Genomic DNA, 57,040 nt, shown 5'->3' on the forward strand with positions numbered 1-57,040 from the left:
CTGAGTACGATCAGAAACACCCCGGCCATGATCGTTACCGAGCGGCAACGCACGCCGGTCATCTGCACCAGGCCGATGTTCTGCGCGAAGGAGGAGTGGGTGAAGGTGTTGAAGAACCCGGCAACGAATGAGGCACCCGCATCACACAGCAGGCCGCGACGCAGCATCTTCGGTGTCACTTCTCGGTCGGTGATCTTGCCCAGGGCGAGAAACATGCCGGTGGACTCGACAAAGATAATCACCACCACCAGGCACATCGACAGAATCGGCGCCAGCTCAAACTTGGGCATGCCGAAGTGCAGCGGCGTCACCACTTGCACCCAAGGCGCCTGCGACAGGCCGCTGAGGTCGACCATGCCGAGCATGCCGCACAGCACGTAGCCCAGGCCCATGCCGATCAGCACCGAGATGTTCACCCAAAAGCCGCGCATGAAGCGGTTGATCAGCAGGATGGTGCCCAGGACCAGCGCGGCAATCGCCAGGTACACCGGCGAGCCGAACGTGGCGGCGGCGCTGCCGCCACCGGCCCAATTCACGGCAACCGGGAACAGCGACAGGCCGATGGCGGTAATCACTGTGCCAGTGACCAGGGGCGGGAAAAACCGTACAACCTTGGACATGAACGGCGCAATCACCATGCCGAAGAACCCGGCGGCGATGGTTGCGCCGAAGATACCCTGCAAGCCGATACCGGGCATGCCCGCCATGGCCACCATGCTGCCGACTGCGGCAAAACTGGCGCCCATCATCACCGGCATGCGGATGCCTACCGGGCCGATGCCAAACGACTGCACCATGGTGGCGACACCGGCCACCAGCAGGTCGGCGTTGATCAGGAAGGCGATTTCTTCACGGCTCAGGCCAGCGGCCTGGCCAATGATCAGGGGCACGGCGACGGCGCCGCCGTACATCAGCAAGACGTGTTGCAGGCCTACCAGAATCAGTTGCAAGAGGGGCAGCCGCACCATGGCGGGTGCGGCAGGGATCTGCGGTTCGGCTAACTCGGTCATGCAACACCTCGGATCTTTTTTATTTTTGTATGGTTTGGAACGCAATCTTCAAAACACCGAAGGAACCTGTGGGAGGGGCGGTGCGACGATTCGACTTGCCCCCGATGGCAGTTTTCAGCCAATGCATCTGGTACTGATAGACCGCTATCCGGGGGCAAGTCGAATGGTCGCACCGCCCCTTCCCACATTTGGATCTGTGTAAGCCTGTCAGTTAATTGGTGCGGGCTCCTTGATTGATCCAGGTGCCAATCAGGTCCCGTTCCTGCTGGGTCATCTGGGTGATGTTGCCCAGCGGCATGATCTGGCTCGCCACGGCCTGCGCCTGAATGCGCGCTGCCTGCTGCTGGATCTGCGCCGGCGTATCGAACATCACGCCAGCCGGTGCGGTGCTGAACAGCGGGCTGGTGGGTTTGGACGAATGGCAGACGGTGCAGCGCTGTTCGATCACGCTGTGCACCTGGCCAAAGTCGGTGGTGGCCTGGGCCGGTGCCGGTTCAGCGGCCGGCGCCGCAGGTGCTGCAGGTGCCGCAGGTTTCAAACCGCCACCCAGCGCCGTTTCCGGCAATGGCTGGTATTCGATGGCCGCGGGTGCCTTGGCCACTTCGGTCACCGGCTTCGGACCGGTCACGTACGCCAGGCTGATCATCGCCAACGCGCCTACCGGCAGGGTCCACGCGTACTTCTGGCTGTCATGCCGGGTGTTGAAGTAGTGACGCACCAGCACCGCCGCCACCGCGATACCCGCCAGGATCAGCCAGTTGTATTGGCTGCCGTAGGTGCTCGGGAAGTGGTTGCTGATCATGATGAACAGCACCGGCAAGGTGAAGTAGTTGTTGTGACGCGAACGCAGCAAGCCCTTGGCCGGCAGTGCCGGGTCCGGCGTGCGGTTCTCGGCAATCGCCGCCACCAGTGCGCGTTGCGCCGGCATGATGATGCGGAACACGTTACCCACCATGATGGTGCCGATCACCGCACCCACGTGCAGGTACGCACCACGGCCGCTGAACACTTTGCTGAAGCCGTACGCGGCGGCAATCAACAGCACGAACAGGATGAGACCGAGCAGGGCAGGGCGCTTGCCCAGGGCCGAGTCGCAGAGGAAGGAGTAGATGAACCAGCCGGCGAACAGTGAGCCGATGCCCAGCAAGACGCCTTCGGTGCCGCTGAGTGTGCTGCCGGGGGCGAGCAGGTACAGCGTCGGGTTCCAGTAGAACACCACGCACAGCAGCGCGATGCCCGACATCCAGGTGAAATAGGCTTCCCATTTGAACCAGTGCAGGTTGTCCGGCATGGTCGGTGGGGCCAGTTTGTATTTTTCCAGGTGGTAGATACCGCCACCGTGGATCGCCCACAAGTCACCGGCCAGGCCGCTCTTGGGGTTGACGCGATTGAGGTTGTTTTCCAGCCAGACGAAGTAGAAAGAAGCGCCGATCCACGCGACGCCCGTGATCATGTGAACCCAGCGCACGCTCAGGTTCAGCCATTCCATCAAATGTGCTTCCACAGTCTTTACCTCTCGCCTGTCACCCTTGTTGTCAGGTGATCAGACCTTCTCTTATTGGTGGGGGGCGAGGATCAACCGCTCATCCTCTTTGAAAAAATGCTCATCGCAGTTATTGCCTGTGCCACTGCGATCAACCACCAGGAAGTCATCCCGCTTTTCGATCGTCAGCACCGGGTGGTGCCAGACGCCGCGATGGTAATTAATGCCCTGCCTGCCGTTGGTAACGAAGGCGCGGACCAAGCCCGATACAGGTTCATCGCCAAGTGGCGCGACCACGATCAGAAAGGGGTTGCCGAGCAGCGGAATGAAGGCCTGGCTGCCCAGCGGGTGTCGTTCCAGCATGCACACGGTCAGCGGCATGTCCTGCGCGTCGGCGCGGAAGATGCTGATGATGGCGTGGTCTTCCGGCTGAGCGGTTTCGACCGTGGCCAATTTGTGAAAGCGCATAGTCGACCCGTTATTGATCATGAAATGATCGCTGCCGTCGGTTTCGATAACGTCTCCGAAAGGGGCGAAGGCTTCTTTGGTCAGGGGTTCGATCACGAGTGTGCGCATGGCTGTCTTCTTAATCTGTTTGAGTGTGATGGATCTTTGTAGGAGCGAGCTTGCTCGCGAAGAACTCAAGGGCACCGCGTTTATCCAGGATGAGCGCGTTATCGTTGACGATTCTCGCGAGCAAGCTCGCTCCTACAGGCTCAGCATTACTTCGCGGCTTTGCCCAAAACGCGCAGGCGACTCACGCCACCATCCGGGAACACGTTCAGGCGGATGTGGGTGATCGGGCCGAGGGCCTTGATCTGCTCGGCGAAGCTGTGTTCAGCGTGCATTTCCAGTTTCTGTGCCGGCAGCAGTTCGCGCCAGAACAGCGATTGGGTTTCGATCTGGCTGTCGGTGCCGCCCTTCACGAATGCGCCCTGGATCGAGCAGGTGTCCGGGTAGTTGCCCTTGAAGTGCAGGGTGTCGACGATGATCTTCTCGATCTCGCCCGGATGGCCCAGCGCGACGATCACCCAGTCATTGCCCGGCGTGCGACGACGCGCGGTTTCCCAGCCGTCGCCCATGTTGATGCCACGGCCCGGGTTGAGGATGTTGCTCATGCGCCCGAAGTGTTCGTCGGAGCACGCCAGCGCACGGCCGCCGTTCAGGGCCGAGGCCAGGTCGACTTGTTCGTTGTCGCCAATCGACGACCAGTCGCGGAACGGAATGCCGTACACACGCAGACGGGCCACGCCACCATCCGGGTAGATGTTGAAGCGCAGGTGGCTGAATGCCTGGTCGTTGCTGATCTCGTGGTAGTGGTGGCTGTTGCCTTGCAGCTCGACAGCCGACAGCACTTCCACCCATTGGGTGTTGTCATCAGGGTCGCCCGAGGCCAGGAAGCAGGCTTCCAGGGAGGCCGACGGCGGGAAGTTGCCGGTGAAGAATGAAGTGTCGATGTCCACGCCCTTGATGCTGCCCGGCACACCCAGGCGAATCACGGCGCTGTCGTAGCCTTCGAAGCGCTTGCGGCGCGACTCCCAGCCGTCCATCCACTTGCCGTTATCATCGAAAACGCCCTCCTTCCATACGGCCGGGGTCGGCTGGAACAGGCGGTTGGCGTCAGCGAACCAGTCATCGGTCACCGAAAGGATCTTGGTGCCCAGACGGGCGTCGGCCAGGTTGACGAACTTCTCGAAAGGTACGGCGTAAGCTTTCATTCTTCTTGTCTGCCTTAGATAGAGTGGCTGGGGATGGTCTGTTAGAGGGTCAGTAATCGGAACAACGCGATTTTGTTGATCTCGGCCAGGGCACATTTGAACTCGTCTTCAACCGAGTTGTGAATGCGCGTTTCGAACGCGGCCAGGATCTGATGCCGGTTGCTGCCTTTTACCGCCATGATGAAGGGAAACTTGAACTTGGCCTTGTAGGCATCGTTCAGCTCGGTGAAGCGAGAAAACTCTTCGGCCGTGCATTGGTGAATCCCCGCGCCAGCCTGTTCATCCGTGCTGGCTTGGGTCAGTTGGCCCTGGACGGCTGCTTTGCCGGCCAGGTCCGGGTGAGCGTTGATCAGGGCCAGTTGACTGGTGTGATCGGCGCTCAACAGGATATCGCTCATGCGCTGGTGCAGGGTTTCGATCTGGTCGATCGAAGGGTCATGGCCCAGGTCGAAGGCCTTTTCGGCCACCCATGGCGAGTGTTCGTAGATATCGGCGAAAGCTGCGACGAATTCATCGCGGCTCAAGGTCGACGGTTTGAGGGTGTGGAACGCAGTCATTTCGCCGCTCCCTTGTAGGGGTGGGTTTCGTGCCAGTGACGGGCAATGTCGACACGACGTGTGAACCACACCTGTTCGTGACCTTTGACGTATTCGATGAAGCGCTTGAGCGACGCCAGGCGAGCAGGGCGGCCGATCAGGCGGCAGTGCAGGCCGATGGAGAGCATTTTCGGCGCGTCGGCACCTTCGGCGTAAAGCACGTCGAACGCGTCTTTCAGGTATTCGAAGAAGTCATCACCCTTGTTGAAACCCTGCACCTGGGTGAAGCGCATGTCGTTGGTGTCCAGGGTATAGGGGATCACCAGGTGCGGCTTGCCGGTGGGGTTGTTGGGTTCCCAGTAGGGCAGGTCATCGTCGTAGGTGTCGCAGTCATAGAGGAAGCCGCCTTCCTCCATCACCAGCCGCCGGGTATTCGGGCCGGTGCGCCCGGTGTACCAGCCCACTGGGCGTTCGCCGGTCAGTTCGGTGAGGATGCGGATCGCTTCGAGCATGTGCTCGCGCTCCTGGGCCTCGTCCATGTATTGGTAATCGATCCAGCGGTAGCCGTGGCTGCAGATCTCGTGGCCGGCCTCGACCATGGCGCGGATCACATCCGGATGGCGCTGGGCGGCCATGGCCACAGCGAAGATAGTCAGCGGGATATCGAATGCTTTAAACAGCTTGAGGATGCGCCACACGCCGGCACGGCTGCCGTATTCGTACAGCGACTCCATGCTCATGTTGCGTGCGCCTTGCAGCGGCTGGGCCGAGACCATTTCCGAAAGGAAGGCCTCCGACTCCTTGTCGCCGTGCAGGATATTGCGCTCGCCGCCTTCTTCGTAATTGAGCACGAAAGACAGTGCAATGCGTGCCTTGCCCGGCCAGTGGGGGTGAGGAGGGTTACTGCCGTAACCGATCAGGTCGCGTGGGTAGTCAGCGCTCACTGCAGTCTTCCTTCTTGTTCGTCGTGTTGGCGATGAGTGATTGTATACAACTTATCGCTCACTTTGTAAGCCTACATTTCTGCATTTTTTATCCAGGTGTCTGGAATAAACCCTTGCAAGAAACCTGCCCAGTCGGTCAGTTATAGGAAGGGAAGATTCCCCTGTAAGAGCGAGCTTGCTCGCGAAAAACCCGAGGGCACCTCATTTCGTCCTGGAGCCCCGCGTTACCGGTCACGATTTTCGCGGGCACGCTCGCTCCTACGGGGGGGGTTGGGGTTGTGTTGAATTTATTGTGTACAATTTTTATAAAAAGTGTCTTAATCAGTCATCACCGGCTTTTTCGCTGCCCTGAAAAAGTGCGGATCACTCTTCTACTGACTACAGGAGGCGCGTAGACGCCATGGGACGTTTGACCACACACGTTTTGGACGCCGCACACGGCTGCCCCGGCAGCGCGATCAAGATTGAGCTGTACCGCGTCGACGGCGCGCAGCTTGAGCGGGTCGCCACTGCGTTGACCAACAGCGACGGCCGTTGCGATGCACCGCTGCTGCAAGGCGACGACTACCGCAGCGGCGTTTACCAACTGCAATTCAGTGCTGGCGATTACTACCGCGCCCGTGGCGTGCAATTGCCCGAGCCAGCCTTCCTGGATGTCGTGGTTCTGCGTTTCGGCATCAGTGCCGAGCAGGATCACTACCATGTCCCACTGCTGATTTCGCCCTACAGCTACTCCACCTATCGCGGTAGCTAGCGTCACCTTGCTTCACACCCCCAAAGCTCTTCGTTGGTTTTTCGCCCGCCCACACTGCGGGCTTTTTTTCGTCTGCGTTTAACTATCTAACGTCGCTTGGATACCTGCATTACCTAGGCTGGCTTTTTCCACGAGAAGAAAAAGCCATGACCTCGAACTCCGCAAACCCCGTCGTACCTCCCGCGTCCACCGACACCGTCGATATTGACGACTCCAGCGACACCGAGGCCAATTTCCGGGCGATGCGCGACCAGTTGAAATGGCGGATCAACACCTGTACTCATCCTAGTCGCCTGATCAATCAGCTGTGCCTTGCCGACATGCGCTGCCGCGAATCCGCGCAGACGCTCACACACCTGATAGGGCGCTCACCCCGAATCGTGAAGGTGATTCGTGCCGAGCTGCACAAAGAGTTCAATGAAGAACCCGATGACCTGATGTTTACCGTGCCCGCCAAGGACGGTGATCCCGAAAAAGTCGACAACCTGACAACCCGCGCATTGTCGATGCTCTTTGCGCCTCAGGTGGTTGCCACTGTCTGTTCTTCAACCACGTTGAGCCTCAGGACGAGGCCCGGCTACCCATTGATGTTGACGCCGCTCGAAGTCCTTCAGCGAGTGACTTCGATGAGGCTCTTCGAGCGATTGGTCCAGGCGGCCGCTGAGTATTGGGACACCTTGGCATACGGTTCCTGGCTGACGCGTCGGGAGCGCTGGGTAGACGTGCACAAGGTGCTCTTCGCCAATCGTGCCTTTATTGCGCGGCAATTGGATGAGCTGTCGAGTTCCGCCATGGCCATGGTTCAGGCCGTGATCGATGCCCCCAGTGCTGAAGCACGTCAGCGCGCAGGGGGGGATTGGGCCACCGTGCGAGTGGGCCATTTGCGGTGGCCGGGTACGCCTGCGATTGCGATTCCTGGTGCCTTGCATATCTATGGTGAGGGAGAACCCGTGGGGGTGCCCCATGTCATTTACCTGCCGGGTGTCGCTCGCAACTTCTACGAGTACCCTTCCTTGGTCGCGTTTCAGTGTGGCGTGCTGGAGCTGAGCCAGTCGCGGTTTGAGGCGCTCTGGCAATGCCTGCCGTTGAATCGTCGCCTTGCGTTATGCCGCCCTGCGGACTTGTCACCGGCTTCCAGCGTGGTGCCTGGCCCGGAGATTCTGGAAGATGCATTGGCACTGGGGACGCAGGCGTTGCTGAGGCAGCAATGGGATAACGAATTGGCCTGTGTGGTCACTGTTTATCACCGACAGGTATTTGCCGAAGAGCGGTCCCAGCCGCTCGACACGCGTTTTTTTCTCAACTATGTGGAGGGCAACAGGAGGCTGCTCGTCGGGGATGGGCCGCTGGGCGAGCTTCGGGACCAACTGCTCAATTGGGACCAGCAGCGGCGGCGCACAGAAATCATCTTTGCCAGCACCGCGCCCGGTTTGCCTCTGCGCACCGCAGAGCAGCAGGTCAAGCATTACGAAAAAGGCCTGGTGGCGCTACTGGACCCGAATGATCCAAGCGTCGAGACCCCCGCGTATCAGGAGGTTGTCGCACTGGTGAGTCAACTCAAGGGGCATGCCCGGAAGTTGAATGCAATCGTACAGGGTGCCCGGCAGCAATTGCTGCGTGTGGATTTCTGGGCCAAGCGCCCCGATGGAGCGGGGACGCCCAGAAGGGGGGTGGCGTTTATGCAGGCGCAAACCGAGGCCTTGCGCTGCGAGGTGCAATTGCAACACACGCTCAAGTTGATGAGTACGGCGCATCGGGACCTGATGATTGAAGTGGTGGAACAGCCTATGTCCTGCGGGCGCCCGGGCAGTCAAACCCAGGTGCTATCGATTGCCATCGGTAACGAACTCGATGGGTTCTATTCGCTGCATAACGTCTGGGTAGTGACGACCGCGGCGGCAGTGAGGGTCCCGATACGCCAGTTGCCAGTGGTGCTGTACGCGCTCGGGGAAGAGGGCGGGGTGACGGGTTTTGCCGGGCTGGACGCACTGACCCGTAGCGTCAAGGCCAGTCTCGTCAGTCGAGACGACTCCGTGCTGTGGGGCAGTGTCGCCCGCGACAAGCGCCCTGGCTTACGCGCGCATGCGGCACATGAAATGTTAGAGGTGCGCTACGTGCCCATCCAAGGCAAGCCTGCCTTGGTGTTCATCAAGAAACTCCTGGGATCGTATGCTCGCCTGTACAACAGCGTGGATGAGATCACGTGTATGTTCAGTGAGGTAAAGGACGCGCAGATAAGCCGCGCGCTATTGCTGACTGAGCTGGAGCACCACCTGCAGGTTCCCGCCAACAGTGCCCTGAGCCAAGCGCAGACAAATGTAGCGCTGCTGCACAATCTCGCGCTTGAAGCGAAAAAACTGCCGGTATGGTTGGCGTCGGCGTCGCAGGCGCAGCGTCGGCATTTCAGGCGTTTGCAGAAGCATTACATGAGCAGTGCCTGGGCATTTCTAGCGCGGCAGGAACAACGCGTGCCGGACTTGATGACCTATGCCCGCCACGCGGTGACCGCCCGTTTGCGCCGCGACGGTATCGCTTTAGAGGTGGAGGTGGACGAGCCGTTTATCGCGATGTCGGGTGATATTCACGGCTCCTATTGTGACTACATGGACGCTTGCCGCCTGAAGGATCTGCACGGGGTGCAGTCGTCGTCTTCTTCGTGCAGAGCGTTCAGCCTGGTGGAGTTGGCGCTGCATAACCTGGATCCGCAGGCGACGTGGACACAATATAAATTAAACCGTGCCTGCGTTCTGGGATGGCCATGGCGAGACTTTCAGGTCAACCAACTGAGGCAGATCATGTCTTCGCTGGATATCGGCGGCCAATACGACGCATTGATCAATACAGCGTTCTATCCGGCTGTTAACCCCGTTCAACCGCTCAGCGAGGGGCGTATTCCCGAGTTGCTCAATCGCGTGTTGCGGGCGGGCGTTGCGTATCACCTGTTCTCTGCAGTGCAACAGGGGCTGTCGGCGAACGCGCAGAGCGTCTTCAGCACCGCGATGGCCGCACGAACGCCCCAGGACCTGTTGAAAAACCAGCACGAACTGCAGCTGTATAAGGTTCACCTTGTGGGGCATACGCTGCAGCATGATCGCTACGTGGCAGGGATAGTGGTCGTGCAGGACAAACGCTCGGCGCTTTGCGTGATCTATTGGCCGCAGGCCCCGCACGCGTCGGTGCTCACTGAATACAGCAGCCTGGACAAAGCCAGGGCGCAATTGAACCGGCTTGGGGCACTGCCTGACAACGCCAGGACGCTGGCCCGCCACGTCGCGCCCGGCTGGGCATTTCAGTCTGCGCTTGATCCGATGGCCGTCAGCACGCTTGATGTGCTCTCTGGTATTTACTTTGTGAAAGGGGCTTGGCAGATGTATCGCGCGTTCCGCGTGAAGCATCCTGAGCCTTCGCTGTCGATTCACGAGGTAGAGGAGCAATTGCTCGAGCAGATAGGCAGCGACTCACAGGGATGGCTGGCGCTCGTTGCCAGTTCCCACTGCAATGCCCAGGCGTTGCTGTACCACGGCAATGTGCTTGAGCTGCAACGCCAGACACAAGCGGCCAGTTACTCCAATAAGGCGCTGGAGGAGTATCGGATCCGCCGCCGTCGCGATGATGGCGTCGCCAAACTCCGGATGGTGCTGAGTCTCTTTGTTCCAGTCGTTGGTGTGTTCAGCGATATCTACGAGTTGTACGCCGCGGCGCGGCGTTATCTACGATCCAGCAATCGCGGTGACAAGCGTGTCTTGGCCGATACGACAAAGTTTTTTACGGTCGGTCTGGTCATGGCGTTCGTACCCGGCCCCAAGAGGGTGGGGGTATCGGCAGCTGCTTTGGGGCGGATACGCCGCTGGCGTGTGGAGCCGAGCGGTGTTCTCCATTCGGCGCCGTCGGTGAGGCAGCTTCCGGAGCTGGAGCGTTTCAAGCTCAAGTCGGTGCCTGAAGAGGCTGTGGCGTTGAGTGGGCCGGATCAGAACGGGGTCCACATCAAGAGCGGTGAGTTATTTGTGGCGGATGACACCTACCGTTATCCGGTTTACCGTCGCACAAACGAGACGTGGTTCCGCCTGAAAAATCAACAGGTGCAGGGCCAGGACGAATTGATCATCAATATTCACCATTCCAGGGAATGGTTACTCGGCGCAGACGCGCCTCAGCCGGTGGCGGGCGCGAGTTCGGGCGTGCTCAACCCATGGCGCGCGCCTGTGGCATCGGCACCTGACTGGAGGCCGCCGATTGTCCGCACGTCGACAGAAGATACGATTCTTCAGTCAACGACGACGGCGAGTCACTGGGTGGATTGGGATATCGCCACCCCGAATGACCTGCGAGTGACGCGAGCACCTCATGTTTATCAGGTCCCGGCGGATGCCTCAGGCGTTGCCGGCAACGTGGTGCGCATCGCTCCCTTGCACAACACAGCGTTGCGAGATCCGCTGAGCAGTTACTACAGGCTACTGCCTCAAGGGGATCAGGCACCTCTGGACCGTATCGTATTCATGACGAGAAATGATCGGTCGGTTTCAACGGCTCACGTTGACATCGGGCGTTGGACAAGCACGGCGTCTCTGGAACAGCCAATTCCCATGTCATTTACTGGGCAGAGCCAATGGAAACTTCATGCCCCTCTGTTCGATAGGCCATTGACCGAATCTGTAGGTGAGGCGTTTCCGACCCTGACACGCACCAGTCGAGAATTGGTTGTTGCGCGCATGATTGAGCTGTCCGGGCCACCGGGCCCTGCAACCGCCAGTCACCTGCTTAACATTCGTGCGACGTTGGACAAATGGTTGTCGCCACTTCCGGCCCGGCGGGGAAAAACGGACGACTTACTGCAGATGCTGCAGCCCTTCGACAGGCAGGGCAATAGCCTGTCCATCAATTACGACACTAGGACTCGCGCTTTCAAGCGTGTCGATTTTCAGATATCTGGCCTGGACGCTTCGTTATGGCTCCCGAAAGGCAGGGTCACGAGTCAACGAGAGCTCACTCAGCGTGCGGCTGTGAAGGATGAGTTGAAACAACAGGGCTTTAAAGTGAGAGATCGGGAAGTATCATCCGGCGGCCCTCTGACCCACTCGCTTATCGCAACACACCCCAACTCGAACATGCTGTATTACGTGTCCCTCCATTGGGTTGCGCGAGGGGCCATCCGATTGGAAAAACGGCTGACGACTGCCTGGTTCAATAAAATCATCAATCGGTACTCAGCCTCACGCGCATTGGCAGACGTCAAAAGTGCCATGGAGGAAGGGCGGCTGGTCAGGATCGCAGCAGGCATCCAATGGCCTGTCGAGCGTGACATTCCTTCCAGCGTCTACTTTGTCAAAGTGAATCCAGCCTGACCTTCAGCAGCGAGAACATGCCGGCGCCGCCGAACAATCCCGCACTGACGCGGTTGAACCAGCTTTGGCCTTTGCCGCTACGCAGATAGCGAGCGGCGCCATGGGCGCTCAAGCCATAGGTCAGCTTGCACAGCAGGTCGAGCACGGTCCAGGTGGCGATCATGGTCACCAGTTGTGGCAGGAACGGTTGCTCGCCGCTGAGAAACTGCGGCAGGAAGGCGGCGAAAAACAGAATGTCCTTGGGGTTGCTGGCGCCGAGGACAAAGGCGCGACCAAACAGTGTGCGAAAGCGCGGTGTGGCGGCCAACTGCGGTACTTCGGCGCCGTGTGCCGGTTGCCGCGATTGCTTCCAGCTTTGCCAGGCCAGGTAGAACAGATAGGCCGCGCCGACCACCTTCAAGGCGCTGAACAACTGCTCCGATGCGAGCAGCAGCGCGCCCAGACCAAGGGCCGAGGCGCTGAGCAGGCAGATCGAGGCAAATACCCCACCGAGAAACGCTGGATACGAACGGCGCAGGCCGTAGTTGAGACTGTTGCTGATCATCAACAGTGAGAGTGGCCCCGGGATCAGGATCACCACCAATGCCGCGCCGCTGAACAGTAGCCAGGTTTCCAGGTTCATCCGTTACTCCTTTATAGAAATATGAATTTGGCGATAAAGATCGCGCACAACACCCACAGGCTGATGGAAATCTCGCGGTACTTGCCGGTACCCGCCTTGAGCGCCACGTAGGTGATGAAGCCCAGCGCGATACCGTCGGCGACCGAGAAGGTCAGGGGCATCATGATCGCGGTGACAATCGCCGGAATGCTGTCGGTGGCTTCGTCCCAGTTGATATGGGCCATGCTCGCCATCATCAGCATTGCGACGTAAATCAGCGCACCCGCCGTGGCATACGCCGGAATCATCCCCGCCAGCGGCGCGAAAAACATCGCTGCCACAAACAGCACGCCCACCGTCACAGCGGTGAGCCCGGTACGGCCACCCGCCGCCACGCCGGCCGCACTTTCCACGTAGCTGGTCACCGGTGGCACACCGACCATGGCGCCGAACACGCTGGAAGCACTGTCGGCCTTCAATGCGCGGGACAGGTTATCGATCTTGCCATCGGCGTTGACCAGGCCGGCTCGTTGCGCGACGCCCATCAGTGTACCTGCGGTGTCGAACATGTGTACAAAAAGAAACGCAAATACCACGCTAATCATGCTGATATTGAATACACCGGCAACGTCCATCGCCATCCAGGTGGGTGCCAGGCTCGGCGGCGTGGACATGATGCCGTTGTAATGCACCAGGCCCAGGCCCCAGCCGGCGAGGGTTACGGCGATGATGCTGATGAGGATTGCGCCGAATACGCGGTGGTAGCTGAGGATCGCAATCAGCAGGAAGCAGATGGCCGCCAGCAAGGGCGCCGGTTCATGCAGCGAACCGAGCTTGATCAGCGTGGCCGGGCTGTCGACGATGATGCCGGCGGTCTTCAGGCCGATCACCCCGAGGAACAGGCCGACGCCGGCGCCCATGGCATGGCGCAGGCTTACGGGGATGCTGTTGAGCAGCCATTCGCGCACACGTGAGAGGGTCAGGATCATGAACAGCACCCCAGAGATAAACACCGCGCCGAGCGCGGTTTCCCAGGTGTAGCCCATGGTGCCGACCACGGTGTAGGTGAAAAACGCGTTGAGGCCCATGCCCGGCGCCAGGCCTACCGGCCAGTTGGCGTACAGGCCCATCAACAGGCAACCCAGGGCGGCAGCAATACACGTGGCGACAAACGCTGCGCCGTGATCGATGCCGGCGTCGGCCATGATGTTGGGGTTGACGAAGATGATGTAGGCCATGGTGATGAAGGTGGTGAGGCCGGCGATCAGCTCGGTCTTCACTGTGGTGCCATGCAAGCGCAGTTTGAACAGGCGTTCCAGCCAGCCGTTGCGGGTGGGTTGGAGGTCCAGGGGTGAGGCTTCGGATTTGCGGCTATCCACAGCGAGTACTCCTCAAGCATTTTATTGTTATGGCCGGCGCTTTTTTGCGCCGTGAGGTACTGGCGGGTTTTGTTGACCAATAGGTCAGGAACTCGCACGAAGCGAATTATGCTTTTGTATACAAATAAAGCAAATAATGTTTTCGAATAGTTGAGCGGACGGCTAGTTCGACGCGCTCAATGCTTGATTGACCGCCAGCCATCCGGCGACGGCCTCTTCGCCGGCGTCACTGAAAGCGCGTTGCAACAGCTTTACTTGTTCGCGGCGCAGGGCATGTTCGAATCGCAAGCCTTCTTCACTCAATTCCAGCAGGCGTTTACGTTTGTCGGTCTCGGACGCAACGCTGTTCACCAGGTGCATTTCCTGCAATTGGCGCAAGGGCATGTTCAGCGCCTGCTTGCTCACGCCGAGCAATTGCAACAGTTCCTTCACGCTCAGCGCGGGGTAGCGCGCGATAAAAAACACGATGCGCTGATGCACCCGGCTGAGACCACGGCGCTCGAGCATTTCGTCGGCCTTGGCGGTAAAGGCCTGGTAGCCGAAGAAGAACGCTTCCATGGCTTCTTGCTGGGCGGCGGGTTTTTTAAGGTCAAGCATGTTGACGTATCCGTGGTGGCTGTCGTAATTTCGGTCAACCAGTTTGACGTATTTCCCACAGCCTTCGCTACCGGTGACCCCCATGGCCTTCTCTGAACGTGTTACGCGCCTCAAAAGCTCCCTGATCCGCGAGATCCTCGCGGCGGCCCAGCGCCCGGAAGTGATGTCGTTCGCCGGAGGCCTGCCGGCCGAAGCCATGCTGCCGGCCCTGAACTGGGAGGGCATGCCGTTAAACATCGGCCAATACGGCATGAGCGAAGGCGAACCCCAACTGCGTGAGCTGCTCGCCGACCAAGCGCGCGCCCTCGGCATTCCGTGCCAGGCCAGCCAGGTCCTGGTGGTCAGCGGCTCCCAACAAACCCTGGACCTGGTGGCCAAGCTGTACCTCGACAAAGGCACGCAGATCCTGCTGGAAGGCCCGACCTACCTGGCCGCGTTGCAGATCTTCCAGCTGTTCGGCGCCGATTGCCTGACCGTACAACTGGAGGCCGACGGCCCGAACCTGGCCGCCTTGCGCGGCAACCTCGAACGCCATCGCCCGGCGTTCATCTACCTGATCCCGACCTTCCAGAATCCCTCCGCCGTGCGCTACAGCGAAGCCAAGCGCGACGCCGTCGCCGCCTTGCTCGATGAGTTCGGCGTGACCTTGATCGAAGACGAACCCTACCGTGAACTGACCTTCGACGGCGGCAGCGCCAAACCCATCGTCGGGCGCCTGAAAAAAGCCAGCTGGATCTACACCGGCACGGTGTCCAAAACCCTGCTGCCGGGCCTGCGTGTGGGTTACCTGATCGCCAGCCCGGACCTGTTCCCGCACCTGCTCAAGCTCAAGCAGTCGGCCGACCTGCACACCAATCGCGTCGGCCAGTGGCAGGCGATGCAGTGGATCGGCAGCGAACGATACCAGCAGCACCTGGTGGAACTGCGCAGCTTCTACCGCCAGCGCCGCGATGCGTTCCAGTCTGCGTTGGAGCGCCACTTCGCCGAACTGGCCGACTGGCAAGTGCCCCAAGGTGGATTATTCTTCTGGCTGACCTTGAAACAGCCACTCGACACCCGCACTTTGTTGGCGCAAGCGTTGCAGCAGAACGTCGCGTTCATGCCGGGTGAACCGTTCTTTTCCGAGCCAGACCAACACCTTGGCTCGTTGCGCCTCAATTTCAGCCACATCGACCCGGCCCGCCTGGACGAAGGTCTCAAGCGCCTGGCCGCGGTGGTCCGTCAAGCACAGCACGCGCAAGCGGCATAAGGGGAGCCCCATGTACAAGGTTTATGGCGATTACAAATCGGGCAACTGCTACAAGATCAAATTGATGCTCAACCTGCTGGGCATTCCCTATCAGTGGATTGATGTGGATATCCTCAACGGCGACACCCAGACCGCCGAATTCCTGGCCAAGAATCCCAACGGCAAGATCCCGGTGCTGGAACTGGAAGACGGCACCTGCCTGTGGGAATCCAACGCGATCCTCAATTTCCTCGCCGATGGCAGCGAGTTCCTGCCCGGCGAACCGCGCCTGCGTACCCAGGTGTTGCAGTGGCAGTTCTTCGAGCAGTACAGCCACGAGCCATACATTGCCGTGGCGCGGTTTATCCAGTTTTACCTGAACCTGCCCGAGGATCGCCTGGAGGAATACAAGAAGCTGCACAAGGGGGGTTACAAAGCGCTCAAGGTCATGGAGCGCCAATTGCAGCTGACCCCCTACCTGGTGGGGGATCAGTTTTCCATCGCGGATGTGGCCTTGTATGCCTACACCCATGTGGCGCATGAGGGTGGGTTTGAGCTGGATGCTTATCCGGGTGTGCAGGCGTGGCTGGCACGCGTGGCCAGCCATCCCAAGCACGTAGCCATGCTCGGTTAAAACGGTGGGAGGGGGCTTGCCCCCGATAGTGGTGTGTCAGTCACATAAATATTGACTGGTCCACTGCAATCGGGGGCAAGCCCCCTCCCACATTTGTCCAGCGGTGTTTGTCAGATGGCGGCAAACCGCTTGTCCAGGTAATCAATGATCACCTTGGAGTCATACATCCAGCTGACCTGACCATTCTCTTCAATGCGCAGGCACGGCACCTTGATCTTGCCGCCTTGCTCCAGCAGGGTCTGACGATCCTGCTCATTATTCTTCGCATCCTTCAACGCCACCGGCACATTCAAGCGATGCAGGGTGCGGCGGGTCTTCACGCAGAACGGGCAGGCGTGGAATTGGTACAGGGTCAGGTCCCGGGCCGCTTCATTCACCTGCGCCTGTTGCTCGGCGGAACGCTGCTTTTTACGCGGGCGCGTCAGGAAATCGCCGGCGATGATGATCTGGCCGAGGCCCACTCGAAGTGCTTTGACGAACATGGCTGAAACCTCTTGCCCATGACTGAGGGGCCGCATCTTACTTGATTTTCGCAGGCGAAAAAAAACCGGCGATGAACGCCGGCTTTTTCGTACCCAGCCTGTTACTTGATCAGGCTGAGGAATTCGCTGCGGGTCGCCGCGTTTTCGCGGAACTCACCCAGCATCACCGATGTGATCATCGACGAATTCTGTTTTTCCACACCGCGCATCATCATGCACATGTGCTTGGCCTCGATCACCACGGCCACGCCCAGGGCGCCGGTCACTTGCATCACGGCGTCGGCGATCTGACGGCTGAGGTTTTCCTGGATCTGCAGGCGACGGGCGTACATGTCGACAATCCGCGCGACCTTCGACAGGCCCAGCACTTTGCCGCTTGGAATATACGCAACGTGGGCCTTGCCGATGAACGGCAACAGGTGGTGTTCGCACAGCGAGTACAACTCGATGTCCTTGACCAGCACCATTTCGCTGTTGTCGGAGCTGAACAAGGCACCGTTGGTGACTTCTTCCAGAGTCTGCTCGTAGCCGCGGCAGAGGTACTGCATCGCCTTGGCGGCACGCTTTGGCGTGTCGAGCAGGCCCTCGCGGGAAACGTCCTCGCCGAGTTGGCCGAGAATCTCTGTGTAATTCTGTTCCAGGGACATGAAACTACCTGTGGGATTTTCGCAAAGCGCAAGGTTACGGTGGCGGGCACATCGCTGCAAGCCTGACGATGGCACTTGTTACTCGTCGCGGCCTTCCATCATGGTGCGCTTGAGCATGACATACACCGCACCGGCCCCGCCGTGGCGGGCCTGGCAGGAGGTAAAGCCGAGGACCTGGGCGTGCTGGCGCAGCCAGGTGTTGACGTGGCTCTTGATCATCGGGCGCTTGCCGTCCAGGCGCACGGCCTTGCCGTGAGTGACGCGCACGCAGCGGATTTCGAACTTGGTGGCTTCGGCGAGGAAGGCCCATAGGGTTTCACGGGCTTTTTCCACGGTCATGCCGTGCAGGTCGAGGCTGCCTTCGAACGGGATCTGGCCGGCCTTGAGCTTGCGCATCTGGCTTTCCTGCACACCGTCGCGGGCCCACATCAGGTCGTCTTCGGGGCCGACGTCAATCACGAACTGGTCCGACAGGCCGTCCACGGTGGTGGCATCGGTGCGCACGGTCGCGGCCTGGCGCAGCTTGGCGATCTGCGCGCGGTCGGTCTTGGGTTTGCCGGTGTCGGCGCGGTCGTGCTTGATCGGCTTGACGCCGCGCAGCTCGTTTTTGAACAGGGAAAAATCGTCGTCTTGCATGTCAGCCTCCGCGAAGGCAGGCAGTTTACCTAAATCGCGGCGGCCGGGGCGCAGGAAACGCTATCCAAGCGCCATCAGTCGTGTTTTTTCATCAGGTGCGCAGAGATGTTCAGCGACAACGGCTGGCGCATTTTCCGACGGCTGCGTCGCCATAACCATACCGCCAGCCACACCACCAACAGCCCGATGCCCAACAGGAGCGCCGAGCCGCCAGGGCTGGCGTTCAGTTCGCCGAGGGCGGGGGAGTGACCGAACAAACCGGCGCCACCAGCGCCGGCCAACAGCAAACCTACAATCGCCAGCAACGCGGCAAAGCCGGCCACCAGGCGCAGACGCCAGTTGCTCGGGCCCTTGGGGCGCAAGCGACGAGCATCAAAACCATCGGATATCTTCATTCCGACCTTTCCTCCAGGGTATCGGCCCTTCGACCGGACATTAGGCAGGTTGTTCCGGGAGGAGAGGTAAATGCGCCAAATCAGAGGGCTTTGCAGATGAGCGGGCCTCGGTGGCGCCGCTCATCCGGGCAGGATCAAACCAGGTCTTTGGTCAAGGCGAGGGTGGCAAAGTTGTCGGCCATGATCGCCATTTCGGTCTGCTGCACGTGCTCGGCGCTCAGGATGCCGCCTTTGTAGGGCAGGTCGCGGGTGGCGCAGGCGTCTTCCACCAGGGTGCAGCGAAAGCCGAGGTTCTTGGCGGCGCGCACGGTGGTGCTGACACTGGAGTGGCTCATGAAGCCCGCCACGATCAGGTCCAGGGAGCCGAGGTCCTGCAGGTGTTTTTCCAGGCCGGTGCCGTGGAAGGCGCTGGGCAGCAGCTTGCCGATGATGGTTTCGTCACCGACCGGTTCCAGGCCGGGGATGAATTCGCCACGCTCGCCTTGAGGGTCGAACAGGCCGCCAACGGTGCCCAGGTGACGCACGTGCACGATCGGCCGCCCGGCACTGCGGGCTGCCGCGACCAGTTGCTGGAGGTTGGCAACCGCCGCGTCCATGCCCGAGAGGGCGAGTGGACCGCTGAGGTATTCCTTCTGGGCGTCGATGATCACGAGGGTCGCGTGGCTGAGGTTGGCTGCTGCGTAACCGCGACCGCTGAGTTGAAACATCGTCTTTGGAACGGACATTCTGGGGCTCCTGTGAGTGGGGCTTTTGCGACATTGTCCACTGGCTGAGCGGTTCTGTGAATCGCTACCATCGTAAGGTACGCCGTTCTTGACGTGCAGCCGTGTCAAGAGGTGAGCCTGTTTAACACAATGCTGGCAATTTGGATGAAATCCGACGTGCGGCAACAGGTTTTCGTACATCGTCGGTACAGGCGAAGGCTGTTAGAATCGCCAGTCGTTTTTTCCAGGAGTCTGCCCCCGTGATCACTTCCCGCCTGCGCACCTTGCGCGACCATATCCGTTGGGCTGTCAGCCGTTTCCATGGGGAAGACCTGTTTTTTGGCCATGGCACCGACAACGCCTGGGACGAAGCCCGTCAGCTGGTGCTGGGTGCACTGCACCTGCCGTGGGAAATTGCCGACAGCTACCTGGACTGCAATCTGGAAGAAGAGGAAGTCTCCCATGTGCAGCGCCTGCTGCATCGCCGCATCCATGAGCGCGTACCGACCGCCTACCTGTTGAAGGAAGCCTGGTTCTGCGGCCTGTCGTTTATTGTCGATGAGCGCGTGTTGATCCCGCGTTCGCCGATTGGCGAGTTGATCGAAAACCGCTTTGAGCCCTGGCTGGCCCAGCCGCCGGCGCGCATCCTCGACCTGTGCACCGGCTCCGGCTGCATCGGCATTGCCTGTGCCTACGAGTTCCAGGACGCCGAAGTGGTGCTGGGGGATTTGTCATTCGAAGCCCTGGAAGTGGCCAACCAGAACATCGAGCGCCACGGCGTGGATGAACGCGTCTACACCGTGCAGGGTGATGGTTTCGACGGCCTGCCGGGCCAGCGTTTCGACCTGATTGTGTCGAACCCGCCGTATGTGGACGCGGAAGATTTTGCCGACATGCCGGACGAGTACCAGCACGAGCCGGCGCTGGGCCTGGCCTGTGGCGACGATGGTTTGAACCTGGTGCGGCGCATGCTGGCCGAGGCGGCGGACCATTTGACCGAGAAGGGCTTGCTGATTGTCGAAGTGGGCAACAGCCAGGTGCACGTCGAGGCGCTGTACCCGGAAGTCGACTTCGCCTGGCTGGACTTCCAGCGCGGTGGGCATGGGGTGTTCATGTTGACGGCCGAGCAGTGCCGCCAGCATCAGGCAGCGTTTGCGGCCAAGGTTTAACGGTACGAACCGGGTCAGTGTGAGGGTGGGCTTGGGTGGGAGCCGGGCTTGCCCGCGATGCAGGCTCCGCGGAGTGTCAGTCACACCGCAGTGATGCTGTCGCAGGCAAGCCCCCCACACAAGCTACAGGGTAGGGGCCGGTTCTAGCGGTGTGTGGCGATCCAGATCAACAGCCCGGCCTGGAACACCGTAAACGCCACCAGGCAGGTAATGGTAAAGCGCAAACCGCTGTCCTCGCGCTTGCACTTGGTGACCTTCTCTTCTTCCTTGCGCAGCTTTACTTCTTGCTCCGCCAGGTTCTGCTCGGCCTGCTGCAGCATCTGCGCGGCCTCCAGGATCTCGACGAACTGCACCTTCTCAGTGTTCCAGCTGTCCAGCACGTCGCCGACCCTGGCCGGCTGCACGTTGCCCTTGAGGTGCTGCACGTCGGCGTAGGCCACATCAAAGCCCTGTATGCGCAAAAAGTGGTCGCGGCGCAGGCGCGTGGCTTCGTTCAACGCGTCCTTGTTGGACAGGTCGACGCCGTCGACGCGGTAATTCGCGCCTTTCTTCTTCGCCCATGCGGCGCCTTGTGCCACCAGGAATCGTCCCAGCCCACGGTTGGCCGGTTCGATTTCCACGCTGGGGCCGGGGCCGAAGTGTGCTCGGTGACTGTCGTGGTCGAGCCACACATCCAGGTGATTCTGCTCGCTGCGCACCCGTTGGCCGGGCAATTGGATGACCATGCGCAACAGGCTGCGGTGCTTGTCGTTGCGCTCTGCGTAGCCGAACTGCACAAAGCGCAACGGCCGTGCACCGGTGGCACGGTCGGTGGCCAGGGGCGCCAGGCGCAGCATCTTGAAGTGTTCGGCGTGAACATCCGCCCACGGCAGGGCCGCCGCGTCTGCGGCTGCAGGTTCAGCCGGGGTATCGGCGGTGGGTTCCGGTATTGCTTCAGTGGTTGTCATGCGGCGCGATCCTGTCCAAGCCCAGCGAGCCGACAGTCTTTTTGCTGTCGACACTGGGCTTATCGGCCGATTTCTGCAGGACTGGAGGCAAATTGTCGCTTAACGGGGCTGAAGTCCGTCGATAAAGCGCACCAGGCGACTGCCCAGCTCGGCAGCCAGGGGCAATTGCGGGTCGTTGTAGGAGGCCAATTGTTGTTTCACATCGTTGGGCACGATGCGCATCACGTGGTTCATGCCCTCCACCAGCACAAGCTGGGCGTCGGGCTTGGCCTGTTTCAACTGCTGGGCATCCGCCACGCCGACCTGAATATCGTGGGTGCCCTGGATGATCAGCGCCGGCATGCTCAATCGCGCAAACGCGGCTGAAGGGTCGGCACGGAACAGGCTGATCAGATAGGGCTGCACGCTGGGTCGGAAAATGCTTTCCAGCGGGCCGGGCACATCGGTATCCACCTGGCCGGCCTTGAGGTGATCGAGTATCTGGTTGCTGCGCAGCAGCAGGGCAGGGGGCAGGTGGGCGGCCAGTTGCTGGCGAATCACCGCGTCCACCGGACGAGCGCTGCCGGACAGGGAAATCACCCCGGCCGGGTCCAGTTGCGGCGCGGCGAGGGCGGCCACCAGCGCGCCCTCGCTGTGGCCGAGCACGACCAGCGGGCCCAGGCGTTTGTCAGCCTTGAGCTGCTTGCCCCAAGCCACCGCGTCGGACACGTAGGCATCCAGTGTCAGGTTGCGTTCATCCGGTGTCGCCGCCAGGCTCGCGGCCACACCGCGCTTGTCGTAGCGCACGCTGGCGATGTTATGCCGGGCCAGCACCCATGCCAGGCGCTTGAGGCTGTCGTTACGCGCGCCGTCGGCGCTGTTGCCGTTGCGGTCGGTGGGGCCGGAACCGGCGATGATCAGCACCACCGGCACCGGTTTATCGGATTGGGGCAGCAGCAGCGAGCCGAACAGCTCACCGTGGCCGGTGTCCACGCTGATGGGGCGTTGCAGCACGACCGGCGCGGCGGCGTGGGCCACGGCAGTTAACAGGGTGAGGGTAAACAGCAAAACTCGCAGCATCATCGCGCCATCATTCGGGAGGTGTCGGTTCGACCAATGTCTACCGTGAAGGTTTCGAGGATGAACTAGTCGGTTGCCCCGCGTATACTGGCGCGCTTGGTTATCACCCCTGAGTGATTACAACTGATTTCACGGAGCGCCCTGCATGTCCGGCAATACCTTCGGCAAGCTGTTCACTGTCACCACCGCGGGCGAAAGCCATGGCCCGGCGTTGGTCGCCATTGTCGACGGCTGCCCGCCCGGCCTCGAGCTGTCCCTGGAAGACCTGCAGCGTGACCTTGACCGCCGCAAGCCCGGCACCAGCCGCCACACTACCCAGCGCCAGGAGCCGGACGAAGTCGAGATCCTCTCCGGCGTCTTCGAAGGCCGCACCACCGGGTGCGCCATCGGCCTGCTGATCCGCAACACCGACCAGAAGTCCAAGGACTACTCGGCGATCAAGGACCTGTTCCGCCCGGCCCATGCCGACTACACCTACCACCACAAGTACGGCGAGCGCGACTACCGGGGTGGTGGCCGCAGCTCCGCGCGCGAAACCGCAATGCGCGTGGCCGCCGGTGCGATTGCCAAGAAATACCTGGCGACCCAGGGCATCGTCATCCGTGGCTACATGAGCCAGTTGGGCCCGATCGAAATCCCGTTCAAGACCTGGGACAGCGTCGAAGACAACGCTTTTTTCAGCCCCGACCCGGACAAGGTGCCGGAACTGGAAGCCTACATGGACCAGTTGCGCCGCGACCAGGACTCCGTGGGCGCCAAGATCACCGTGGTTGCCGAGGGCGTGAAGCCGGGCCTGGGCGAGCCGATTTTCGACCGCCTGGACGCTGAACTCGCCCACGCGCTGATGAGCATCAACGCCGTGAAGGGCGTCGAAATCGGTGCAGGCTTCGCCTGCGTGTCCCAGCGCGGCACCGAGCATCGTGATGAATTGACGCCCGAAGGGTTCCTCAGCAACAACGCGGGCGGCATCCTGGGCGGCATTTCCTCCGGCCAGCCGATTGTTGCGCACCTGGCGTTGAAGGCCACCTCGAGCATCACCACGCCGGGCCGTTCGATCGACGTGCACGGCAACCCGGTGGATGTGATCACCAAGGGCCGCCACGACCCGTGCGTCGGCATCCGCGCCACACCGATTGCCGAAGCGATGATGGCCATCGTGCTGATGGACCACCTGTTGCGCAATCGCGGGCAGAACGCCGACGTCCACGTGACTACGCCGGTGCTGGGCCAGCTGTGACTGTGGTGAGCAAGCTTGCTCGCGCCGGGCTGCGAAGCAGCCCCTGACATGACTCCCGCTCTCCCATACTGGCGCCTCTCCAGCTTCTACCTGTTCTACTTCGCCCTCCTGGGGGCGACGGCGCCATTTTTGGCGCTGTACTTCAACCACCTCGGGTTTTCCAGCGCACGTATCGGCGAACTGGTGGCCATCCCCATGCTGATGCGCTGCATCGCGCCCAACCTGTGGGGCTGGCTCGGCGACCACACCGGCAAGCGCTTGGCTATCGTGCGTTTCGGCGCGGTGTGCACCCTGGCGAGTTTTTCGCTGATCTTCATCAGCCACACCTATGCCTGGCTGGCCCTGGTGATGGCACTGCACGCGTTCTTCTGGCACGCCGTACTGCCGCAGTTCGAAGTCATCACCCTCGCGCACTTGCACAAGCAAACCTCGCGCTACAGCCAGGTCCGCCTGTGGGGGTCCATCGGCTTTATCCTCACCGTCGTGATCATGGGGCGCCTGTTCGACTGGCTCAGCCTGGACATTTACCCGGTGGCGGTCGTAGTGATCATGGCCGGGATCGTCGGCGCCAGCCTCTGGGTGCCGAATGCCCAGCCCGCCACCCAGGGCAATCGGCTGGCTGGCGATGGGTTTCTCACGCAACTGCGCAGCCCCGGGGTACTGGCGTTCTACGGATGCGTGGCGCTGATGCAGGTGAGCCATGGCCCGTACTACACCTTCCTGACCCTGCACCTGGAACACCTCGGTTACAGCCGTGGTGTGATCGGCCTGCTGTGGGCCCTCGGTGTGGTGGCTGAAGTGCTGATGTTCCTGGCCATGAGCCGCATCCTCACGCGTTTTTCGCTGCGCTGGGTATTGCTCGTCAGCTTTGTGTTGGCGGCGTTGCGTTGGTTGCTGCTGGGCGCGTTTGCGGAGTATGTGTGGGTGCTGCTGCTGGCCCAAGTGATGCACGCCGCGACTTTTGGCAGCTTCCATGCGGCGGCCATTGCCTTTGTGCAGCGCAGTTTTGGCGATAAACAACAGGGCCAGGGCCAGGCACTCTACGCGGCGCTGGCGGGCACTGGCGGTGCGGTGGGCGCGCTGTATTCGGGCTACAGTTGGAACCTGTTGGGGCCCACCGTCACCTTCAGCATCGCCAGCGTCGCGGCGCTGGCCGCCGCCGTTATCATCGGTCTTCGATTGAAAGAGCAGAACCAAGGAAGCCTTCAATGAGTTATGTCGCTGTTTACCCGGTCACGTCACCGGACTCCCCGAACAAGGTGTTGACCCACGTTGACGACATCGCCGCGACCCTGGCAGAACACGGGGTGCGTTTCGAGCGCTGGCAGCCGGTCGCGATAGAGAAGGGCGCCAGCGATGCGCAGTTGATCGCGGCGTATCAGGCGCAACTCGATGCGTTGGGCTACCGAGCCGTGGACGTGCTGCGTGTCGAATCGGCCCAGGCCGAACTGCGTGCAGGCTTTTTGGACGAGCGCCGCTACAGTGAAGACGAAGTGCGCTTCTTTATCGCCGGCCAGGGGTTGTTCAGCCTGCATGTTGGCGACTACGTCTACGCCGTGCGCTGTGAGAAAAACGACCTGTTGGTGATTCCAGCCGGCATGGCGCACTGGTTTGACATGGGCGAAAATCCGCACTTCGTGGCCTTGCGTCCATTCAATACGGAAAGCGGCTGGGTGCCGCAGTTGACGGGCAGCGACCTTGCCCATCGTTTCCCGGGCCTGGACGACTGATTTCGCGATATCTGAAACTTCAACCCCAGCGTGTTGGAAGTTGCTGTGGGAAGATGCTTAAAGTCTTGTAGGGATCTGCTGTTTATTCTGGGTCCTACGCCTGAACGCCAGGCGTTATGTAACTCTCTTGGGCATCGACGTTTATATCACCTGTCAATAGGAGGAATCCGAAGGGTGATAGGGCATCAGCCAATAAAAGGAGAGAACGTAATGAGAGGCCCACAGGAATTGTTGCTGCCGCCGTTTTCCGTGCCCAATGCGGTCAGGCGACGCCTGAGCTTATCAGGCAAACCCCTGACGCCTGCGGAGTTGGAAATTTTGCGATGGGCTGCCGGAGGCAAGACGGTCTGGGAAATCAGCCGGATTCGCGCGACGTCCGAGGCTACGGTCAAATTTCACCTGCGCAATATCTACTGCAAATTGCAAGTGACCAACCGCGTGCAGGCGATGAACGAAGCGGCGCGACAGGGACTGTGCTGACCCAATAAAAAAGGGCCGCGACGCTCGATGGCGTCGCGGCCCTTTTTCGTATTGGGTGCTTAGGCCGAGTGGTAGGTTGGCAGTGCAAAGCGGTTCTGGCTTTGCAGCATGGAAATTTGTGGCAGGTCGCTAGCCTGTTCGGCCAGGTCGCGGCGGATGGCGCTGATCACCCAAGTCAATTGGTCGGCAGTGTGCAGTTGCTGATAGGAAATCGAACGCTTGACCTGTTTGCCTTCGCTGTTGCGCAGGGTCAACAGGATACCGCCATCGGGACGTGGCTGAGTGGTGACGTCGTAGTTGGAGAATACTGAGGCGAATTTATCTTGGATCAGGCTCATGTCTATCAGCTCCGTTGGCTCAAGTTGGCAAGCATGGAGTGATAGGTGCAGTGATTGTGCCAGCTATGGCATTCTAAAAAACTCGATATAAATCAGTAAGTTAAAAATATCGACCGATTTTGATTCCGTGCATTTTGCATGAATGGCCATCATGCATCCTGCATTTTGCGCTACTTCTCACGGAAGTCTGGGCCCCCCGATACTGCTAAAGACTGCCTGCAGGCGGCTAAATTCCCTTTGCGGCATTCGTCCGTCGGGATACAAAACATTTCAAATCCCGCGTGTACAGCGCAAGAAGCGCTGACGTATTTTCCTGCAAGGCAGACGAATAATAAGAAAAAGGACGTTCCTCCATGAGCCACCCGCAAAACGACATGATCACCTGGGGCATGATGCTGCGTAAGGTCCCCGCCATTGTCCGCGCGCTCCCTCGCGTAGTACGCGGCATGCGCGCGGCCAACGTCACCGATCCCGCGCAGCCCTGCGGCCTGGGTTGGCAGTTTGAGCAAGCGGTGTTGCGCAATCCGGACGGCGCCGCATTGTTGTACGCCGACCGCGTGCTCAGCTATGCCCAGGCCAATGCGCACGCCAACCGCATCGCGCACTACCTGCAGGCCCAGGGCATCCGCAAGGGTGATGTGGTTGCACTGTTTATCGAGAACCGTCCCGAGTTGTTGCTGAGCGTGCTGGCCGTGGCCAAGTTGGGTGGCATCTGTGCCATGCTCAACACGGCGCAGACCCAGGCAGCCCTTGTGCATAGCCTCAACCTGGTGGAACCGGTGGCGATTGTGGTCGGGGCGGAGTTGGTGGCGGCTTACGACACGGTACGTGAGCAGGTGGGCATCACACCTGAGCGAACCTGGTTCGTGGCCGATCAACAGGCCAATGCAGTGCCCCCGGGCTATAGCGACCTGATTGCCGCCAGCGCCGACTGCCCGGAAGACAATCCCGCCAGCACTGCGCAGATTTTTTTCAACGACCCCTGCTTCTATATCTACACCTCCGGCACCACGGGCCTGCCCAAGGCGGGCATCATGAAACATGGCCGCTGGACACGGACCGCCGTCAGTTTCGGCAGCATCGCCTTGGGCATGGGCCCGGATGACGTCCTGTATTGCACCTTGCCGCTGTATCACGCCACCGGCCTGTGCGTGTGCTGGGGCTCGGCGATTGTGGGCGCGTCGGGGTTTGCCATCCGGCGCAAGTTCAGCGCCAGCCAGTTCTGGGATGATGTCCGCAGGTTCCAGGCGACGACCCTGGGTTATGTCGGTGAACTCTGCCGCTACCTGCTCGACCAGCCTGCCACCCCCGGCGACCGTGACAACGCGGTGACCAAAATGGTCGGCAACGGCCTGAGGCCCGGCGTGTGGGCGCAGTTCAAGGCGCGCTACGGCGTCGAGCATGTCTGCGAACTGTATGCCGCCAGCGACGGCAACATCGGTTTCACCAACGTGCTGAATTTCGACAACACCATCGGTTTTTGCCTTCAGCATTGGGCACTGGTGGACTACGTGCCCGACAGCGGCGAGCCGAGCCGTGGCGGCGATGGCTTGATGCGCAGGGTGCCAACCGGCGGGCAGGGTCTGTTGCTGGCCAGGATCGATGAAAAATCGCCGTTCGATGGCTACACCGACCCGGAAAAAAACCGCAAGGTGATCCTCACCGACGTGTTTGAAAAGGGTGACCGCTACTTCAATACCGGCGACCTGGTACGCAGCATCGGCTTCGGCCATGCGCAATTCGTCGACCGCCTGGGGGATACCTACCGTTGGAAAGGTGAAAACGTCTCCACCACTGAAGTCGAGAACGTGCTGTTGCAACACCCACAGATCGCCGAAGTGGTGGCCTACGGTGTGGAGATCGAAAACACCAATGGCCGTGCCGGCATGGTTGCCATTACTCCGAGCGAATCCCTCGCGGCCCTGGATATGCGCGAGTTACTGCAATTCGCTCACGGCCAGCTGCCGCCCTACGCGGTGCCTCTGTTCCTGCGGATAAAGGTGAAGATGGAAACCACCGGCACCTTCAAGTACCAGAAGGTCAAGCTCAAGGAAGAGGCGTTCGACCCGGACAAAGCCGGTAACGACCCGGTCTACGCCTGGTTGCCCGGTTCGGACTGCTACGTGCCGGTCACCGGGCCTTTGTTGGCGCAGATCCAGGGTGGCCACTTCCGTTATTGATTCTGCCTATGGCAGCTTTTGACAAAAAAACCATGACAGGTGGGAACTCCCTCGCGACACTGGGCGCCATATAAAGCACCCAATGAGGAGCCCCACATGTCCGACCAAGCCAAACAGATGACCGAAGACGAAGCCGCCGAATTTGCCGAGCAGGTGTTCGACGTGGCCCGCCGTGGCGACGCGGCCATGCTCGCCGCGCTGCTGGCCAAAGGCTTGCCGGCCAATTTTCGCAACCACAACGGCGATACCTTGCTGATGCTCGCGGCCTATCACGGCCACGCCGAGGCGGTGAAAGTACTGCTCGAATTCAAGGCCGACCCGCTGATCGCCAACGACAAGAACCAATTGCCGATGTCCGGCGCAGCGTTCAAGGGCAACCTGGACGTGGTCAAGGCATTGATCGAAGGCGGCGCACCGGTGGATGCCTGCTCGTCCGATGGCCGTACTGCATTGATGATGGCGGCGATGTTCAACCGCGTTGAAATGCTTGAGTACCTGCTCGGCCAGGGCGCCAATCCCAAGGCGACTGACGCCCAAGGCGCAAGCGCCCTGGCGGCCGCACACACCATGGGCGCGGTGGATACGGCGGCGCAGTTGCAGAAACTGGTGTAGGCTTTGCGCCCTTCAACACCAGCCCGCCACAGGATCGCCCCATGAAAACCGCCCTCGTCGAACTCATCAGCAAAATCAGCGCCGGCGTCATGGGTGAAGACGAGGTGGCGCGCATCGCCGATGAGGCGGCCCAGGCTTACGCGGACCCGGCGGCGTTTCTGACGGCCAACCCGGACATCAACTACGACGACACCTTCCCGATTCCACTGGGTGAATGGGTCGTCGTCGGCAGCCTGCCGGACACCGTACTGTTCCAGGCCGATACCTACGGCGATTTGTTCGCGCAGATCGTCGCCTCGTTCGGCCCGGGCGTGGCGTTCAACCTCAAGCCCAAGCAACTGGCCAAGACCGAAGACCTGACCGCGCTCAACCGCATCCAGATCCAGATGAGCGCCCTCAGCCCGGAAGACGGCGGCTACGTGCTGCTCAACTTCAGCCAGCCGCTGGACGACGAGATCCAGGCCGTGCTGGTGTACGGCAACGACCTGCCGCGCGTGCTCGAATTGTGCGCTCAAGTGGGTATCAACGGCGAACCATCCCTCGAAGCTCTGAAAATCGCCCTACACGTGTGAAATAAAACGGAACCCCCGCCAGGGCTGGCTATCCTACAAGTGCATGCCCCCACTTAGGAGCGACACCATGGGTTCCACTTTCAACGGCCTGATCGGGCTGATCATCCTGGCGCTGGATATCTGGGCGATCATCAACGTGTTCAAAAGCGGTGCCAGCACGGGCGCCAAAGTGTTGTGGATCCTGTTGATCCTGCTGCTGCCGGTACTGGGCCTGATCATCTGGGCGATTGCCGGGCCACGGGGCAACGTGCGTATCTGACGGTTCTCTGGATTCACAGTGAACCATTCCCTGTGGGAGGGGGCCTGCTCCCGATAGCGGTGAGACCGTCACAGAGGCAGTGACGGATTCACCGCTATTGGGCAGGCCGCCTCTCACTTGTGTTGCCCTGCACATATTTGTGTATCGAAATATTCGCTACACAGAATTTTCACATTCCATCCAAGACAATTCGCCGGCTTTTTCTTCCTGCCAAGGCTCTACCTCAAGAGCCCTCAATGGCGGGGCAGGTGTGCGCGCTCAGTAATTAATAGCCTTGCTGCCGTTGATCGGGCACCATTCGCGCCACTGCATTATTCAGCCACTTCAACTTCCAATGGGTCCTGAAACGACATGGCAAACCCGGACGCCCTGAGTCAGCAGCGAGCTTCTAATCGCCTGCTGCAACCGACCGTCAAATCCCATCTGGCATACACGCTGCTTTGCGCACTGGTCATGATGGTGATGTTATCCCTGCTGCGCCTGGCGCTGCTGGTCTACAACCGCGAGATGATCCTCGACACGCCGGCTTCGACCTTCCTCGAGGCCTTTGCCAACGGCCTGCGCTTTGACCTGCGCCTGGTGGTGTACCTGAGCATTCCGTTGCTGCTGGCACTGTTCAGCGTACGGGCCATGGCTGCGCGCGGGTTCTTCCGTTTCTGGCTGACCCTTGCTTCCAGCATCGCCCTGTTCCTGGGCCTGATGGAAATGGACTTCTACCGCGAATTCCACCAGCGCCTCAACGGCCTGGTCTTCCAGTATGTGAAGGAAGACCCGAAAACCGTGATGAGCATGCTCTGGTACGGCTTCCCGGTGGTGCGCTACCTGCTGGCCTGGGCCGTGGGCACACTGATCCTGAGCATGGCTTTCAAGGGCGCCGACCGCGCGACCCGTCCGCGCGGGCCCTTCAGCGGTGGCAGCGTCAGCTCCCGCCAAGTGGCGCCGTGGTACAGCCGCATCGCCGTGTTCGTGGTATGCCTGCTGATCGCGGTAGTTGCTGCGCGTGGCACCCTGCGCCAGGGCCCCCCGCTGCGTTGGGGTGACGTGTACACCACCGACTCCAACTTCGCCAACCAACTGGGCATCAACGGCACCTTGTCGTTGATCGCTGCGGCCAAGGCGCGCTTCTCCGAAGACCGTTCCAACATCTGGAAGGCCACCCTGGAGCAACCGCAGGCCACCCAGACCGTGCGCGACATGCTGGTACTGCCCCAGGAAAAACTGGTGGATACCGACACTGCCGCCGTGCGTCGCGACTACACGCCCCCGGCCGAGAAGACCCTGCCGATCAAGAACGTGGTCGTGATCCTGATGGAAAGCTTTGCCGGTCACTCGGTGGGCGCATTGGGCCGTCCGGGCAACATCACGCCGTACTTCGACAAGCTGACGAAGGAAGGCCTGCTGTTTGACCGCTTCTTCTCCAACGGCACCCACACCCACCAGGGCATGTTTGCCACCATGGCGTGTTTCCCGAACCTGCCGGGCTTCGAATACCTGATGCAGACCCCGGAAGGCAGCCACAAACTGTCGGGCCTGCCGCAACTGCTGAGTGCGCGTGATTTCAACGACGTGTATGTCTACAACGGCGACTTCGCCTGGGACAACCAGTCGGGCTTCTTCAGCAACCAGGGCATGACCAACTTCATTGGCCGCAATGACTTTGTCGACCCGGTGTTCTCCGACCCTACTTGGGGCGTGTCCGACCAGGACATGTTCAACCGTGGCCTGGAAGAACTGAAGGCCCGTGAAGGCGGCAAGCCGTTCTATGCCTTGCTGCAAACCCTGTCCAACCACACGCCGTATGCGTTGCCGTCGCCATTGCCGGTGGACAAGGTCACCGACCGTGGCAGCCTCAACGAGCATTTGACGGCCATGCGCTACTCCGACTGGGCCCTGGGCCAGTTCTTCGAGAAGGCCCGCAAGGAGCCGTACTTCAAGGAAACCCTGTTCGTGATCGTGGGCGACCACGGCTTCGGCAACGAACAGCAGATCACCGAGATGGACCTGGGCCGCTTCAACGTACCGATGCTGATGATTGCACCGGGCATGCAGGAGAAGTTCGGCGAGCGTGACCACACCGTAGGCACTCAGATCGACATCGTGCCGACCATCATGGGCCGCCTGGGTGGCGATACCCTGCACCAGTGCTGGGGCCGTGACCTGCTGAACCTGCCGGAAGGCGACAAGGGCTTCGGCGTGATCAAGCCCTCGGGCAGTGATCAGACCGTCGCCCTGGTCACCGATGACCGCGTGCTGGTATTGCCCAAGGAAATGCCGCCGAAACTCTGGGCTTACGAACTGGGCGCGAACCCGACCGGTAAAGTGATCCCCGAATCGCCGGACGAGGCCGCACTCAAGCAGAAACTCGAGTCGTTCCTGCAGACCGCGACAAAAAGTTTGCTGGATAACACCGCGGGCGTGGTGGACGGCAAGCCGGACTAACTAACCGGCAATAAAAAAGAGGCCATGAAGGCTAATGCCAGTCAGTTAAGCTGACTGGCATTTTTGTTTTTGATCGGGTACTTCTGCGATTTCAGCCGGATAGCCCGAGGATAAATGCGCTCTTCCCGGCGATGCGGCAACACATAGTGCGAGGCCGAGGCATGCAGTTCGGCGAGATATTTGGGGATGTTCCCTGATCGATCCGCAGAACGCCGTTGATAAACCTCAGGATCGCCCAGGTACACGCGCTGAAGCTCAGTTCGCACGGATGAATGCCCGGACAATGGCGGGTCATTTCCACCCTCTGATAGCATTTCCAAGGGTAAGCGCCGCTTGCGCAAGGTGGCGACACCGGCCTGTTCCAAGGCCTGCTCGACCAGAGCGGGGTCAAGCAACGAGTCCAATCCCTCGAGGGAATCGGGAGTCGAGACGAAGTTGTGGGTTAGTTCCAATGCTCGAGCTAAACGCATAAAAAAATCCGATGCCTATTCAGGCACCGGATTTTGATTTCTTACGGCCAAAGGTCAAGCAACGAGGCTTAACGGATCGGCATTAGCCATGAAGGCCTGTTTTTTTAGCGCGGCTTTTATATTTTGCCGAGCAGCAACAACACCAGCAGGACGACCAGCACGACACCCAGGATACCCGACGGGCCATAACCCCAGCTGCGCGAGTGGGGGAAGACCGGCAGACCACCGACCAGCAGGAGGATCAGGATAATGATCAGAATGAGGCTCATGGTTTTCTTCCTTAAAATGGTTGTGTGCAAAAACCGATAATGTAACGGTAGGCCTGCCCGTTTAAATGCAGACGCCTTAACAACTCCGACCCAGCAACTTTGCAGAAAATTCCTTATTTTTTTTAACCCACTTCATAAACTTGCTTATTTCCTTTAATGCACGGCGTTAGTTGAAAAATATTGAACTTAGGCCTCGCCGCAGTATCCGACCCGGCCAGCGGTTTGCCTGGGGCATTCATCACCCTGATGGTGCGTGGGTGTGGGAAAAAGCTTCGCTACACTGCCGGTCACTTCTTCCGTGAACCACAAGGCTACTTCCTATGCAAAATCGCATGATGATCACTGGTGCAGGGTCCGGGCTGGGCCGTGAAATCGCTCTGCGCTGGGCCCGCGAGGGCTGGCAGTTGGCCTTGTCGGACGTCAGCGAGCCGGGCTTGCAGGAAACCTTGAAGCAGGTGCGCGAGGCGGGTGGCGATGGGTTTATCCAGCGCTGCGACGTGCGTGACTACAGCCAGCTCACCGCGTTCGCCCAGGCCTGTGAGGTCAAGCTGGGGGGCGTCGACGTGATCGTCAACAATGCGGGCGTGGCCTCGGGTGGGTTCTTCGCCGAGCTGTCCCTGGAGGACTGGGACTGGCAGATCGCAATCAACCTGATGGGTGTGGTCAAGGGCTGCAAGGCGTTCCTGCCGCTGTTGGAAAAGAGCAAGGGCCGGATCATCAACATCGCGTCCATGGCCGCGCTGATGCAAGGGCCGGCGATGAGCAACTACAACGTGGCCAAGGCCGGCGTGGTGGCGTTGTCGGAGAGCCTGCTGGTGGAACTCAAGCAGCAGGAAGTCGGGGTTCACGTGGTGTGCCCGTCGTTCTTCCAGACCAACCTGCTGGATTCGTTCCGAGGCCCGACTCCAGCGATGAAAGCCCAGGTTGGCAAGCTGCTGGAAAGCTCGCCCATTACCGCCGCCGACATTGCCGACTACATCTACCAGCGCGTCGCCGAAGGCGAGTTCATGATCCTTCCTCACGAGCAGGGGCGCATGGCCTGGGCGTTGAAGCAGAAAGACCCACAGTTGCTTTATGACGAAATGACCAGCATGGCCGACAAAATGCGCGCCAAGGCCCAGGCAGCCAAGGCCTGACTTCTGCACCAGGATTCACATCGGATGTGTGTCAGGCCCGGAAATGCGGTGGTTCAGTCACAGTTGTATTGACTGAGCCACCGCCTTCGCGAGCAGGCCCGCTCCCACATTTTGTTAAGTGTTCCGTCAGTAAAGTTACCTGTTCCTGTAGGTTGCGCCTGATTTCGTCGCAAGGCATTGATGGCTTCGGTCTCAATCGCGCATGGTCAGTGTCCTTTCACTGTTAAAAGGGCAACCGCCATGCTGGTCTTAAGCCGCGCCGTAGGCGAAGTCATTTCCATCGGCGATGACATCGCCGTGCACATCCTCGAGTTGAACGGTACCCAAGTGAAATTCGGCATCGAAGCGCCGAAGGGCGTGCAGGTGCACCGTGCAGAGGTCTACCAGAAGATCCTCGACCGCCAGGGCAGCGCCACGCATCCGGTGCCGGTGCCCAACCTCTGACGTCAGTCGAACAGGTGCTTGGGCACGTCGTGCTTGAGCATCAGTTGGCATTGCTCGCTTTCCGGGTCGAATACGATCAGCGCCTGGCCTTTGGTCAGCGCCTGGCGGACGCGCAACACGCGGGTTTCCAGGGGCGTGTCATCGCCGTTGTCGGTGCCGTCGCGGGTGACGAAGTCTTCGATGAGGCGCGTCAGGGTGTCGACTTCAAGTGCATCGTGGGGAATCAGCATACAGGCCTCGGGTGGTGGATCCCGGCGATCCTACTGCGCCGGGACCGGAGTTGCCAGTCTCAGGATTTATTGCCCACCAGGCTGTCCACCGACGGCACCCGCGTGTCGCTCTCCATCTGCGTCTCGTGCTCGATCTGATGGCTGAAGCGGTCGAGTGAACCCTGGGCCGGCTGTGCATCGCTGGCGAACACCGGCGGGCTGAGGATGTAGGCCCCCAGCAGGCGACTCAAGGCGGCCAGGCTGTCGATGTGGGTGCGTTCGTAACCGTGGGTGGCGTCGCAACCAAAGGCCAGCAGCGCGGTGCGGATGTCATGGCCGGCGGTTACGGCCGAGTGGGCGTCGCTGAAGTAATAGCGGAACAGGTCGCGGCGCACCGGCAGTTCATTGTCGGCCGCCAGGCGCAGCAGGTGCCGGGACAGGTGATAGTCGTAAGGGCCGCCGGAGTCCTGCATCGCCACGCTCACGGCATGCTCGCTGGAGTGCTGGCCGGGCGCGACCGGGGCGATGTCGATGCCGACGAATTCGCTCACGTCCCAAGGCAGTGCCGCCGCCGCGCCACTGCCGGTTTCCTCGGTGATGGTGAACAGCGGGTGGCAGTCGATCAGCAACGGCTCGCCGCTGTCGACGATGGCTTTGAGCGCGGCAAGCAGCGCGGCGACGCCGGCCTTGTCATCCAGGTGACGGGCGCTGATGTGCCCGCTCTCGGTGAATTCCGGCAACGGGTCGAAGGCCACGTAGTCGCCCACGCTGATCCCCAGGGAATCGCAGTCGGCACGGGTGGCGCAGTAGGCGTCCAGGCGCAGTTCGACGTGGTCCCAGCTCACTGGCATTTCATCCACGGCCGTGTTGAACGCATGCCCGGAAGCCATCAACGGCAACACGCTGCCACGGATCACACCGTTGTCGGTAAACAGGCTGACCCGGCTGCCTTCAGCAAAACGGCTGGACCAGCAGCCCACCGGTGCCAGTGTCAGGCGACCGTTGTCCTTGATCGCACGCACGGCAGCGCCGATGGTGTCCAGGTGAGCGGACACCGCACGGTCGGGGCTGTTTTTCTGGCCCTTGAGGGTCGCGCGGATGGTGCCGCGCCGCGTCATTTCAAACGGGATGCCCAGCTCTTCCAGGCGCTCGGCGACGTAGCGCACGATGGTGTCGGTAAACCCGGTGGGGCTGGGAATGGCGAGCATTTCCAGCAGGACTTTTTGCAGGTAATTGAGGTCCGGTTCGGGGATGGTTTGGGTCATACAGACTCCTGTTGGCTTGTATTTGGGTGGTGCCAGCACTGGCCTTGTCGGGGGCAAGCCCCCCCACAGTTGAAGGTATTCACCACTCAAAATGTGGGAGGGGGCTTGCCCCCGATGGCAGCGGTGAGGGGACCCCAGTTCTCAAGCAGTCACTAACTATGGGGAAACAACAAATCCACAAACCGCTCAGCCGTCGGCTGCGGCTCATGATTGGCCAGTCCGGCCCGTTCGTTGGCTTCGATAAAGACATACTCGGGTTGATCGGCAGCGGGCACCATCAGGTCCAGGCCGACCATGGGGATGTCCAGGGCGCGGGCTGCACGCACAGCGGCGTCCACCAGCGTCGGGTGCAGGATGGCCGTGACGTCTTCCAGGCAGCCACCGGTGTGCAGGTTGGCGGTGCGACGCACGGCGAGGGTTTCGCCACGCGGCAGGATGCTGCTGTAGTCGTACCCTGCGGCGTGCAGGGTGCGCTCGGTTTCCGCATCGATGGGGATTTTGCTTTCGCCATCGGTGGCCGCCTGACGGCGACGACTCTGGGTCTCGATCAACGCCCCAATGGCGTGATGACCATCACCGGTCACCTCTGCCGGGCGACGAATCGCTGCGGCAACCACCTCGAATCCGATCACGAGAATGCGCAGGTCCAGGCCTTCGTGAAAGCTCTCCAGCAGCACACGGCTGTCGAACTGGCGTGCCGCTTCAATCGCCTGTTGCACCTCTTCGATGGTCTGCAGGTCCACCGCCACGCCCTGGCCTTGCTCGCCATCCAGCGGCTTGACCACCACGCGCTGGTGCTCGTCGAGGAACTCCAGATTGTCGTCGGCGCTGCCCGCCAACTGCTGCGACGGTAACTTCAAGCCGGCGCCCTTGAGCACCTTGTGGGTCAGGCTTTTGTCCTGGCACAACGTCATGCTGATGGCGCTGGTCAAGTCACTCAGCGATTCACGGCAACGCACCCGCCGTCCACCGTGACTCAAGGTGAACAAACCCGCATCGGCGTCATCCACCTGCACGTCGATGCCGCGACGATGGGCCTCTTCGACGATGATCCGCGCGTACGGGTTGAACCCTGCTTGTGGCCCCGGGCCCAGAAACAGCGGCTGGTTGATACCGTTCTTGTGCTTGATCGCAAAAGTGGTCAGCGCACGGAAGCCGAGCTTGGCGTAGAGGTTCTTGGCCTGGCGGTTGTCATGCAGCACCGACAGGTCCAGGTAGCTCAGGCCGCGGCTCATGAAATGTTCCACCAAGTGGCGCACCAGCACTTCACCCACGCCGGGGCGGGTGCATTGCGGGTCCACCGCCAGGCACCAGAGACTGCAACCGTTCTCCGGGTCGTGAAAGGCTTTCTGGTGATTGAGGCCCATCACGCTGCCGATCACGGCGCCGCTGTCCTCATCTTCCGCCAGCCAATACACCGGGCCGCCTTGATGGCGCGGTGTGAGGCGTTCGGCATCCACGGGCAGCATGCCGCGCCCTTGATACAGCTGGTTTACCGCCAGCCAATCCGCCTCGCTCTGCACGCGGCGGATCCGAAAGCCGCGAAATACACGGGTGGCAGGGCGGTAGTCGGTGAACCACAGGCGCAGGGTGTCGGACGGATCGAGGAACAGTTGCTGCGGGTCAATCCCGAGGATTTGTTGGGGCGCGGCGACATACAGGGCGATGTCCCGCTCGCCCGGCTGTTCGTTGAGCAGTTCCAGCGCCAGGCTCGATGGATCGGGAAACGTATGGCCGATCAACAACCGGCCCCACCCGCAATGCACGGCAATCGGGCCGGGGCTCTGCGGGCTGCCATCCTCGGCCAGTCGGGCTTGCAGGCGCTCGTATGTCGGCGCCTGGCCCTTGAGCAGACGTTGGCTATAAGCCGCTGCATGGGGTTTCATCGGTCAGATTCCTTGTTCGCTGAGCCATAGGTTCAGCGCCGCCAGTTGCCACAACTTGGAGCCGCGCAGCGGCGTCAGTTGGCCTTGCGGGTCGGTGAGCAGTCGGTCAAGCATCGTGGGGTTGAACAGGCCGCGGTCCTGGCTTGGGTCCAGCAGCAGGTCGCGCACCCAGTTCAGGGTATCGCCTTGCAAATGCTTGAGGCCGGGCACCGGGAAGTAACCTTTCTTGCGGTCGATGACTTCACTTGGAATCACTCGGCGCGCCGCTTCTTTCAAGACCTGCTTGCCGCCGTCAGGCAATTTGAACTGGCCCGGCACGCGGGCCGATAGCTCTACCAAGCGGTAGTCAAGGAACGGTGTGCGCGCTTCCAGGCCCCAGGCCATGGTCATGTTGTCGACGCGTTTGACCGGGTCGTCCACCAGCATCACCGTGCTGTCCAGGCGCAGCGCCTTGTCCACGGCAGCATCGGCGCCGGGCATGGCGAAATGCTCGCGCACGAAGTCGCCGGCGGCGTCGTTGGCGGTCAGCCATTTCGGCGCGACGGTGGCAGCGTAATCGTCGTAGCTGCGGTCGAAGAAGGCCTGGCGGTAGGCGGCATACGGGTCGCTCGCACCGTCTACCTGCGGGTACCAGTGGTAGCCGGCAAACAGTTCATCGGCGCCCTGGCCGCTCTGGACCACCTTGCAATGCTTGGCCACTTCCCGCGACAGCAGGTAGAAGGCGATGCAGTCGTGGCTGACCATCGGCTCGCTCATGGCGCGGAACGCCGCGGGCAATTGCTCGATAATCTCACTTTCGGCGATGCGCAATTGATGGTGACGGGTGCCGTAATGCTTGGCGATCAGATCCGAATACTGGAACTCGTTGCCCGCCTCGCCGCCGGCGTCTTCGAAGCCGATGGAAAAGGTGGACAGGTCCTGCACGCCGACTTCCCGCAACAGGCCGACGAGCATGCTTGAATCCACGCCACCGGAAAGCAGCACGCCAACGTCCACGGCGGCGCGTTGGCGAATCGCCACGGCTTCGCGGGTGCTGTCGAGGACGCGATCGGTCCAGTCTTCCAGGGTCAGGTTTTTCTCATCGTCACGCGGGCCATAGGGCAGGGTCCACCACACCTTCTGCTCGGTGTTGCCGCTGGCGTCGATGCGCATCCAACTCGCCGGCGGCAGTTTTTCGATGCCCGCCAGCAAGGTGCGCGGCGCCGGCACTACGGCATGGAAATTCAGGTAGTGGTTGAGGGCAACCGGGTCGAGGATCGGGTTGATGTCGCCGCCCTTGAGCAGCGCCGGCAATGCCGAGGCAAAGCGCAGGCGCTGGCCGGTGCGCGACAGGTAGAGCGGCTTCACGCCAAGACGGTCGCGGGCGATGAACAGGCGCTGGGCGTCACGTTCCCAGACGGCAAACGCAAACATGCCGTTGAGCTTGGGCAGAAGCGCCTCGCCCCAGGCGTGATAGCCCTTGAGCAGCACTTCGGTGTCGCCACCGGAATAGAAGGCGTAGCCCAAGGCTTCCAGCTCTTCTCTCAATTCCGGGAAGTTATAGATCGCGCCGTTGAACGCCAGCGACAGCCCCAAATGCGAATCGACCATCGGTTGGGCCGAGCCGTCCGACAGGTCCATGATTTTCAGGCGTCGGTGGCCAAGGGCGATCGGGCCCTGGGCGTGAAAGCCCCAAGCATCGGGGCCGCGAGGGGCCAGGTGATGGGTGATGCGCTCAATCGCAGCCAGGTCGGCAGGTTGGGCATCGAAACGTAATTCTCCAGCTAATCCGCACATATATTCCTTACCGGTTTTTCCGTTGGGGAGGGATAGACACTCAATACGCCCAAAGGGCGCGTACCCAGAAACTGACACGGGGCCTATGTGGGAGTTTTAGAACAATACGTTATAAGGCACATGGCCTTGATTCGTGTCGCAGCGCTTCAGGCGTCGTGTGGCCTGCAGGCGGGGGGTGTTACATAGCGTCGGGATACATGGGGATATTCGGTAAAAAAGGGCGCCAACAAGGTGGGTATTCGAATGCGTTTTTAGCCCCTGCACGCTTACGGTGGTCCATCAAATTGCAGCACACAAAGGACGCTGAACCCATGATGGAAAAACGTGATTTAAGTGCAGTTGCCGATCAGGTGACCGAAGAGGAACTGCTGACCGTCCTGCTGGAGGCGACCGGCGATCTGGATAAGGCACGGGTACTGCGCAACACCCTGCCTGCCTGGTTGGCCCTGGCTCAGCCGGCCACGCTTACAGCCCTTGAGCAAGCCCATCGCGACAGCGAGCTGCCGCGTATTCAAGTCAGGAAACTGTTCGAAAAACTGCAGCCGTTGCATCAGTTCTGTGTGGAGCGCCTGCACGCCTTTCTGTTGAGCAAGGGCATCCGGGCGGTGGATGTCGAGCGTGATCAATTGGAACTGCCCACGATCAAGTTCAGCGGCTTGATGCCCCCCGTGACGGGGGCGTTAATCGAAACCATCACGTGGAAAAAGCTCAGCCTGGTGACGGCCGCCATGCAGAATTTCGATGCCGCCAAGGCCGGCAGCGGTGGTGTTTCCCCACAGGCCTTGGTCCGTAGCGCGGCGACCCGCCGCGCGGTTGCGGGCCTCTCCGTGGAACACTTTGTCGGGTATTGCCGCGAGCTGGACCTGGGGGAGGCCTACCAGCGTCATATTCGTGACGTGTTCAACCTGCCTGCGCCCCATGAGCGGCTTGAAGCCAACTCGGGCTACAACCCGGCAGCCGTGAGTATCGGTCAATCGAAGCTCCTCGACATGCAGATCGACCTACACATGGCGTGCGCCAGGCAGGACGTGAGTGCCGCCGCCGGCGAGCGTCTGCTCAAGCTGATCAAGGCCGACCGCCCGGCCGAACAATTGACGTTCCTGCTTGCGCTGGAAAAGCCGTGGATCTGGCAGGGTGTGAACATAGACGGCGCCTGCCTCTGGGGCGTGTTGGTGATTTGCGATGCGGACCCGGGTCAACTCGACGGTGGGTCGCTGCTGGTGTACATGCCCAATGAACCGTTCAGACCCTGGTTCGAATACGAAACGCTGGAGGACTTCGAGGTGTACCTGACCTTGAAGCTACAGGTTGAAACCTACCGTAAAACCTTTGAAGCCTACCTTGATGAGCACGAGCGGTTGGGCTTCTTCCAGCGTTTCGACCAAACCCGGCAACTGGGGAAGTTGGAACCCACGGTGGTCGCAACCAATTTTTCATCGTTTTATTTCAACGCGTTCACCGGCAAGATCCAGCGCGATGCCCTCGCGTTGGCCGTGCCGACGGCGCAGGTTGACGAGGATGCCGACGAGGCACGCTGGCTGGCCTACCTGGAGGCCGGGCTGGACCTGTTGAATGTGGCCTCGTTCGTGGTACCCGTATTGGGCCAACTGATGATGGGCGTGGCTATCGGTCAACTGCTGGGGGAAGTCTTCGAGGGGATTGAGGACTGGGCTCATCACGATGATGCCAACGCCCTGCGGCACTTGGCCAATATCGGTGAAAGCATTGCTGCAATGATCGCCTTCGCGGCGGGAGGGCGCATTGTGGGGGCGCTCAAAAAGCGGGTCATGTCTGCCGATTTTTTTGGCAACGTCGAAGCCATCACCCGCACTGACCAGCAACCACGGCTGTGGCGTCCACGCCTGACACCCTATAGCCACGCCGTGACCCCTGAACCGTGGACGCCCAATGTCCGAGGCATCCATCAGGCCAAGGGCAAGTCGTGGATCAGGCTCGATGGCTCGGTGTACTCGGTTGAGTTCGACCCCGCGATTGGCCAATGGCGTATCAATCACCCAACGCGTCCCAGCGCCTATCGCCCGCCGATCACCCACAACCATCATGGGGGGTGGCAGCATGCGTTCGAGCGGCCTGAGCAGTGGCAGGACCTTTACTACAACCTGATCCGGATCGATCCCGAACTTGAAGCCTTGAGCACGGGAGATGCCACCTCGATTGCTGCCATCACCGACATGAATGTGCCTCGGGCGCGACGGTTGGCGCTGGGGCATCAGGCGCTGCCGCAGCGTTTCCACGATTGCCGGGTGCGCATCGAGCAGCATTACAAGGTCGAGCGTTTGATCGGCCAACTGGGGCGCGGGGAGGTGCCCGCTGCCGACACGGCGCGCATACAGATGCTGGCGATCCCACTGATGCCCGGCTGGCCCAAAGGGCGGTTCATCGAGTTGTTGGATGCGGAGGAATACCTGCTGGAAAGCTACCCGGATGTCAGCCCCTTCGACTACGAAGACCTGAGCGTCCACGTGACCCAGCAACAACTCAAGAACGGGCAGCTCATGCAGACCATTTTGCAGGCGCTCACCGAGGATGAGCGCACCGCCTTGCTGGGTGAAACGGTGGCGCTGGACAACGCCTCGCCGGTGCTGCAGCAACGGTTGTTACCCACCCTCAAGGCCCATCAGCAGGCACTCACGCAGAAGCTGTTCCTGGACCAGGAAGGTACGCCCCTCGGCGAGTTGCAGGCGCTCAAGAACGCGCACCCGCAGTTGTCCAATCGAGTGGCCGCGCAACTGTTGGGCGCAGCCACCCATGCGCAGCGTGAGCGTCTGCTGAAGACCGGCCGAGTGCCGCTGGCGCTTGCCGAGCAAGCACGTGGGGCACTGGCTCGGATGGAAGAGGATGTAGCGTTGACCGGCCTGTATCTGCCCGAACAGGCCTTGCCCGCGACCCGGCGCATTGCGTTGGGCGTGGCGCAACAATTGCCGCAGTGGCCGCGGGACCTGGCCCTGCAGCTTCGTCAACAATCCGTGAGCGGCGAGGTACTCGCCCGCGTGGGAAGTTCTGCCGCGACCGTGCAGCGTACCGTGGTGCAGACCGCTGAAGGTTTCCAGCCTTTCGATGATGCGAACCAGGCGCTGGCCGAGCCTAGCGGTGGGCCGCATGGTTTTTATCAGGCCGTGGTGCAGGTTTTGCCATTGGAGAGCCGGGCCGCCCTGGAGTTGATGGGAGACGCCGCGCCGCAACGATTGCTCAACCGGATACGGTTGAACAGCCAGGGGCAGCGGCGGCGCGTCAGGGCCTTCATGCAATCCGATGCGAAGGGTATCGAGGCCGAGCCTGTCGCTTGCATCCAGGCCGCGCCGCCCACCCAGCTGCCAATGGCACCTGCATTGATGCGCAAGATGAGAAAGCTCTATCCGCTGCAGGATGACACCCATCTGACGGAGCTGATCGAGCGGTCGGGCAGTGATCAATTGACTCGCGCCAAGGCTGTCGAAAGGCTGGAGCAGCAATTCGTCAAGTTGCACCGCGCGTTGAAAACCTGGCGCAGTGACCGCTCGGCCTTCAGGCCAGAAGAAGCGCCGCTCTGGGATTACCGGCTGACCCGGCAACAAGTGGCCAAAGCCATCGAGCAGGGCTGGAAGTGCATGACGTACTTGACTGATCACAAGCGCAGAAGCGTACCGGGACTGTCACTTGACGGCATGTTGCATGCACCACTGCCGACATTGCCACCCCAGTTGAACTTCGAACAGGTGCAATCGCTGTCCCTGGGGCAAATGACGCTCGACGATTCGGTCGCTTACTTTCTCAAGCACTTCAAGGGCATCAAACACCTCAACCTGGCCGGCAACCAAGTCACGCGGCTTCCTCATGTACTGTCCCAGATGCCACGGCTGGAATACTTGTGCCTGGCCGATAACGCGCTGCAGCTCAACGAATACTCCAGGACCACGCTGGCTGGGCTGCGCAGTCTGCAGGTGCTGAACTTGAGCAACAACCCGCTGGTGGAAGCGCCCGATGTCAGCCACATGTTCATGCTGCAGGATCTGATAGTCCGAAACTGCCGCCTCAAGGAATTTCCCAAGGGGGTTTCGCGCCTGCCGTATCTGGAAGGCCTCGACCTGCGTGAGAACAACATCAGCGTATTGCCCGAGTGGTTGTTCCAGATGCCGAGAACCTATACCCAGATCGTCAATTTGCGCCATAACCCCTTGAATGCGGACAGCGAGCAACTGTTGAGCGACTATCGCAAGGCGCACGGTATCGGCATGGGATACCTGGAGGATGACTTGACTCGTATGACCGAACAGCGGGCGCGGGAGCTTTGGCTGGCGGATGATCGAGTGGCCCGGTTCGATGAAAAAGACCTGACGTGGTCGGGCTTGCGAGACGAACCGGGTTGCGAAGGCTTATTCAACTTGCTGGCCCAGTTGGGAGGGGCCGCCGACACGATCCATGTGCGTGAGGACATGGACCGACGGGTGTGGCGGGTTCTTGAAGAGGTCGGCGCCGATAGCGAACTGCGTGAGGACGTGTTTGAGCTGGCAGCGTTGGGGTTGAATTGCGATGATGCGGCGGCAGTGAGTTTCAGCGAGCTTGAGGTGTTGATTGAAGTTCGTAACGCGACGCGTCTGACCCAAATCGGGCAAGTGTCCGCTACCCCGCTGTTGAACCTGGCGCGGCGCCTTTTCCGGCTCGACCAACTCAGGGAGCTGGCCGCCAATCATAGCGTCGAACACCCTTCGGCTGATCCACTGGAGGTCGAGCTGGCATTTCGGACCGGGCTGGCGGAGCGATTTGACTTGCCCGGCCAGCCCAAGCATATGCGCTTCGCCTCCCTCAGCGGTGTGACGGTGCAGGCACTGAGGGAGGCGGAAAATCAGGTCAAGGTTGCCGAGATGTCACCCAAGCTGCTGAAGTACTTGGTGGGATTGCGATTCTGGGTGGATTACCTGAAGCGAACGAACCAGGCAAGCTTCGACAGTCTGTATGAACCGTTCAACGAACGTTCCCAGAAGCTGTTCGACCAGCGCTTGAAAATGCGCGATGCGAGCTACCGCGAACAAATGAGCAGCATCAATGACGAACGAGATTTGGTCGAAACCGCCGAGTTGGAGCGTCTGACCCAGGACGCGATAAAACACCGCGACCTGGGCCTGTGCCAAGCGCCTTAGGCCTTGGCGGCATTGCTGCGGATCAACCCGCGCACCGCAAATCGATTGGGGTGGCAGGCCTGCGCCACACTGAGAGGCACTGGCAGTGGTTCGCCCTCCAGCCAGGCGGCCAGCAACTCGGCAGACAAGGGGGCCGTAATCAGGCCGCGGGAGCCGTGACCGCTGTTGACATACAGGCCTGCCAACCAGGGGCAGGGCGTGTCGGGCACGCTGCGCGCATCCTTGCGTAGCACTTCATAGGCCTGGACGAATGCGGCGCGGTCGGCCAGGGGGCCGACAATCGGCAGGTAGTCAGGGCTGGTGCAACGGAAGGCGGCGCGACCCTGCAGGGTGGCCGGGTCGAGGCGGTCGGCGTGCAAGCGTTCGGCCAGGTCGGCGGAAATCTCGTGGAGCATCGCCAGGTTGCCGGCATGGTCGGCCGCCGTGGGCGTGAGGTCGTCGTTATTGAAATCAAAGCTGGCGCCCAGGGTGTGTTCGCCCAATCGCGGTGGTGCGACGTAACCCTCGGCGCACACCACGGTGGTCAATGCCTGACTCTGGTCGGTTTGCGGCAGGCGGGTGATCTGCCCACGGATACGCTTGAGGGGCAGGTCGGCAAAGCGCTGGACCTCGGCGGCGCCGGCCAGGACGACGACGCAAGCGCTGGCCAGCAGGCGTTCGCCGTCCCAGGCTTGCCACTGTCCGTCGACGTTGCGCAGCTCGAGCACTTCGTGGTGCGTTTGCACCGTTATGCCTGGCTGGCTCGCTTGCCATTGGCACAGCGCGGGCGGGTGCACCCAGCCGCCTTCAGGGAAAAACAGCCCGCCGTGTTCCACGGCGATGCCGGCTTTGGCCTGCGCTTGAGCGCGGTCGAGCAGGTGCAACAAGTTCGGCGCAAAGGCCTGGGCAAGTTGCGCCTGGCGCTGGGCTTCCTTGGCGTCGAAGGCGAGCTGCAGTACGCCGCAGCCGTCCCAGTCGACGCCACGGTGCAGGTGTTCCAATGCCCGGCGCGTGTAGCCGAAGCCCGCGACGATCATCTGTGACAGCGCGGTGCCATGGGCCGATAGCTTCAAATAAAGCACGCCCTGAGGGTTGCCGGACGCTTCCTGGGCCAGGGCCGTATGGCGTTCCAGCAGGCTGACCTGCCAACCCCGTGTCGCGAGGCTGGCTGCGGTAGCACAGCCGGCCAGGCCGCCGCCGATCACCAGGGCGTGGCGCTCGCCTTGAAAACGTTCAGGTCGGGCGAACCAGGGTTTGGTGCGCTCCGGCGCAGGCACGTCCTCAGGCCATCCGAGAAACTCCCCGCGCAGGATCTCCCACTTATGGCCGATGCCCGGCGTGCGCTTCATCTTGAACCCGGCGGCGTTGATCAGTCGTCGCACCCAGCCGGTGCTGGTGAACGTACTGATGGTCGAGCCCGGCGCCGCCAACCGTGCCAGCTCACTGAACAATTCGGCCGTCCACATCTCGGGGTTTTTCGCCGGCGCGAAGCCGTCGAGGAACCAGGCGTCGACCTGCGCGTCCAACTGCGGCAGTTGCTCCAACACATCGCCGATCAGCAGCGTCAAGGTCACGCGCCCGTTGTCGAGTATCAGGCGTTGGAAACCCTGGTGGATGGCGATGTATTGCGCCAGCAGTTGTTCGGCCAAGGGCTGCAGTTCGGGCCAGAGGGCAAGGGCGCGCTGCAGGTCTGCGTGGCTCAACGGGTATTTTTCGACGCTGACGAAATGCAACCGCGCACCGGCCACGGCGTGTTGTTCGAACAACTGCCAGGCGCACAGGAAGTTCAGGCCGGTGCCGAAACCGGTCTCGCCAATCACCAGGCGCCCACCCGCGCTCAGCGCCGCGAAACGTTCCTGCAGACGGTTCTGTTCCAGGAACACATAGCGGGTTTCTTCAAGGCCTGACTGGTCGGAAAAGTACACATCGTCGAACACCCGCGAGTGCGGACGGCCTTGGTCATCCCAGTCGAGCTGGGCGTGGGTGATGGGGTTCATGGGCGGCTCGGTAAAGGCAAGGCGGCCATTCTAGCCGATCAACCGGCATTGGATTGACCCACGGCAAGCAACGATGGAATTTCCTCCCGCGCAGTGCTGCCCAATCCGCTAGTCTTGAGCCATCTTGAAACGGAGCTGCCCATGTTCGAATCCGCCGAAATCGGTCACGCCATCGACAAAGACACCTACGACGCCGAAGTGCCCGCGCTGCGCGAAGCCCTGCTGGAGGTGCAGTACGAGCTGCAACAGCAGAAGCGCTTCCCGGTGATCATCCTGATCAACGGCATTGAAGGCGCCGGCAAGGGCGAGACCGTCAAGCTGCTGAATGAATGGATGGACCCGCGCCTGATCGAAGTGCGCACCTTCGACCAGCAGACCGATGAAGAACTGGCCCGCCCTCCGGCCTGGCGTTACTGGCGCCAGTTGCCGGCCAAGGGGCGCATGGGGATTTTCTTCGGCAACTGGTACAGCCAGATGCTCCAGGCGCGGGTGCACGGGCAGATCAAGGACGCACGCCTGGACCAGGCCATCGCCGGCGCCGAACGCCTGGAAAAAATGCTGTGTGATGAAGGTGCGCTGATCTTCAAGTTCTGGTTCCACCTGTCCAAGAAACAGATGAAAGCGCGGCTCAAGGCGCTGGCCGACGACCCGCTGCACAGCTGGCGCATCAGCCCGCTGGACTGGCAGCAGTCCGAGACCTACGACAAGTTCGTGCATTTTGGCGAGCGCGTGTTGCGCCGCACCAGCCGCGACTATGCGCCTTGGCATGTGATCGAAGGCGTGGACAGCAACTACCGTGGGCTCACCGTCGGCAAACTGTTGCTCGAAGGCATGCAAAACGCCCTGAAACTGCCCAAGGGCAAGGCCAGCGGCATGAACCCGGCGCCGTTGATCGCCTCGGTGGACAAGAAGAGCCTGCTGGACAGCCTCGACTTGAACCAGCGCCTGGACAAGGACGATTACGAAGAACAACTGATCACCGAGCAGGCACGTTTCTCCGGGCTGATGCGCGACAAACGCATGCGCAGGCATGCCTTGGTCACGGTGTTCGAAGGCAACGATGCGGCAGGCAAGGGCGGCGCGATCCGCCGCGTGGCAGCGGCGCTCGACCCGCGTCAGTACCACATCGTACCGGTTGCCGCGCCGAGTGAGGACGAGCGTGCCCAGCCTTACCTGTGGCGGTTCTGGCAGAAAATCCCGGCGCGCGGCATGTTCACCGTGTTCGACCGCTCGTGGTACGGCCGCGTGCTGGTGGAACGCATCGAGGGCTTCTGCACGGCGGCGGACTGGATGCGCGCGTATGGCGAGATCAATGACTTCGAGGAGCAACTGCGCAACGCCGGGGTGATCGTGGTCAAGTTCTGGCTGGCCATCGATAAACAGACCCAGCTGGAACGCTTCCAGGCGCGTGAAGAAATCCCTTTCAAGCGTTTCAAGATCACCGAGGACGACTGGCGCAACCGTGACAAGTGGGACGACTACCGCGCCGCCGTCGGCGATATGGTCGACCGCACCAGCACCGAAATTGCACCTTGGACCCTGGTGGAAGCCAATGACAAGCGCTGGGCACGGGTCAAGGTGCTGCGCACCATCAACCGCGCGCTGGAAGACGCGTTCGAGGAGTCCGACAAGCACGACAAGAAAGGCAAGAAGAAGTAGGCCTATATGCGGGGTGAATGATCGTCGCGATTGGAATCAGCAGGATCTATGCTCGATCAACTCCCAACCATGACAAGATCGAGGTAGCCCATGCGTGAAGTAGTGATCGTCGACAGCGTGCGAACCGGCCTGGCCAAATCCTTTCGCGGCAAGTTCAACCAGACCCGTCCGGATGACATGGCGGCCCATTGCGTCAACGCGCTGCTCACCCGCAACGGCATCGACCCGGCGACAGTGGAGGATTGCATCGTCGGCGCCGGCTCCAACGAGGGCGCACAGGGCTATAACATCGGGCGCAACGTGGCGGTGCTGTCGCAACTGGGCACCGGCACGGCGGGGATGACCCTCAATCGCTTCTGCTCCTCGGGCTTGCAGGCGATTGCGATTGCCGCCAACCAGATCGCCTCGGGGTGCAGTGACATCATTGTCGCCGGTGGCGTCGAGTCCATCAGCCTGACCATGAAAAGCGTCAACACCGACAACCTGATCAACCCGCTGCTGAAAGAGCAGGTGCCGGGCATCTATTTTCCCATGGGCCAGACCGCCGAAATCGTCGCCCGGCGCTACAACGTCAGCCGCGACGAACAGGACCGCTACGCCCTGCAAAGCCAACAGCGCACGGCCCAGGCCCAGGCCGACGGTTTGTTCAGCGATGAAATCGTGCCAATGGCGGTCAAGTACAAAGTGGAAGACAAGCACAGCGGCGACGTGCAGGTGCTCGACGGCGTTGTCGATCGTGACGACTGCAATCGCCCGGACACCACGTTGGCCAGCCTGCAAGGCTTGAAACCGGTGTTTGCCGAAGACGGCTCGGTGACGGCAGGCAACTCCTCGCAGCTGTCGGACGGCGCCTCGATGACCCTGGTGATGAGCCTTGAGAAAGCCCTGGCGCTGGGGCTCAAGCCCAAGGCGTTTTTCCGTGGCTTTACGGTCGCGGGCTGCGAGCCGGACGAAATGGGCATCGGCCCGGTGTTCTCGGTGCCCAAGCTGCTCAAGGCCAAGGGCTTGCAGGTGGCGGATATCGACCTGTGGGAACTCAACGAAGCCTTCGCGTCCCAGTGCCTGTATGCGCGCAATCGCCTGGAAATCGATAACGCGAAGTACAACGTCAACGGCGGTTCGATTTCCATCGGCCACCCCTTCGGCATGACCGGCTCGCGGCAAGTGGGCCATTTGGTACGTGAGCTGCAACGGCGCAACCTGCGTTACGGCATCGTCACCATGTGCGTGGGCGGTGGCATGGGCGCCACCGGATTGTTCGAAGCGGTGCGCTGATCTTCGCTACACAAAGTGCGACGGGTGCCCCTAGAATGCGGCTCCACTTCCTCTGGCTTCTGGGGCACTCATGCACATTTCTTCCGGCCGCTGGGTCTATGGTTTTCTCCTGACCCTGCTGACCGCGCTGCTCTGGGGCATCCTGCCGATCAAGCTCAAGCAGGTGCTCCAGGTCATGGACCCAATCACCGTCACCTGGTTTCGCCTCACCGTCGCCGGCGGCTGCCTGTTTGTCTACCTCGCGCTGACCAGGCGCTTGCCCAGCCGCAAGGTGCTTGGCCCAAGGGGCGGTTGGCTGGTGGCCATGGCTGTGTGCGGGCTGGTAGGCAATTACGTGCTGTATCTGGTGGGCCTGCAACTGCTCAGCCCCGGCACCGCCCAGTTGGTGGTGCAGATGGGGCCGATCTTCTTGATGATCGCCAGTGTGTTTGTGTTCAAGGAGCGTTTCAGTCGCGGGCAGGTGCTCGGGTTATTCGTGTTGATTGCAGGCTTTGGCCTGTTCTTCAACCAGCGTCTGGAGGAGTTGCTGACGTCCCTTGGCGCCTATACCGCTGGCGTGCTGACCATCCTGCTGGCCACCTCGATCTGGGTGTTCTACGCCCTGGGGCAGAAGCAGTTGCTGACGGCGTGGAATTCGCTGCAGGTGATGATGGTGATCTACCTCTGCTGCGCCGTGCTGCTCACGCCGTGGGCGCACCCGCTGGAAGCGTTGGACCTGAGCCCGTTGCAAGGTTGGCTGCTGCTGGCGTGCTGCATGAACACCCTGGTGGCCTACGGTGCATTTGCCGAGGCACTGGCGCACTGGGAAGCGTCGCGGGTGAGTGCGACGCTGGCACTCACGCCGTTGGTGACCTTTGTCGCGGTGGCGCTGGCGGCGTGGCTGTGGCCGGACTACGTGCACGCTGAAGACATCAACGCCCTGGGGTATGCCGGGGCGTTGGTGGTGGTGCTGGGTTCGGCAACCGTGGCGCTGGCGCCGTCGTTGATTGCCGGGCTCAGAGCCCGGCGTTTGCGCATGGCGTCCTAGGCGCCGAGCATGTCCTGCGGGCGCACCCACTGGTCGAACTCAGCGCTGGTGAGATAGCCCAGATCCAGCGCCGCTTCCCGCAGGGTCAGGCCTTCGGCATAGGCCTTCTTGGCGATCTCGGCGGATTTGTCATAGCCGATATGCGGGTTGAGCGCCGTCACCAGCATCAGCCCGCGCTCCAGGTGTTCGGCCATTTGCACGGCATCCGGCTCCAGCCCCGCGACGCAGTGCTCCTGGAAGTTGTTGCAGCCATCGGCCAGCAAGCGGATCGACTCCAGCAGGTTGTGGATGATCACCGGCTTGTAGACGTTCAACTGCAAGTGGCCCTGGCTGGCGGCAATGCCAATGGTCACGTCATTGCCCAGCACCTGGCAGGCCAGCATCGACAGCGCTTCGCACTGGGTCGGGTTGACCTTGCCCGGCATGATCGAGCTGCCGGGTTCGTTGGCCGGCAGCTTCACCTCGGCCAGCCCGGCGCGTGGACCGGAGCCGAGCAGGCGCAGGTCGTTGGCGATTTTCATCAGCGCAACGGCCAGGGTTTTCAGCGCGCCGCTCAAGGTGACCAGCGGCTCATGGCCGGTGAGGGCCGCGAATTTGTTCGGCGCAGTGACAAACGGCAGGCCCGACAGCGCGGCCAGTTCGGAGGCAATCGCCTCGCCAAACCCATGGGGGGCATTGAGCCCGGTACCCACCGCCGTACCGCCCTGAGCCAGTTCGTAGACGGCAGGCAGTGCCGCCCGCACGGCGCGCTCGGCGTAATCGAGCTGGGCGATGAACGCCGACAGCTCCTGGCCGAAGGTGATGGGCGTGGCGTCCATCATGTGGGTGCGGCCGGTCTTCACCAGTTTCATGTGCTTGGCGGCCTGTTCGGCCAGGCCACCGGACAACGTGGCGATCGCCGGCAGCAAACGCTGATGCACGGCCTGCACGGCGGCGATGCTCATGGCCGTGGGAAAGCAGTCGTTGGAACTCTGGGAGCGGTTCACGTGGTCGTTGGGGTGCACCGGGCTCTTGCCGCCGCGGTTGCCGCCGGCCAGTTCATTGGCGCGCCCGGCGATCACTTCGTTGGCGTTCATGTTGCTCTGGGTGCCGCTGCCGGTCTGCCAGACCACCAGCGGGAACTGGTCGTCGTGCTGGCCGGCAAGTACTTCGTCGGCGGCCTGTTCGATCAGGCGGGCGATGTCCGCGGGGAGATCACCGTTACGATCATTCACGCGCGCGGCGGCTTTTTTGATCAGGGCCAGGGCGTGCAGTACCGCCAGGGGCATGCGTTGCTCGCCGATGGCGAAATTCACCAGTGAGCGTTGGGTCTGCGCGCCCCAGTAAGCGTCATCCGGGACTTGGACGTCTCCCAGGCTGTCGGTTTCGGTACGGCTCATCAGTCACACTCCTTGAGGTCGGTTTGCGCAGTTTAGGCCGTGATCGGCCGGGTGGGTTCCATTAAAGACTTTTCATCGGGCAATCCCTGTCTGGCAAGGCCCGGGGTTGAGCCATGAGGTTTTTTAGGCGCAGAATGGGCGCCCTTGGGGTCTTACCTCGCCTGCTAGAAAAGGAAACTCGATGACTCGTCTTCGTGCCATCTGTACCGCGGTTGCTCTGGTTTGCGCCAGCGGCCAGGTGCTTGCCGATACCGCCAGCCACAACGCCAGTGCCGAAGCCTTCCTTACCCTGGCCCATGCCGACAAGCTGGGTACCCCGGTGTACATGCAAGTGCAGCAAATGTTCGCCCAGCGTTTCGAACAGACCAAGGCACCCGCCGCCAAGCAGTCCGTACTGGACAGCTACCAGGCCAAGGCCAACGCCGCCCTGGACCAGGCCATTGGCTGGCCGAAGCTGAAACCGGACATGGTCAAGCTCTACACCACCAACTTCAGCGAATCCGAGCTCAAGGACCTGGTTGCTTTCTACCAGTCGCCACTGGGCAAGAAAGTCCTGGAAAAAATGCCTCAGCTGACCCAGCAATCGGCCCAGATGACCCAGGCCAAGCTGGAAAGCGCCGTACCGGTAGTGAACAAGCTGCTGGAAGACATGACCAACGAGCTGTCGCCTAAAGCCGCCGCTCCGGCCAAGAAGAAGTAAGCAGGAATGACCATGCAACAGCGTATCGAAACGGCGCTTGCCGACCTGGGCACTGACCACCTGAGCGTGCTGGATGAAAGCCACATGCACAGCCGTGGCTTGCAGACCCACTTCAAGGCGGTGCTGGTCAGCCCGCAATTCGAGGGGCTCAACCGCGTCAAGCGCCATCAGAAGGTCTACGCCACCCTGGGCGACCTGATGAGCGAGTTTCATGCGCTGGCGCTGCATACCTACACGCCCGAGGAATGGGCGAAAATCGACGCAGCCCCGGCCTCGCCGACCTGCGCCGGCGGACATGATTGATGAGCGGGTGTCTCTGACACCGGGCATTTGTTAGAATCCGCAACGCGCCGCTTAGCCGGCGCGTTTTTTTTGCATCCGGTTCACCCCTTACGAGGGTAGCCACCTGGAGAGAATACCCATGACTCAACCGATCGTCGTGGCGGCACTGTATAAGTTCGTCACCCTCGAAGATTACGTCGCCCTGCGCGAGCCACTGCTGCAGGCAATGGTCGACAACGGCATCAAAGGCACCCTGTTGATTGCCGAAGAAGGCATCAATGGCACCGTGTCCGGCACCCGCGAAGGCATCGACGGCCTGATCGCCTGGCTCAAGAACGACCCGCGCATGGTCGACATCGACCACAAAGAATCCTACTGCGACGACCAGCCGTTCTACCGCACCAAGGTCAAGCTCAAGAAAGAGATCGTGACCCTGGGCGTCGAAGGCGTCGACCCGAACAAAAAAGTCGGTACCTATGTTGACCCGCAAGACTGGAACGCCCTGATCAGCGATCCGGAAGTGCTGCTGATCGACACCCGTAACGACTACGAAGTGTCCATCGGTACCTTTGAAGGTGCGATCGACCCGAAAACCACCAGTTTTCGCGAATTTCCCGACTATATCAAAGCCAACTTCGACCCGGCCAAGCACAAGAAAGTCGCCATGTTCTGCACCGGCGGCATTCGTTGCGAGAAGGCGTCGAGCTACATGCTCAGCGAAGGCTTCGATGAGGTTTACCACCTCAAGGGCGGCATCCTGAAGTACCTTGAAGAGGTGCCGCAGGAAGAAACCAAATGGCAGGGCGACTGCTTTGTTTTCGATAATCGCGTCACGGTGCGCCACGACTTGAGCGAAGGCGACTACGATCAATGTCATGCCTGCCGCACACCCGTGAGCGTCGAAGACCGCGCCAGCGAGCACTACGTGGCTGGCATCAGTTGCCCGCATTGCTGGGATAAGCTGCCCGAGAAAACCCGTCGCAGCGCCATCGACCGGCAAAAGCAGATTGAGCTGGCCAAGGCCCGCAATATGCCGCATCCGATTGGCTTCAACTACAAGCAATCTCCTTCCGAGGCCTGAGCCATGTCCGCACGCCTGCTCTATGTTATGGACCCAATGTGTTCCTGGTGCTGGGGCTTTGCTCCGGTGGCCGAGGCATTGGTGGAGCAGGCCCAGGCTGCCGGGGTGGAGCTGCACCTGGTGGTGGGCGGTTTGCGCACCGGCAGCGGTGCGGCGCTGGAGCCGACGACCCGGCGCTACATTCTTGAACACTGGCAGGCCGTCACCGACGCCACGGGACAGCCGTTCAAGCGCGAAGGCGCGTTGCCTGACGGTTTTGTTTACGACACCGAACCGGCTTGCCGTGCCATCGTCACCGCCCGCAGCCTGGCGCCGGATTGTGCGTGGACGCTGCTGGGGCTGATCCAGCGCGCGTTTTATGTCGAGGGCCGCGACGTGACCCTCGCCAGCGTGCTGGTGGAGCTGGCCGAGCAGGCGGGCATCCCGCGTATCGAGTTTGCCGGCGCGTTTGACCGCGCCGAGCAGCACGCTGCGACGGCTGCCGATTTTACCTGGGTGCAGGACCTGGGCATCGCCGGCTTCCCGACGCTGCTGGCCGAGCGCAATGGGCAGCTGGCATTGCTGACCAATGGTTACCAGCCGTTGTCCGAGCTGTCGCCGCTGTTGGGCCGATGGCTGGAGCGGGCCACCTGTGCATGAACCCGCCCAACGCAACGACCGCCTGACCTGGGCGGAAATTCGCCGCCTGGCCCTGCGGCACAAGAAAAAGCTGTGGATCGCCAATGGCGTCGCCGTGCTGGCGACCCTCTGCAGCGTGCCTATTCCTCTGCTGTTGCCGTTGCTGGTGGACGAAGTGCTGCTGGGCCACGGCGATGCTGCGCTCAAGGTGATGAACCACGCGCTGCCGTTGGATTGGCAGAAAGCCGCCGGTTATATCGGCCTGATGCTGCTGGTGACCCTGATGCTGCGCTGTGGCGCGCTGGTGTTCAACGTGGTGCAGGCGCGATTGTTCGCGCGGCTGGCCAAGGACATCGTCTACCGCATCCGCGTGCGCCTGATCGAGCGGCTCAAGCGTATCTCCCTCGGCGAGTACGAAAGCCTGGGCAGTGGCACGGTGACCACGCACTTGGTCACTGACCTGGATACCCTGGACAAATTTGTCGGTGAAACCCTCAGCCGCTTCCTGGTCGCGATGCTCACCCTGGTCGGCACCTCGGCGATCCTGGTGTGGATGCACTGGCAACTGGCGTTGTTGATCCTGTTGTTCAACCCGCTGGTGATCTACGCCACGGTGCAACTGGGCAAGCGCGTCAAGCACTTGAAAAAGCTGGAAAACGACAGTACATCGCGCTTCACCCAGGCGTTGACCGAAACCCTGGACGCCATCCAGGAAGTGCGCGCCGGCAATCGCCAGGGGTTTTTCCTCGGGCGCCTCGGCCAGCGTGCGCAGGAAGTGCGCGACTACGCGATCAACTCCCAGTGGAAAAGCGACGCGTCCAGTCGCGCCAGTGGCTTGCTGTTCCAGTTTGGCATCGACATCTTCCGCGCGGCGGCGATGCTCACCGTGCTGTTTTCCGACCTGTCCATCGGCCAGATGCTCGCGGTGTTCAGTTACCTCTGGTTCATGATCAGCCCGGTCGAACAGTTGCTCAACCTGCAATACGCCTATTACGCGGCGGGTGGGGCGCTGACGCGGATCAACGAACTCCTGGCGCGGGCCGACGAGCCGCAATACGCCGGCGGGGCCGACCCGTTCAGCGGGCGTGAGACCGTCGGCATCGAGGTGCGGGGCCTGAATTTCGGCTACGGCGAAGAGCGGGTACTCGACCAACTGAATCTGAGCATCGCGCCGGGTGAAAAGGTTGCGATTGTCGGCGCCAGCGGCGGCGGCAAAAGCACCCTCGTGCAACTGTTGCTCGGGCTCTATACGCCGCAGGCCGGGACTATCCGTTTTGGCGCTGCGACTCAGCAGGAGATCGGCCTGGAAACCATCCGCGAGCACGTTGCCGTGGTGCTGCAACACCCGGCGCTGTTCAACGACACGGTGCGCGCCAACCTGACCATGGGCCGCGACCGCAGCGACCAGGCCTGCTGGCAGGCATTGGAAATCGCCCAGTTGGAAGCGACCGTCAAGGCATTGCCCCAAGGATTGGACAGCGTGGTGGGTCGCTCCGGCGTGCGGTTTTCCGGCGGGCAGCGCCAGCGCCTGGCCATCGCGCGCATGGTGCTGGCCGAGCCCAAGGTGGTGATCCTCGACGAAGCGACGTCGGCACTGGACGCCGCAACCGAATACAACTTGCACCAGGCGCTGGCGCGGTTTCTGAGCGGGCGTACTACACTGATCATTGCTCACCGTCTGTCGGCCGTTAAGCAGGCGGATCGAGTATTGGTGTTCGACGGCGGTCACATCGCTGAGGACGGTGGTCATCAGCAATTGATTGCCGATGGCGGTTTGTACGCCAAACTCTACGGACACTTGCAACAAGTGCGTTGATTTTGACCTAGGCTGAGCTATCGGGAGCGGATTCTCGCGTGCGTAACCAGCAGTGCATGTGCAAGGGGCTTCATGAAGCAAAAGCGGACTCTCGGAACGCCTCGGCTGTTGGGCATAGTGTGGCCCTTTATCGCCGTGGTGCTGTTCCAGGCATTGTTGGGCTGCGTCAGTCTTTACGTGCTTTCAGCGGTGCGCGGTTATGTGGCAGGTGAAAGCTTGTGGTCCAAGGGCCAGAAAGATGCCATCTATTACCTGACGCTCTACGCCGACAATCGTGACGAAACCACCTTCCTCAAATACCGGCAGGCCATTGCGGTGCCCCAGGGTGGGCATGAGCTGCGCATTGCCCTGGACCGACCGACACCGGATATCGACGCTGCACGCCTGGGCATCCTCAAAGGCGGCAACCACCCGGATGATGTCTCCAGCCTGATCTGGCTGTACCTCAACTTTCGCCATTTCAGCTACCTGGAAAAGGCCATCGAGCTGTGGACCGTGGGCGATGGCTACCTGGTGCAACTC

51 protein-coding genes (2 of these 51 only partly in view) are annotated in these 57,040 nt (G+C 61.2%); 26 read left to right on the top strand and 25 right to left on the bottom strand.

Annotated elements, in window-relative coordinates; genetic code table 11:
• The 6 genes from CQ041_RS14775 to puuE all read right to left on the bottom strand — a co-directional run.
• Positions 1-1,010, bottom strand: partial view of a nucleobase:cation symporter-2 family protein gene (locus CQ041_RS14775; RefSeq protein WP_105523188.1) — the 5' portion only. It extends 340 nt beyond the left edge of the window; only the first 1,010 of its 1,350 coding nucleotides appear in the window; it begins with the start codon at positions 1,008-1,010; its stop codon lies beyond the left edge, outside the window.
• A 211-nt stretch (positions 1,011-1,221) separates the two neighbouring features.
• On the bottom strand, positions 1,222-2,514 hold the full coding sequence (locus tag CQ041_RS14780; RefSeq protein WP_105523189.1) for a urate hydroxylase PuuD: 1,293 nt from the start codon (positions 2,512-2,514) through the stop codon (positions 1,222-1,224).
• Positions 2,515-2,565: 51 nt separating this feature from the next.
• Complete coding sequence (locus CQ041_RS14785; protein ID WP_105523190.1) at positions 2,566-3,069, bottom strand: ureidoglycolate lyase; 504 nt, start codon at positions 3,067-3,069, stop codon at positions 2,566-2,568.
• Between the two features lie 146 nt (positions 3,070-3,215).
• Positions 3,216-4,211, bottom strand: coding sequence for an allantoicase (gene alc, locus CQ041_RS14790; protein WP_105523191.1), 996 nt, complete (start codon positions 4,209-4,211; stop codon positions 3,216-3,218).
• A 41-nt stretch (positions 4,212-4,252) separates the two neighbouring features.
• Positions 4,253-4,768, bottom strand: coding sequence for a 2-oxo-4-hydroxy-4-carboxy-5-ureidoimidazoline decarboxylase (gene uraD / locus CQ041_RS14795; protein ID WP_105523192.1), 516 nt, complete (start codon positions 4,766-4,768; stop codon positions 4,253-4,255).
• Positions 4,765-5,691, bottom strand: coding sequence for an allantoinase PuuE (gene puuE / locus CQ041_RS14800; RefSeq protein ID WP_105523193.1), 927 nt, complete (start codon positions 5,689-5,691; stop codon positions 4,765-4,767). Before puuE ends, uraD begins: the two co-directional genes overlap by 4 nt.
• A gap of 400 nt (positions 5,692-6,091) precedes the next feature.
• On the opposite strand from puuE, the gene uraH reads away from it, so the two are divergent.
• Together uraH and CQ041_RS14810 are read left to right on the top strand one after the other, a co-directional pair.
• A complete protein-coding gene (uraH, locus tag CQ041_RS14805) occupies positions 6,092-6,445 on the top strand; it encodes a hydroxyisourate hydrolase (protein WP_105523194.1) in 354 nt (117 codons plus the stop codon).
• Between the two features lie 146 nt (positions 6,446-6,591).
• Positions 6,592-11,787, top strand: a complete 5,196-nt coding sequence (locus tag CQ041_RS14810) for a dermonecrotic toxin domain-containing protein (RefSeq protein WP_105523195.1) — start codon at positions 6,592-6,594, stop codon at positions 11,785-11,787.
• Here the strand turns inward: CQ041_RS14810 and CQ041_RS14815 are convergent.
• The 3 genes from CQ041_RS14815 to CQ041_RS14825 form a co-directional block, all read right to left on the bottom strand.
• Positions 11,768-12,409, bottom strand: a complete 642-nt coding sequence (locus tag CQ041_RS14815) for a LysE family translocator (RefSeq protein ID WP_105523196.1) — start codon at positions 12,407-12,409, stop codon at positions 11,768-11,770. The two genes, CQ041_RS14810 and CQ041_RS14815, sit on opposite strands and share 20 nt — an antisense overlap.
• An 11-nt stretch (positions 12,410-12,420) precedes the next feature.
• Complete coding sequence (locus CQ041_RS14820; RefSeq protein ID WP_105523197.1) at positions 12,421-13,767, bottom strand: NCS2 family permease; 1,347 nt, start codon at positions 13,765-13,767, stop codon at positions 12,421-12,423.
• A gap of 162 nt (positions 13,768-13,929) precedes the next feature.
• A complete protein-coding gene (locus CQ041_RS14825) occupies positions 13,930-14,364 on the bottom strand; it encodes a MarR family winged helix-turn-helix transcriptional regulator (RefSeq protein ID WP_105523246.1) in 435 nt (144 codons plus the stop codon).
• Between the two features lie 82 nt (positions 14,365-14,446).
• Here CQ041_RS14825 and CQ041_RS14830 point away from each other — a divergent pair, with 82 nt between their 5' ends.
• Both CQ041_RS14830 and CQ041_RS14835 read left to right on the top strand, forming a co-directional pair.
• Positions 14,447-15,613 carry a PLP-dependent aminotransferase family protein gene (locus CQ041_RS14830; protein WP_105523198.1) on the top strand — a complete coding sequence of 389 codons (1,167 nt, stop codon included), beginning with the start codon at positions 14,447-14,449 and terminating at the stop codon, positions 15,611-15,613.
• A gap of 10 nt (positions 15,614-15,623) precedes the next feature.
• Positions 15,624-16,226, top strand: a complete 603-nt coding sequence (locus tag CQ041_RS14835) for a glutathione S-transferase family protein (protein ID WP_105523199.1) — start codon at positions 15,624-15,626, stop codon at positions 16,224-16,226.
• A gap of 110 nt (positions 16,227-16,336) precedes the next feature.
• Here the strand turns inward: CQ041_RS14835 and CQ041_RS14840 are convergent, their stop codons facing one another.
• The 5 genes from CQ041_RS14840 to CQ041_RS14860 form a co-directional block, all read right to left on the bottom strand.
• A complete protein-coding gene (locus CQ041_RS14840) occupies positions 16,337-16,708 on the bottom strand; it encodes a glutathione S-transferase N-terminal domain-containing protein (RefSeq protein ID WP_105523200.1) in 372 nt (123 codons plus the stop codon).
• 101 nt (positions 16,709-16,809) lie between these two features.
• Complete coding sequence (folE, locus tag CQ041_RS14845) at positions 16,810-17,355, bottom strand: GTP cyclohydrolase I FolE (protein WP_083357562.1); 546 nt, start codon at positions 17,353-17,355, stop codon at positions 16,810-16,812.
• Positions 17,356-17,433: 78 nt separating this feature from the next.
• Positions 17,434-17,991, bottom strand: coding sequence for a Smr/MutS family protein (locus tag CQ041_RS14850; RefSeq protein WP_105523201.1), 558 nt, complete (start codon positions 17,989-17,991; stop codon positions 17,434-17,436).
• A gap of 74 nt (positions 17,992-18,065) precedes the next feature.
• Positions 18,066-18,386, bottom strand: coding sequence for a hypothetical protein (locus CQ041_RS14855; RefSeq protein WP_105523202.1), 321 nt, complete (start codon positions 18,384-18,386; stop codon positions 18,066-18,068).
• Between the two features lie 134 nt (positions 18,387-18,520).
• Positions 18,521-19,111, bottom strand: coding sequence for a cysteine hydrolase family protein (locus CQ041_RS14860; RefSeq protein ID WP_105523203.1), 591 nt, complete (start codon positions 19,109-19,111; stop codon positions 18,521-18,523).
• A 239-nt stretch (positions 19,112-19,350) separates the two neighbouring features.
• Between CQ041_RS14860 and prmB the strand changes: the two genes are divergently transcribed.
• On the top strand, positions 19,351-20,259 hold the full coding sequence (prmB, locus tag CQ041_RS14865; protein WP_105523204.1) for a 50S ribosomal protein L3 N(5)-glutamine methyltransferase: 909 nt from the start codon (positions 19,351-19,353) through the stop codon (positions 20,257-20,259).
• A gap of 143 nt (positions 20,260-20,402) precedes the next feature.
• Here the strand turns inward: prmB and CQ041_RS14870 are convergent, their stop codons facing one another.
• Together CQ041_RS14870 and CQ041_RS14875 are read right to left on the bottom strand one after the other, a co-directional pair.
• Positions 20,403-21,206, bottom strand: coding sequence for a hypothetical protein (locus CQ041_RS14870; protein WP_105523205.1), 804 nt, complete (start codon positions 21,204-21,206; stop codon positions 20,403-20,405).
• Positions 21,207-21,305: 99 nt separating this feature from the next.
• On the bottom strand, positions 21,306-22,268 hold the full coding sequence (locus tag CQ041_RS14875) for an alpha/beta hydrolase (protein WP_105523206.1): 963 nt from the start codon (positions 22,266-22,268) through the stop codon (positions 21,306-21,308).
• A 142-nt stretch (positions 22,269-22,410) separates the two neighbouring features.
• Between CQ041_RS14875 and aroC the strand changes: the two genes are divergently transcribed.
• The 4 genes from aroC to CQ041_RS14895 all read left to right on the top strand — a co-directional run bounded on the left by aroC (position 22,411) and on the right by CQ041_RS14895 (position 25,712).
• Positions 22,411-23,502 carry a chorismate synthase gene (gene aroC, locus CQ041_RS14880; protein ID WP_105523207.1) on the top strand — a complete coding sequence of 364 codons (1,092 nt, stop codon included), beginning with the start codon at positions 22,411-22,413 and terminating at the stop codon, positions 23,500-23,502.
• A gap of 48 nt (positions 23,503-23,550) precedes the next feature.
• Entirely contained in the window at positions 23,551-24,714 is a 1,164-nt protein-coding gene (locus CQ041_RS14885; protein ID WP_105523208.1) for an MFS transporter, read from the top strand.
• Entirely contained in the window at positions 24,711-25,232 is a 522-nt protein-coding gene (locus CQ041_RS14890; protein WP_105523209.1) for an acireductone dioxygenase, read from the top strand. Before CQ041_RS14885 ends, CQ041_RS14890 begins: the two co-directional genes overlap by 4 nt.
• A gap of 210 nt (positions 25,233-25,442) precedes the next feature.
• Positions 25,443-25,712 (top strand): response regulator transcription factor, encoded by a 270-nt coding sequence (locus CQ041_RS14895; RefSeq protein WP_105523210.1) that lies wholly within the window; start codon positions 25,443-25,445, stop codon positions 25,710-25,712.
• A 59-nt stretch (positions 25,713-25,771) separates the two neighbouring features.
• On the opposite strand, the gene CQ041_RS14900 is transcribed toward CQ041_RS14895, so the two are convergent.
• On the bottom strand, positions 25,772-26,050 hold the full coding sequence (locus tag CQ041_RS14900; RefSeq protein ID WP_010208870.1) for a DUF3509 domain-containing protein: 279 nt from the start codon (positions 26,048-26,050) through the stop codon (positions 25,772-25,774).
• Positions 26,051-26,403: 353 nt separating this feature from the next.
• On the opposite strand from CQ041_RS14900, the gene CQ041_RS14905 reads away from it, so the two are divergent.
• The 5 genes from CQ041_RS14905 to CQ041_RS14925 all read left to right on the top strand — a co-directional run bounded on the left by CQ041_RS14905 (position 26,404) and on the right by CQ041_RS14925 (position 32,112).
• Positions 26,404-28,230: a long-chain-acyl-CoA synthetase gene (locus CQ041_RS14905; protein ID WP_105523211.1), complete on the top strand. Its 1,827-nt coding sequence runs from the start codon at positions 26,404-26,406 to the stop codon at positions 28,228-28,230.
• A 96-nt stretch (positions 28,231-28,326) separates the two neighbouring features.
• On the top strand, positions 28,327-28,842 hold the full coding sequence (locus CQ041_RS14910; protein ID WP_105523212.1) for an ankyrin repeat domain-containing protein: 516 nt from the start codon (positions 28,327-28,329) through the stop codon (positions 28,840-28,842).
• Positions 28,843-28,883: 41 nt separating this feature from the next.
• Positions 28,884-29,414: a hypothetical protein gene (locus tag CQ041_RS14915; RefSeq protein ID WP_105523213.1), complete on the top strand. Its 531-nt coding sequence runs from the start codon at positions 28,884-28,886 to the stop codon at positions 29,412-29,414.
• Between the two features lie 67 nt (positions 29,415-29,481).
• On the top strand, positions 29,482-29,673 hold the full coding sequence (locus CQ041_RS14920) for a PLDc N-terminal domain-containing protein (RefSeq protein ID WP_003172956.1): 192 nt from the start codon (positions 29,482-29,484) through the stop codon (positions 29,671-29,673).
• Between the two features lie 351 nt (positions 29,674-30,024).
• Entirely contained in the window at positions 30,025-32,112 is a 2,088-nt protein-coding gene (locus CQ041_RS14925) for an LTA synthase family protein (protein WP_105523214.1), read from the top strand.
• 41 nt (positions 32,113-32,153) lie between these two features.
• Here the strand turns inward: CQ041_RS14925 and CQ041_RS26460 are convergent, their stop codons facing one another.
• Both CQ041_RS26460 and CQ041_RS14940 read right to left on the bottom strand, forming a co-directional pair.
• Positions 32,154-32,582: a transposase domain-containing protein gene (locus CQ041_RS26460; RefSeq protein ID WP_218276517.1), complete on the bottom strand. Its 429-nt coding sequence runs from the start codon at positions 32,580-32,582 to the stop codon at positions 32,154-32,156.
• Positions 32,583-32,698: 116 nt separating this feature from the next.
• Positions 32,699-32,851: a DUF3309 family protein gene (locus tag CQ041_RS14940; RefSeq protein ID WP_010208879.1), complete on the bottom strand. Its 153-nt coding sequence runs from the start codon at positions 32,849-32,851 to the stop codon at positions 32,699-32,701.
• A gap of 320 nt (positions 32,852-33,171) precedes the next feature.
• Here CQ041_RS14940 and CQ041_RS14945 point away from each other — a divergent pair, with 320 nt between their 5' ends.
• Together CQ041_RS14945 and csrA are read left to right on the top strand one after the other, a co-directional pair.
• The gene (locus CQ041_RS14945) at positions 33,172-33,987 is read left to right on the top strand and encodes an SDR family oxidoreductase (protein WP_105523215.1); all 816 of its coding nucleotides are present in this window, start codon (positions 33,172-33,174) and stop codon (positions 33,985-33,987) included.
• A 240-nt stretch (positions 33,988-34,227) separates the two neighbouring features.
• The gene (gene csrA, locus CQ041_RS14950) at positions 34,228-34,431 is read left to right on the top strand and encodes a carbon storage regulator CsrA (RefSeq protein ID WP_105523216.1); all 204 of its coding nucleotides are present in this window, start codon (positions 34,228-34,230) and stop codon (positions 34,429-34,431) included.
• A 2-nt stretch (positions 34,432-34,433) separates the two neighbouring features.
• Here the strand turns inward: csrA and CQ041_RS14955 are convergent, their stop codons facing one another.
• The 4 genes from CQ041_RS14955 to CQ041_RS14970 all read right to left on the bottom strand — a co-directional run bounded on the left by CQ041_RS14955 (position 34,434) and on the right by CQ041_RS14970 (position 39,567).
• On the bottom strand, positions 34,434-34,661 hold the full coding sequence (locus CQ041_RS14955; RefSeq protein ID WP_003172962.1) for a YheU family protein: 228 nt from the start codon (positions 34,659-34,661) through the stop codon (positions 34,434-34,436).
• Between the two features lie 59 nt (positions 34,662-34,720).
• Positions 34,721-35,905, bottom strand: a complete 1,185-nt coding sequence (locus CQ041_RS14960; protein WP_105523217.1) for an osmoprotectant NAGGN system M42 family peptidase — start codon at positions 35,903-35,905, stop codon at positions 34,721-34,723.
• Between the two features lie 152 nt (positions 35,906-36,057).
• Entirely contained in the window at positions 36,058-37,791 is a 1,734-nt protein-coding gene (gene ngg, locus CQ041_RS14965) for an N-acetylglutaminylglutamine synthetase (RefSeq protein WP_105523218.1), read from the bottom strand.
• 3 nt (positions 37,792-37,794) lie between these two features.
• Positions 37,795-39,567 carry an N-acetylglutaminylglutamine amidotransferase gene (locus CQ041_RS14970; RefSeq protein WP_105523219.1) on the bottom strand — a complete coding sequence of 591 codons (1,773 nt, stop codon included), beginning with the start codon at positions 39,565-39,567 and terminating at the stop codon, positions 37,795-37,797.
• A 311-nt stretch (positions 39,568-39,878) separates the two neighbouring features.
• Here CQ041_RS14970 and CQ041_RS14975 point away from each other — a divergent pair, with 311 nt between their 5' ends.
• The gene (locus CQ041_RS14975; RefSeq protein ID WP_256586795.1) at positions 39,879-44,705 is read left to right on the top strand and encodes an NEL-type E3 ubiquitin ligase domain-containing protein; all 4,827 of its coding nucleotides are present in this window, start codon (positions 39,879-39,881) and stop codon (positions 44,703-44,705) included.
• Here the strand turns inward: CQ041_RS14975 and mnmC are convergent.
• Entirely contained in the window at positions 44,702-46,681 is a 1,980-nt protein-coding gene (mnmC, locus tag CQ041_RS14980; protein WP_105523220.1) for a bifunctional tRNA (5-methylaminomethyl-2-thiouridine)(34)-methyltransferase MnmD/FAD-dependent 5-carboxymethylaminomethyl-2-thiouridine(34) oxidoreductase MnmC, read from the bottom strand. The two genes, CQ041_RS14975 and mnmC, sit on opposite strands and share 4 nt — an antisense overlap.
• 141 nt (positions 46,682-46,822) lie before the next feature.
• Between mnmC and pap the strand changes: the two genes are divergently transcribed.
• From pap to CQ041_RS14995, 3 genes are all read left to right on the top strand, one after another.
• Complete coding sequence (gene pap / locus CQ041_RS14985) at positions 46,823-48,340, top strand: polyphosphate:AMP phosphotransferase (RefSeq protein WP_105523221.1); 1,518 nt, start codon at positions 46,823-46,825, stop codon at positions 48,338-48,340.
• 90 nt (positions 48,341-48,430) lie between these two features.
• Positions 48,431-49,615: a thiolase family protein gene (locus CQ041_RS14990; protein WP_105523222.1), complete on the top strand. Its 1,185-nt coding sequence runs from the start codon at positions 48,431-48,433 to the stop codon at positions 49,613-49,615.
• A 70-nt stretch (positions 49,616-49,685) separates the two neighbouring features.
• Entirely contained in the window at positions 49,686-50,642 is a 957-nt protein-coding gene (locus CQ041_RS14995; RefSeq protein WP_105523223.1) for a DMT family transporter, read from the top strand.
• Here the strand turns inward: CQ041_RS14995 and CQ041_RS15000 are convergent.
• Positions 50,639-52,021 carry a class II fumarate hydratase gene (locus CQ041_RS15000; RefSeq protein ID WP_105523224.1) on the bottom strand — a complete coding sequence of 461 codons (1,383 nt, stop codon included), beginning with the start codon at positions 52,019-52,021 and terminating at the stop codon, positions 50,639-50,641. The genes CQ041_RS14995 and CQ041_RS15000 overlap by 4 nt on opposite strands.
• 181 nt (positions 52,022-52,202) lie before the next feature.
• On the opposite strand from CQ041_RS15000, the gene CQ041_RS15005 reads away from it, so the two are divergent.
• From CQ041_RS15005 to CQ041_RS15030, 6 genes are all read left to right on the top strand, one after another.
• Complete coding sequence (locus tag CQ041_RS15005; RefSeq protein ID WP_016976397.1) at positions 52,203-52,721, top strand: DUF2059 domain-containing protein; 519 nt, start codon at positions 52,203-52,205, stop codon at positions 52,719-52,721.
• 6 nt (positions 52,722-52,727) lie between these two features.
• Positions 52,728-53,024 (top strand): BolA family transcriptional regulator, encoded by a 297-nt coding sequence (locus CQ041_RS15010; protein WP_105523225.1) that lies wholly within the window; start codon positions 52,728-52,730, stop codon positions 53,022-53,024.
• Between the two features lie 118 nt (positions 53,025-53,142).
• Positions 53,143-54,084 (top strand): rhodanese-related sulfurtransferase, encoded by a 942-nt coding sequence (locus CQ041_RS15015; protein ID WP_105523226.1) that lies wholly within the window; start codon positions 53,143-53,145, stop codon positions 54,082-54,084.
• A 36-nt stretch (positions 54,085-54,120) separates the two neighbouring features.
• The gene (locus CQ041_RS15020; protein WP_174555886.1) at positions 54,121-54,723 is read left to right on the top strand and encodes a DsbA family protein; all 603 of its coding nucleotides are present in this window, start codon (positions 54,121-54,123) and stop codon (positions 54,721-54,723) included.
• On the top strand, positions 54,716-56,518 hold the full coding sequence (locus tag CQ041_RS15025; protein ID WP_105523227.1) for an ABC transporter ATP-binding protein: 1,803 nt from the start codon (positions 54,716-54,718) through the stop codon (positions 56,516-56,518). The genes CQ041_RS15020 and CQ041_RS15025 overlap by 8 nt, the downstream gene beginning before the upstream one ends.
• Positions 56,519-56,590: 72 nt before the next feature.
• Positions 56,591-57,040, top strand: the 5' portion of a protein-coding gene (locus CQ041_RS15030; RefSeq protein WP_105523228.1) for an EAL domain-containing protein. The gene runs 2,013 nt beyond the window's last position; the window shows 450 of its 2,463 coding nt (coding positions 1-450); the start codon lies at positions 56,591-56,593; the stop codon falls past the right edge of the window.

It is taken from the genome of Pseudomonas sp. MYb60 (genome assembly GCF_002979555.1).
GTDB lineage: Bacteria > Pseudomonadota > Gammaproteobacteria > Pseudomonadales > Pseudomonadaceae > Aquipseudomonas.

What these genes read in the sequence shown, in the direction of transcription:
- csrA (WP_105523216.1), top strand. Translation starts at nt 34,228, where the DNA reads ATGCTGGTCTTAAGCCGCGCCGTAGGCGAAGTCATTTCCATCGGCGAT.
- CQ041_RS14940 (WP_010208879.1), bottom strand. Translation starts at nt 32,851, where the DNA reads ATGAGCCTCATTCTGATCATTATCCTGATCCTCCTGCTGGTCGGTGGT.
- CQ041_RS14955 (WP_003172962.1), bottom strand. Translation starts at nt 34,661, where the DNA reads ATGCTGATTCCCCACGATGCACTTGAAGTCGACACCCTGACGCGCCTC.
- CQ041_RS14910 (WP_105523212.1), top strand. Translation starts at nt 28,327, where the DNA reads ATGTCCGACCAAGCCAAACAGATGACCGAAGACGAAGCCGCCGAATTT.
- CQ041_RS14905 (WP_105523211.1), top strand. Translation starts at nt 26,404, where the DNA reads ATGAGCCACCCGCAAAACGACATGATCACCTGGGGCATGATGCTGCGT.
- ngg (WP_105523218.1), bottom strand. Translation starts at nt 37,791, where the DNA reads ATGAAACCCCATGCAGCGGCTTATAGCCAACGTCTGCTCAAGGGCCAG.
- CQ041_RS14875 (WP_105523206.1), bottom strand. Translation starts at nt 22,268, where the DNA reads ATGATGCTGCGAGTTTTGCTGTTTACCCTCACCCTGTTAACTGCCGTG.
- mnmC (WP_105523220.1), bottom strand. Translation starts at nt 46,681, where the DNA reads ATGAACCCCATCACCCACGCCCAGCTCGACTGGGATGACCAAGGCCGT.
- CQ041_RS14840 (WP_105523200.1), bottom strand. Translation starts at nt 16,708, where the DNA reads ATGTTCGTCAAAGCACTTCGAGTGGGCCTCGGCCAGATCATCATCGCC.
- uraD (WP_105523192.1), bottom strand. Translation starts at nt 4,768, where the DNA reads ATGACTGCGTTCCACACCCTCAAACCGTCGACCTTGAGCCGCGATGAA.
- pap (WP_105523221.1), top strand. Translation starts at nt 46,823, where the DNA reads ATGTTCGAATCCGCCGAAATCGGTCACGCCATCGACAAAGACACCTAC.
- CQ041_RS14960 (WP_105523217.1), bottom strand. Translation starts at nt 35,905, where the DNA reads ATGACCCAAACCATCCCCGAACCGGACCTCAATTACCTGCAAAAAGTC.
- CQ041_RS14975 (WP_256586795.1), top strand. Translation starts at nt 39,879, where the DNA reads ATGATGGAAAAACGTGATTTAAGTGCAGTTGCCGATCAGGTGACCGAA.
- CQ041_RS14915 (WP_105523213.1), top strand. Translation starts at nt 28,884, where the DNA reads ATGAAAACCGCCCTCGTCGAACTCATCAGCAAAATCAGCGCCGGCGTC.
- CQ041_RS14860 (WP_105523203.1), bottom strand. Translation starts at nt 19,111, where the DNA reads ATGTCCGTTCCAAAGACGATGTTTCAACTCAGCGGTCGCGGTTACGCA.
- uraH (WP_105523194.1), top strand. Translation starts at nt 6,092, where the DNA reads ATGGGACGTTTGACCACACACGTTTTGGACGCCGCACACGGCTGCCCC.
- CQ041_RS14890 (WP_105523209.1), top strand. Translation starts at nt 24,711, where the DNA reads ATGAGTTATGTCGCTGTTTACCCGGTCACGTCACCGGACTCCCCGAAC.
- CQ041_RS14850 (WP_105523201.1), bottom strand. Translation starts at nt 17,991, where the DNA reads ATGCAAGACGACGATTTTTCCCTGTTCAAAAACGAGCTGCGCGGCGTC.
- CQ041_RS14900 (WP_010208870.1), bottom strand. Translation starts at nt 26,050, where the DNA reads ATGAGCCTGATCCAAGATAAATTCGCCTCAGTATTCTCCAACTACGAC.
- CQ041_RS15015 (WP_105523226.1), top strand. Translation starts at nt 53,143, where the DNA reads ATGACTCAACCGATCGTCGTGGCGGCACTGTATAAGTTCGTCACCCTC.
- CQ041_RS26460 (WP_218276517.1), bottom strand. Translation starts at nt 32,582, where the DNA reads ATGCGTTTAGCTCGAGCATTGGAACTAACCCACAACTTCGTCTCGACT.
- CQ041_RS14895 (WP_105523210.1), top strand. Translation starts at nt 25,443, where the DNA reads ATGAGAGGCCCACAGGAATTGTTGCTGCCGCCGTTTTCCGTGCCCAAT.
- CQ041_RS14810 (WP_105523195.1), top strand. Translation starts at nt 6,592, where the DNA reads ATGACCTCGAACTCCGCAAACCCCGTCGTACCTCCCGCGTCCACCGAC.
- CQ041_RS14970 (WP_105523219.1), bottom strand. Translation starts at nt 39,567, where the DNA reads ATGTGCGGATTAGCTGGAGAATTACGTTTCGATGCCCAACCTGCCGAC.
- CQ041_RS15000 (WP_105523224.1), bottom strand. Translation starts at nt 52,021, where the DNA reads ATGAGCCGTACCGAAACCGACAGCCTGGGAGACGTCCAAGTCCCGGAT.
- alc (WP_105523191.1), bottom strand. Translation starts at nt 4,211, where the DNA reads ATGAAAGCTTACGCCGTACCTTTCGAGAAGTTCGTCAACCTGGCCGAC.
- CQ041_RS14825 (WP_105523246.1), bottom strand. Translation starts at nt 14,364, where the DNA reads ATGCTTGACCTTAAAAAACCCGCCGCCCAGCAAGAAGCCATGGAAGCG.
- aroC (WP_105523207.1), top strand. Translation starts at nt 22,411, where the DNA reads ATGTCCGGCAATACCTTCGGCAAGCTGTTCACTGTCACCACCGCGGGC.
- CQ041_RS14830 (WP_105523198.1), top strand. Translation starts at nt 14,447, where the DNA reads ATGGCCTTCTCTGAACGTGTTACGCGCCTCAAAAGCTCCCTGATCCGC.
- CQ041_RS15005 (WP_016976397.1), top strand. Translation starts at nt 52,203, where the DNA reads ATGACTCGTCTTCGTGCCATCTGTACCGCGGTTGCTCTGGTTTGCGCC.
- CQ041_RS14835 (WP_105523199.1), top strand. Translation starts at nt 15,624, where the DNA reads ATGTACAAGGTTTATGGCGATTACAAATCGGGCAACTGCTACAAGATC.
- CQ041_RS14920 (WP_003172956.1), top strand. Translation starts at nt 29,482, where the DNA reads ATGGGTTCCACTTTCAACGGCCTGATCGGGCTGATCATCCTGGCGCTG.
- CQ041_RS14855 (WP_105523202.1), bottom strand. Translation starts at nt 18,386, where the DNA reads ATGAAGATATCCGATGGTTTTGATGCTCGTCGCTTGCGCCCCAAGGGC.
- CQ041_RS14785 (WP_105523190.1), bottom strand. Translation starts at nt 3,069, where the DNA reads ATGCGCACACTCGTGATCGAACCCCTGACCAAAGAAGCCTTCGCCCCT.
- CQ041_RS14870 (WP_105523205.1), bottom strand. Translation starts at nt 21,206, where the DNA reads ATGACAACCACTGAAGCAATACCGGAACCCACCGCCGATACCCCGGCT.
- CQ041_RS14990 (WP_105523222.1), top strand. Translation starts at nt 48,431, where the DNA reads ATGCGTGAAGTAGTGATCGTCGACAGCGTGCGAACCGGCCTGGCCAAA.
- CQ041_RS14815 (WP_105523196.1), bottom strand. Translation starts at nt 12,409, where the DNA reads ATGAACCTGGAAACCTGGCTACTGTTCAGCGGCGCGGCATTGGTGGTG.
- CQ041_RS14945 (WP_105523215.1), top strand. Translation starts at nt 33,172, where the DNA reads ATGCAAAATCGCATGATGATCACTGGTGCAGGGTCCGGGCTGGGCCGT.
- CQ041_RS14925 (WP_105523214.1), top strand. Translation starts at nt 30,025, where the DNA reads ATGGCAAACCCGGACGCCCTGAGTCAGCAGCGAGCTTCTAATCGCCTG.
- CQ041_RS15010 (WP_105523225.1), top strand. Translation starts at nt 52,728, where the DNA reads ATGACCATGCAACAGCGTATCGAAACGGCGCTTGCCGACCTGGGCACT.
- CQ041_RS14885 (WP_105523208.1), top strand. Translation starts at nt 23,551, where the DNA reads ATGACTCCCGCTCTCCCATACTGGCGCCTCTCCAGCTTCTACCTGTTC.
- folE (WP_083357562.1), bottom strand. Translation starts at nt 17,355, where the DNA reads ATGTCCCTGGAACAGAATTACACAGAGATTCTCGGCCAACTCGGCGAG.
- CQ041_RS15020 (WP_174555886.1), top strand. Translation starts at nt 54,121, where the DNA reads ATGTGTTCCTGGTGCTGGGGCTTTGCTCCGGTGGCCGAGGCATTGGTG.
- CQ041_RS14995 (WP_105523223.1), top strand. Translation starts at nt 49,686, where the DNA reads ATGCACATTTCTTCCGGCCGCTGGGTCTATGGTTTTCTCCTGACCCTG.